The organism is Sphingomonas soli NBRC 100801, from assembly GCF_001591025.1.
GTDB lineage: Bacteria > Pseudomonadota > Alphaproteobacteria > Sphingomonadales > Sphingomonadaceae > Sphingomonas > Sphingomonas soli.
This window is the reverse complement of sequence record NZ_BCTZ01000019.1, coordinates 56,314-113,984: the sequence shown is the minus strand read 5'-3', so window position 1 is coordinate 113,984 and position 57,671 is coordinate 56,314. Positions and strand designations below refer to the sequence as shown.

Annotated in this window: 43 protein-coding genes, 4 tRNA genes and 3 rRNA genes (2 of these 50 only partly in view); 17 read left to right on the top strand and 33 right to left on the bottom strand. The window is 64.6% G+C overall.

What is annotated here, in order from left to right; translation table 11 throughout:
• The 3 genes from SSO01S_RS17800 to SSO01S_RS14685 form a co-directional block, all read left to right on the top strand.
• A protein-coding gene (locus SSO01S_RS17800; RefSeq protein ID WP_066800197.1) for a CFI-box-CTERM domain-containing protein crosses the window boundary here: on the top strand, positions 1 to 138 show its 3' end. The gene continues 696 nt to the left of window position 1, outside the view; only the last 138 of its 834 coding nucleotides appear in the window; its start codon lies beyond the left edge, outside the window; the stop codon is at positions 136 to 138.
• 270 nt (positions 139 to 408) lie between these two features.
• Positions 409 to 3,078: an aconitate hydratase AcnA gene (gene acnA / locus SSO01S_RS14690; RefSeq protein ID WP_066800194.1), complete on the top strand. Its 2,670-nt coding sequence runs from the start codon at positions 409 to 411 to the stop codon at positions 3,076 to 3,078.
• Entirely contained in the window at positions 3,075 to 3,434 is a 360-nt protein-coding gene (locus SSO01S_RS14685; RefSeq protein ID WP_066800191.1) for a hypothetical protein, read from the top strand. The genes acnA and SSO01S_RS14685 overlap by 4 nt, the downstream gene beginning before the upstream one ends.
• Before the next feature lie 45 nt (positions 3,435 to 3,479).
• Here SSO01S_RS14685 and SSO01S_RS14680 read toward each other — a convergent pair whose 3' ends face one another.
• From SSO01S_RS14680 to SSO01S_RS14670, 3 genes are all read right to left on the bottom strand, one after another.
• A complete protein-coding gene (locus SSO01S_RS14680; protein ID WP_245646804.1) occupies positions 3,480 to 3,959 on the bottom strand; it encodes an FKBP-type peptidyl-prolyl cis-trans isomerase in 480 nt (159 codons plus the stop codon).
• Positions 3,960 to 4,072: 113 nt separating this feature from the next.
• Positions 4,073 to 7,048 carry a TonB-dependent receptor gene (locus SSO01S_RS14675; protein ID WP_066800187.1) on the bottom strand — a complete coding sequence of 992 codons (2,976 nt, stop codon included), beginning with the start codon at positions 7,046 to 7,048 and terminating at the stop codon, positions 4,073 to 4,075.
• Positions 7,049 to 7,452: 404 nt separating this feature from the next.
• The gene (locus SSO01S_RS14670) at positions 7,453 to 8,892 is read right to left on the bottom strand and encodes an amino acid permease (protein ID WP_066800184.1); all 1,440 of its coding nucleotides are present in this window, start codon (positions 8,890 to 8,892) and stop codon (positions 7,453 to 7,455) included.
• Between the two features lie 134 nt (positions 8,893 to 9,026).
• Here SSO01S_RS14670 and SSO01S_RS14665 point away from each other — a divergent pair, with 134 nt between their 5' ends.
• Positions 9,027 to 9,509, top strand: a complete 483-nt coding sequence (locus tag SSO01S_RS14665) for a rhodanese-like domain-containing protein (protein ID WP_066800174.1) — start codon at positions 9,027 to 9,029, stop codon at positions 9,507 to 9,509.
• Between the two features lie 373 nt (positions 9,510 to 9,882).
• Here SSO01S_RS14665 and SSO01S_RS14660 read toward each other — a convergent pair whose 3' ends face one another.
• From SSO01S_RS14660 to SSO01S_RS14615, 10 genes are all read right to left on the bottom strand, one after another.
• Entirely contained in the window at positions 9,883 to 10,500 is a 618-nt protein-coding gene (locus tag SSO01S_RS14660; protein WP_066800172.1) for an Isoquinoline 1-oxidoreductase subunit, read from the bottom strand.
• Positions 10,497 to 12,635, bottom strand: a complete 2,139-nt coding sequence (locus SSO01S_RS14655; protein WP_066800170.1) for a xanthine dehydrogenase family protein molybdopterin-binding subunit — start codon at positions 12,633 to 12,635, stop codon at positions 10,497 to 10,499. Before SSO01S_RS14655 ends, SSO01S_RS14660 begins: the two co-directional genes overlap by 4 nt.
• A gap of 2 nt (positions 12,636 to 12,637) precedes the next feature.
• Entirely contained in the window at positions 12,638 to 13,099 is a 462-nt protein-coding gene (locus SSO01S_RS14650) for a (2Fe-2S)-binding protein (RefSeq protein ID WP_066800167.1), read from the bottom strand.
• Between the two features lie 517 nt (positions 13,100 to 13,616).
• Positions 13,617 to 14,513, bottom strand: coding sequence for a TauD/TfdA dioxygenase family protein (locus SSO01S_RS14645; protein WP_066800165.1), 897 nt, complete (start codon positions 14,511 to 14,513; stop codon positions 13,617 to 13,619).
• Positions 14,514 to 14,756: 243 nt separating this feature from the next.
• Positions 14,757 to 14,833, bottom strand: a tRNA-Met gene (locus SSO01S_RS14640).
• A gap of 77 nt (positions 14,834 to 14,910) precedes the next feature.
• Positions 14,911 to 15,025: ribosomal RNA gene (rrf, locus tag SSO01S_RS14635) — 5S ribosomal RNA — on the bottom strand.
• Between the two features lie 129 nt (positions 15,026 to 15,154).
• Positions 15,155 to 17,950, bottom strand: a 23S ribosomal RNA gene (locus tag SSO01S_RS14630).
• A gap of 289 nt (positions 17,951 to 18,239) precedes the next feature.
• Positions 18,240 to 18,315, bottom strand: a tRNA-Ala gene (locus SSO01S_RS14625).
• A 223-nt stretch (positions 18,316 to 18,538) separates the two neighbouring features.
• Positions 18,539 to 18,615 (bottom strand) — tRNA-Ile (locus tag SSO01S_RS14620).
• 181 nt (positions 18,616 to 18,796) lie between these two features.
• Positions 18,797 to 20,283, bottom strand: a 16S ribosomal RNA gene (locus SSO01S_RS14615).
• Together the 16S, 23S and 5S rRNA genes with 3 tRNA genes alongside form the textbook arrangement of a ribosomal RNA operon.
• Positions 20,284 to 20,932: 649 nt before the next feature.
• Here SSO01S_RS14615 and SSO01S_RS14610 point away from each other — a divergent pair.
• Positions 20,933 to 22,408, top strand: coding sequence for a lipopolysaccharide biosynthesis protein (locus SSO01S_RS14610; RefSeq protein ID WP_066800235.1), 1,476 nt, complete (start codon positions 20,933 to 20,935; stop codon positions 22,406 to 22,408).
• 26 nt (positions 22,409 to 22,434) lie between these two features.
• Here SSO01S_RS14610 and SSO01S_RS14605 read toward each other — a convergent pair whose 3' ends face one another.
• Positions 22,435 to 22,863 (bottom strand): CBS domain-containing protein, encoded by a 429-nt coding sequence (locus tag SSO01S_RS14605; protein ID WP_066800232.1) that lies wholly within the window; start codon positions 22,861 to 22,863, stop codon positions 22,435 to 22,437.
• Positions 22,864 to 22,931: 68 nt separating this feature from the next.
• Between SSO01S_RS14605 and SSO01S_RS14600 the strand changes: the two genes are divergently transcribed.
• Positions 22,932 to 23,231: a hypothetical protein gene (locus SSO01S_RS14600; protein ID WP_245646802.1), complete on the top strand. Its 300-nt coding sequence runs from the start codon at positions 22,932 to 22,934 to the stop codon at positions 23,229 to 23,231.
• A 285-nt stretch (positions 23,232 to 23,516) separates the two neighbouring features.
• Here the strand turns inward: SSO01S_RS14600 and SSO01S_RS14595 are convergent, their stop codons facing one another.
• From SSO01S_RS14595 to SSO01S_RS14565, 7 genes are all read right to left on the bottom strand, one after another.
• A complete protein-coding gene (locus SSO01S_RS14595; protein ID WP_066800161.1) occupies positions 23,517 to 24,314 on the bottom strand; it encodes a DUF4167 domain-containing protein in 798 nt (265 codons plus the stop codon).
• 269 nt (positions 24,315 to 24,583) lie between these two features.
• Entirely contained in the window at positions 24,584 to 25,393 is an 810-nt protein-coding gene (gene prmC, locus SSO01S_RS14590) for a peptide chain release factor N(5)-glutamine methyltransferase (protein ID WP_083943126.1), read from the bottom strand.
• A gap of 192 nt (positions 25,394 to 25,585) precedes the next feature.
• Positions 25,586 to 26,656: a peptide chain release factor 1 gene (prfA, locus tag SSO01S_RS14585; protein ID WP_066800155.1), complete on the bottom strand. Its 1,071-nt coding sequence runs from the start codon at positions 26,654 to 26,656 to the stop codon at positions 25,586 to 25,588.
• A 109-nt stretch (positions 26,657 to 26,765) separates the two neighbouring features.
• Positions 26,766 to 28,016: a histidine--tRNA ligase gene (gene hisS, locus SSO01S_RS14580; RefSeq protein ID WP_066800152.1), complete on the bottom strand. Its 1,251-nt coding sequence runs from the start codon at positions 28,014 to 28,016 to the stop codon at positions 26,766 to 26,768.
• Positions 28,017 to 28,068: 52 nt separating this feature from the next.
• Complete coding sequence (locus tag SSO01S_RS14575; protein ID WP_066800149.1) at positions 28,069 to 28,896, bottom strand: HpcH/HpaI aldolase/citrate lyase family protein; 828 nt, start codon at positions 28,894 to 28,896, stop codon at positions 28,069 to 28,071.
• A complete protein-coding gene (locus tag SSO01S_RS14570) occupies positions 28,893 to 29,486 on the bottom strand; it encodes an NADPH-dependent FMN reductase (RefSeq protein WP_066800146.1) in 594 nt (197 codons plus the stop codon). Before SSO01S_RS14570 ends, SSO01S_RS14575 begins: the two co-directional genes overlap by 4 nt.
• 40 nt (positions 29,487 to 29,526) lie before the next feature.
• Positions 29,527 to 30,189 (bottom strand): LysR family substrate-binding domain-containing protein, encoded by a 663-nt coding sequence (locus SSO01S_RS14565; protein WP_066800143.1) that lies wholly within the window; start codon positions 30,187 to 30,189, stop codon positions 29,527 to 29,529.
• A gap of 159 nt (positions 30,190 to 30,348) precedes the next feature.
• On the opposite strand from SSO01S_RS14565, the gene SSO01S_RS14560 reads away from it, so the two are divergent.
• The 4 genes from SSO01S_RS14560 to SSO01S_RS14545 all read left to right on the top strand — a co-directional run bounded on the left by SSO01S_RS14560 (position 30,349) and on the right by SSO01S_RS14545 (position 37,575).
• Complete coding sequence (locus SSO01S_RS14560; protein WP_066800140.1) at positions 30,349 to 34,842, top strand: GAF domain-containing protein; 4,494 nt, start codon at positions 30,349 to 30,351, stop codon at positions 34,840 to 34,842.
• Complete coding sequence (locus SSO01S_RS14555) at positions 34,839 to 35,654, top strand: response regulator (RefSeq protein ID WP_066800136.1); 816 nt, start codon at positions 34,839 to 34,841, stop codon at positions 35,652 to 35,654. The genes SSO01S_RS14560 and SSO01S_RS14555 overlap by 4 nt, the downstream gene beginning before the upstream one ends.
• A 439-nt stretch (positions 35,655 to 36,093) precedes the next feature.
• Positions 36,094 to 36,687 carry an outer membrane protein gene (locus SSO01S_RS14550; RefSeq protein WP_066800133.1) on the top strand — a complete coding sequence of 198 codons (594 nt, stop codon included), beginning with the start codon at positions 36,094 to 36,096 and terminating at the stop codon, positions 36,685 to 36,687.
• Between the two features lie 195 nt (positions 36,688 to 36,882).
• Complete coding sequence (locus SSO01S_RS14545) at positions 36,883 to 37,575, top strand: HAD family hydrolase (protein ID WP_066800129.1); 693 nt, start codon at positions 36,883 to 36,885, stop codon at positions 37,573 to 37,575.
• A gap of 26 nt (positions 37,576 to 37,601) precedes the next feature.
• On the opposite strand, the gene SSO01S_RS14540 is transcribed toward SSO01S_RS14545, so the two are convergent.
• The 5 genes from SSO01S_RS14540 to SSO01S_RS14520 all read right to left on the bottom strand — a co-directional run bounded on the left by SSO01S_RS14540 (position 37,602) and on the right by SSO01S_RS14520 (position 42,095).
• A complete protein-coding gene (locus tag SSO01S_RS14540) occupies positions 37,602 to 38,432 on the bottom strand; it encodes a 5'-methylthioadenosine/S-adenosylhomocysteine nucleosidase (RefSeq protein WP_066800125.1) in 831 nt (276 codons plus the stop codon).
• 6 nt (positions 38,433 to 38,438) lie between these two features.
• Entirely contained in the window at positions 38,439 to 39,392 is a 954-nt protein-coding gene (trxB, locus tag SSO01S_RS14535; RefSeq protein ID WP_066800122.1) for a thioredoxin-disulfide reductase, read from the bottom strand.
• Between the two features lie 146 nt (positions 39,393 to 39,538).
• Positions 39,539 to 40,069 (bottom strand): hypothetical protein, encoded by a 531-nt coding sequence (locus SSO01S_RS14530; protein ID WP_157073792.1) that lies wholly within the window; start codon positions 40,067 to 40,069, stop codon positions 39,539 to 39,541.
• On the bottom strand, positions 40,066 to 41,409 hold the full coding sequence (locus SSO01S_RS14525; protein WP_066800116.1) for a sensor histidine kinase: 1,344 nt from the start codon (positions 41,407 to 41,409) through the stop codon (positions 40,066 to 40,068). Before SSO01S_RS14525 ends, SSO01S_RS14530 begins: the two co-directional genes overlap by 4 nt.
• 2 nt (positions 41,410 to 41,411) lie before the next feature.
• Positions 41,412 to 42,095, bottom strand: a complete 684-nt coding sequence (locus tag SSO01S_RS14520; RefSeq protein ID WP_066800113.1) for a response regulator transcription factor — start codon at positions 42,093 to 42,095, stop codon at positions 41,412 to 41,414.
• A gap of 151 nt (positions 42,096 to 42,246) precedes the next feature.
• Between SSO01S_RS14520 and SSO01S_RS14515 the strand changes: the two genes are divergently transcribed.
• Complete coding sequence (locus tag SSO01S_RS14515; RefSeq protein ID WP_169798365.1) at positions 42,247 to 45,159, top strand: CHAT domain-containing tetratricopeptide repeat protein; 2,913 nt, start codon at positions 42,247 to 42,249, stop codon at positions 45,157 to 45,159.
• Positions 45,160 to 45,249: 90 nt separating this feature from the next.
• Here the strand turns inward: SSO01S_RS14515 and SSO01S_RS17805 are convergent, their stop codons facing one another.
• From SSO01S_RS17805 to SSO01S_RS14500, 3 genes are all read right to left on the bottom strand, one after another.
• Positions 45,250 to 47,835: a hypothetical protein gene (locus tag SSO01S_RS17805; protein ID WP_176573008.1), complete on the bottom strand. Its 2,586-nt coding sequence runs from the start codon at positions 47,833 to 47,835 to the stop codon at positions 45,250 to 45,252.
• Positions 47,836 to 47,849: 14 nt separating this feature from the next.
• A complete protein-coding gene (locus tag SSO01S_RS14505) occupies positions 47,850 to 49,172 on the bottom strand; it encodes a tetratricopeptide repeat protein (RefSeq protein WP_066800226.1) in 1,323 nt (440 codons plus the stop codon).
• A gap of 182 nt (positions 49,173 to 49,354) precedes the next feature.
• Entirely contained in the window at positions 49,355 to 50,230 is an 876-nt protein-coding gene (locus SSO01S_RS14500; RefSeq protein ID WP_066800223.1) for a hypothetical protein, read from the bottom strand.
• 318 nt (positions 50,231 to 50,548) lie between these two features.
• On the opposite strand from SSO01S_RS14500, the gene SSO01S_RS14495 reads away from it, so the two are divergent.
• Positions 50,549 to 50,622: transfer RNA gene (locus SSO01S_RS14495), tRNA-Gly, on the top strand.
• 15 nt (positions 50,623 to 50,637) lie between these two features.
• Positions 50,638 to 51,768 (top strand): radical SAM family heme chaperone HemW, encoded by a 1,131-nt coding sequence (gene hemW, locus SSO01S_RS14490; RefSeq protein WP_066800104.1) that lies wholly within the window; start codon positions 50,638 to 50,640, stop codon positions 51,766 to 51,768.
• On the opposite strand, the gene SSO01S_RS14485 is transcribed toward hemW, so the two are convergent.
• Positions 51,765 to 52,925: a penicillin-binding protein activator gene (locus SSO01S_RS14485; RefSeq protein WP_245646800.1), complete on the bottom strand. Its 1,161-nt coding sequence runs from the start codon at positions 52,923 to 52,925 to the stop codon at positions 51,765 to 51,767. The two genes, hemW and SSO01S_RS14485, sit on opposite strands and share 4 nt — an antisense overlap.
• A 56-nt stretch (positions 52,926 to 52,981) precedes the next feature.
• Between SSO01S_RS14485 and rsmI the strand changes: the two genes are divergently transcribed.
• The 4 genes from rsmI to SSO01S_RS14465 all read left to right on the top strand — a co-directional run bounded on the left by rsmI (position 52,982) and on the right by SSO01S_RS14465 (position 55,831).
• Positions 52,982 to 53,818, top strand: a complete 837-nt coding sequence (gene rsmI / locus SSO01S_RS14480) for a 16S rRNA (cytidine(1402)-2'-O)-methyltransferase (RefSeq protein ID WP_066800098.1) — start codon at positions 52,982 to 52,984, stop codon at positions 53,816 to 53,818.
• The gene (locus tag SSO01S_RS14475; RefSeq protein ID WP_066800095.1) at positions 53,815 to 54,168 is read left to right on the top strand and encodes a YraN family protein; all 354 of its coding nucleotides are present in this window, start codon (positions 53,815 to 53,817) and stop codon (positions 54,166 to 54,168) included. The genes rsmI and SSO01S_RS14475 overlap by 4 nt, the downstream gene beginning before the upstream one ends.
• Before the next feature lie 108 nt (positions 54,169 to 54,276).
• A complete protein-coding gene (gene gshB / locus SSO01S_RS14470) occupies positions 54,277 to 55,236 on the top strand; it encodes a glutathione synthase (protein WP_066800093.1) in 960 nt (319 codons plus the stop codon).
• Between the two features lie 10 nt (positions 55,237 to 55,246).
• Positions 55,247 to 55,831 carry a DedA family protein gene (locus SSO01S_RS14465; RefSeq protein ID WP_066800091.1) on the top strand — a complete coding sequence of 195 codons (585 nt, stop codon included), beginning with the start codon at positions 55,247 to 55,249 and terminating at the stop codon, positions 55,829 to 55,831.
• Positions 55,832 to 55,843: 12 nt separating this feature from the next.
• On the opposite strand, the gene SSO01S_RS14460 is transcribed toward SSO01S_RS14465, so the two are convergent.
• The 3 genes from SSO01S_RS14460 to SSO01S_RS14450 form a co-directional block, all read right to left on the bottom strand.
• Positions 55,844 to 56,734: a tyrosine recombinase XerC gene (locus SSO01S_RS14460; protein WP_066800088.1), complete on the bottom strand. Its 891-nt coding sequence runs from the start codon at positions 56,732 to 56,734 to the stop codon at positions 55,844 to 55,846.
• A 153-nt stretch (positions 56,735 to 56,887) separates the two neighbouring features.
• Positions 56,888 to 57,541, bottom strand: a complete 654-nt coding sequence (gene fsa, locus SSO01S_RS14455) for a fructose-6-phosphate aldolase (protein ID WP_066800084.1) — start codon at positions 57,539 to 57,541, stop codon at positions 56,888 to 56,890.
• Between the two features lie 32 nt (positions 57,542 to 57,573).
• Positions 57,574 to 57,671: the end of a hypothetical protein gene (locus SSO01S_RS14450; protein ID WP_066800082.1), read on the bottom strand. 316 nt of this gene lie beyond the right edge of the window; only the last 98 of its 414 coding nucleotides appear in the window; its start codon lies beyond the right edge, outside the window — the gene reads right to left on this strand; the stop codon is at positions 57,574 to 57,576.

The window sequence follows — 57,671 nt, the reverse complement described above, 5'->3', positions numbered from 1 at the left end:
CGGGTGGCAATATCATGGTACTATCGCTTCGGCCCAACGCTTGCGGCGTTCGTCGGGAGATCACCCCTTCGCAGGCGCATTGCCTACTTTCTCCTCGTTCGTCCGGCAGTGACGGTTACTTCACGCAGGCTGCGATGACCTATTTCGGAGCATTTTTCTGTCTCCGACGACCAAAATCCGCCCTTCGGAGTCCGGGCGGCTATATTTAGAGCATTCTACCCGGCCTACATTCCCCACTCACCACGCAATAGCCCCTGGAACCCCTCCCCTTCCCCTCCCCCCCTCCGCGCGCTAAGGGCACCCCCGACTCTTCGCATCCGCAGTACCGGCGCGCTCGCGCGGGCTCCCTGGGCCCGCCTCCCCGTCCGCCCCCGCTGCGAGGCACAAACAGGGAAGGACCCGCGCCAAATGACCGCCGTCGGCAACAATGCACTCGGAACCCGCGACACGCTGAGCGTTGGCGCGAACACCTACAGCTTCTATTCGCTGCCCAAGGCCGCAGCGAAGCTCGGCGACATTTCGCGCCTGCCCTTCTCGATGAAGGTGCTCCTCGAAAACATGCTCCGCTTCGAGGACGGCAAGACCGTCACGCGCGAGGACGCGCAGGCGATCGTCGATTGGCAGAAGGATGCCCGTTCGAACCGCGAGATCCAGTATCGCCCCGCGCGCGTTCTGATGCAGGATTTCACCGGCGTTCCCTGCGTCGTCGATCTGGCGGCGATGCGCGATGCGATCACCTCGCTGGGCGGCGATGCGGCGAAGATCAATCCGCAGGTGCCCGTCCACCTCGTCATCGATCACTCGGTGATGGTCGACGAGTTCGGCAGCCCCAAGGCGTTCGAGCAGAACGTGGAAATCGAGTATGAGCGCAACAATGAGCGCTATGAGTTCCTGAAATGGGGTTCGAAGGCGCTCGACAATTTCTCGGTCGTCCCCCCCGGCACCGGCATCTGCCACCAGGTGAACCTCGAATATATCTCGCAGTCGATCTGGTCGTCGAAGGACGCGTCGGGCGAGACGGTGGCCTATCCCGATACGCTGGTCGGCACCGACAGCCACACCACGATGGTCAACGGCCTGGGCGTGCTCGGCTGGGGCGTGGGCGGGATCGAGGCGGAAGCCGCCATGCTCGGCCAGCCGGTTTCGATGCTGATCCCCGAAGTCGTCGGGTTCAAGCTCACCGGCAAGCTGGCCGAGGGCATCACCGCCACCGATCTGGTGCTCACCGTCACCCAGATGCTGCGCGCACGCGGCGTGGTCGGCCGCTTCGTTGAATTCTATGGGCCCGGCCTGACCGCGATGACGCTGGCGGATCGTGCGACGATCGCCAACATGGCGCCCGAATATGGCGCGACCTGCGGCTTCTTCCCGATCGACGAGCGCGCGATGGATTATCTGCGCCTCACCGGCCGCCCGGACGAGACGATCGCGCTGGTCGAGGCCTATGCCAGGGCGCAGGGCATGTGGCACGATGAGAGCAGCCCCGAGCCGATCTTCACCGATACGCTCGAGCTCGACATGTCGACCGTGAAGCCCAGCCTTGCCGGCCCGAAGCGTCCGCAGGACCGCGTTAGCCTCGACAGCGTCGATGAGGTGTTCAACGGCGACCTGCTCAAGGTCTACAAGAAGGAGCAGCCCGCGCGCGTGCCGGTTGAGGGCGCCAGCCACGATATCGGCGATGGCGATGTGGTGATCGCGGCGATCACGAGCTGCACCAACACGTCGAATCCCTCGGTGCTGGTCGCCGCGGGTCTGGTGGCGCGCAAGGCGCGCGCGCTCGGCCTGACGCGCAAGCCCTGGGTGAAGACCTCGCTGGCCCCCGGCTCGCAGGTCGTGACCGATTATCTGAACAAGGCCGGGCTGAGCGAGGATCTCGACGCGATCGGGTTCAACCTGGTCGGCTATGGCTGCACCACCTGCATCGGCAATTCGGGTCCGCTGGCGGAGCCGATCTCGGCTGCGATCAACGGCAATGATATCGTCGCGGCGTCGGTGCTGTCGGGCAACCGCAACTTCGAGGGCCGCGTGTCGCCGGACGTGCGCGCCAATTTCCTCGCCTCGCCGCCGCTGGTGGTCGCCTATGCGCTCAAGGGCACGGTGACCGAGGACATGTACGAAACGCCGCTGGGCGAAGGGACGGACGGGCCTGTGTACCTCAAGGACATCTGGCCCACGAACCAGGAAATCGCAGACCTGATGGCCGCCAACATCGACGACCGCATGTTCCGCGCGAGATATTCCAACGTTTACGCTGGCGACGACCATTGGCGCAAGATTAACGTAGAAGTTTCAGATACTTACGCCTGGCGCGCGGGTTCGACCTATATCCACAACCCGCCCTACTTCGCCGGCATGACCATGACGCCCGCGCCCGTCAACGACATCATCGACGCTAAGCCATTGGCAATATTGGGAGATTCGATCACGACCGACCATATTTCGCCGGCCGGATCGATCAAGGCGGACAGCCCTGCGGGCACGTTCCTCCAGGAGCGCCAGGTAAATCGCAAGGATTTCAACAGCTACGGTGCCCGTCGCGGCAACGATGAAGTGATGGTCCGCGGCACTTTCGCCAACATCCGCATCAAGAACGAAATGGTCCCCGGCATCGAAGGCGGCATGACCCGCTATGGCGGTCAGGTCATGCCGATCTACGACGCGGCGATGCGCCACAAGGCGGACGGCACCCCGCTCGTCATCATCGCCGGCAAGGAATATGGCACCGGCTCGTCGCGCGACTGGGCGGCGAAGGGCACCAACCTTCTCGGCGTCCGCGCCGTGATCACCGAAAGCTTCGAGCGTATCCACCGTTCGAACCTGGTCGGCATGGGCATCCTCCCGCTCCAGTTCGCAGACGGCCTGAGCCGCGAGAGCCTGAAGCTCAAGGGCAGCGACATGTACACGATCAAGGACGTGGCGAAGATCCGCCCGCGCCAGGATGTGGAAGTGACGCTCACCCGCGAGGATGGCACGGTCGAAACGTTCATGACCCGCTGCCGCATCGATACCGTCAACGAGCTGGAATATTTCCTCCACGGCGGCATCCTGCAATACGTTCTGCGGAACCTGGCAGCGTGATTGCCGCGTTCCTGGCCTCGGCGGCGCTGGCGCTCTCGTCTGCGCCTGCCGAGGACTGGCGCGCGGTCGAGGGAGTCGGTGACGCCGGCGCACAATTCTGGATCGATATGGACAGCATCCGGCTGGAGGGTGCGATCACGCACTTCCGCATTCGCTTCTCCATGCCGAATGTCGAGGGGCTGCTTTACGTCGACAGCGCGGCCGATTGCGCCGGCAAGACGGTCGAGATTCGGCACGTGCGCCGGATCAAGGACGGCCAAACCGTGGCGTCCGAAGACATCCCTCCCGGCACGCAGCCGCAATCGCTGGAGGACGAACAAGGGCTCATCCTCCAGAAGCTTATCTGCAAATCCTGACCTGGCGGATCGATTGGGCGGGCGCCGTCCTAACGGAAGGCGATTTTAGCCCCCGATCCCCAGCAGTTCGATCTTGAAGAACAGGGTCGCACCGCCTGGAATTTCGCCCCGCGTGACCGGGCCGTAACCGAGATCCGCAGGCACCGCGATTTCAAACACATCGCCCACGCCCATCAGCGGCACCGCGATCTGCCAGCCCTCGATCAGCGCACCCAGCGGGAATGTGGCAGGCTCGCCGCGCTTGTACGAACTGTCGAATTCGGTGCCGGTGGTCAGCGTGCCCGCATAATGCAGCGTCACCGTGTCCGCGACGGTCGGGTGCGCACCGCTGCCGTCGCCCTTGATCCGCCGCCAGCGCACGCCCCCCTGCGCGGTCTGCCAGCCATCGCTCGCGCTCAGCCCGGTAAGTGCCTTTTGCTGGCGCAGCGGCCAATCGGGATCCTGCGACGGATCCGCCCCGCGCTGCGCGCACGCGCTGGTGCTCCAGAGCAGGGCCACCGCACCAACCATCATCAAGCGCTTCACCGGATCGATCCTCCTGAAATTACCTGCGCCCGCTTAGCGGCCCTCGCGCCGACCCACAAGAAAACGGCGGCCCCGGGAGGAGCCGCCGTCAAAGTTTGCGAGGTACGTGTATATCAGAAGCGGAACGAAGCGCCTGCCGTGAACTTGCGCCCGATCAGACCGGCATAATGCCAGGTGGTCAGGAAGTTCGGCGAGCTGGCATAGGATGCCGGCGCGATCGGTGCCTTCGCGTTGAACAGGTTGCCCACGTTCACATAGAAGGTGAAGTCGTCGTTCACGCGCCACGTCGCATTGGCGTCGACGGTCACGAAGTCCTTCACATAGCAGAAGCGCTCGCTGTTCGGGTCGCTCGCCAGCGGCGCCTTGTAGAGGCTGGCCGTGCACGACGTGGACAGATTGCCCTGATCGGTCGCCACCGCCTTGATCTTGCCGACATAATAGGCCGTCGCGCTCAGCGAGAAATCATCCATGTCGAGCGTGGTCTGCCAGTTGCCGCGCCAGCTCGGCGTGCCGTTGCCCGAAGACAGGTCGTACGGCCCAAGCGTACCGGCAAAGCGCTGGACACCCGTCGTGGTATGACGGTTGTAGAGCATCACATGCGTAGCCTCCACGCGGCTGGTCAGGCGCACGCCATCGCCCAGCGGTGCACGAACCGTGGCCGAGAAGTCCAGACCGGTCGTCAGGTCGTTGTTCACGTTCACGAACGGCGCGTTGATGATCAGCAGTCGAGGCAGCGCAGCCGGGAACAGCGGATCGATGCCGTCAACCGTGTTGACCGAATAGCCCGGCCCGATCGCGGCAACTGCGGCGGTCGCGGCGGCCAGGTTGCTCTGGGTGTAATAAGCGCTGATCGCGCGGCCCGCGTCCGGCCCGTTCGCGATGAGGTTCGACTTCTTCACATTGTAATAGTCGATCGTCATGCTCAGCCACTTGAACGGCTCGAAGATCGCGCCGGCCGTGAAGCTGCGCGAGGTTTCCGGCTTCAGGTTCGGATTGCCGACAAATCCGCGGCCCACCGAGTAAGCGAGGCTGTACGGGTTGGTGGTGCCGCCATGCGCCGCCTGGAAATTGGCGGGCGGAGTCGTGGTCACGAAGCCGGCATAGGAAGAGCGCGGGCCCGATTCCGCAAAGGTCGGTGCTCGGAAGCCCTGCGAATAGGTGCCGCGGATTGCGAACTGGCGGATCGGGGTGAACTTCACGCCGATCTTGGGCGAAAAGCGGCCGAACCCTTCCGAATAATGATCGTAGCGGCCCGATGCGTTGACCTCGAGCGTGGTCAGGATCGGTGCCTGGATCTCGAAATAGCCGGCCGTCACGGTGTGCTGGCCGAATGCCGAGGAGGTGGTCAGGCTATAGGTATCCAGCGCGGCGTTCTGGTTGTTGTTCTCCAGCTTCTCGTCGCGGAACTGGCCGCCGATCGCGATCATCATCGGGCCGCCCGGCAGGTCGAACAGCCGCTTCGTGATCGACGCGTCGAGCGACACCATCTGCGAATAAGACGGCGTGGTCTTGTCCGGCGCGATGAAGTTGCGCACCGCCGCCGTGTTGAGCGACGGGTTCACGAAATTGTACGAACCCGTGTTGATCGCGTTCATCAGGTTCGCGATGTTCAGATAGCCGTGCTGGACGATCTTGAGCTCGTCGCGGGCATAAACGCCATCGACCTTCCAGGTCCAGTCATCGCCGAACGTACCGTGCAGGCCCGCCGCGAAGCGATAGACTTCGTTGGTGCGGTCGCTTCCCGCCAGGATGTCGCCGAACAGATAATAGATGCGCGCGGCGCCGTTCGCCGGATCGGCGGCATAGGCTGCGGCATATGGGTTGTTCGGGTTGAGCGTGCGGCCGGGCGTGCCCACCGTCGCGCAGTTCACGCCCGACGGGCAGATCCACACCGGCAGGACGATGCCCGGGTTGCTAGAGGCAAGCGACGGAGCGCCGCCATAAGGCTGCGTGTTGCGGATCGCGCGCGGCGCGTTGAGGATGCTGACATAGCTGTTGGAATAGCTGCCCGTCAGATACGCTTCGATATCGTCCGAGATGCGAACGCTGGCGCGGCCGTTGATCGACCATTTGCGCTGCAGCGGCGCGAGCTGGAAATACTCGTCCTCCAGGTTGTGCTTGCAGCCAACGCCGTTCACCGTCGCGCTGGTCTGCGTATAGGTGCCGTTCGCGCAGCTTGCGCTGAGCGTCTGGAACTGGGTGCTGAGCGCGGTGGCCGAGCCGGTCAGCGGATTGTTCAGGTTCGACTGGTTGACGCGCACGACCACCGCGTCCGGCGTCGCCGTCGTCAGCGAATTGTCCGCCGCGTTATTGTCGTTGCCGCCGATCGAGGTGAGGTCGCGATTATTGTACGGGAAGCCGCGGCTGTGATTGCTGACGCGGCCGTCCTGCTGGAATTCGCCGTTGAGGTAGAAATTCCACCCCTGCGTATCATAGTCGCCGATGCCGGCGGTGAGCGTCAGCCGCTGATGGCCCGCATCGCCCTTTTCGGAAGCGCCTGCCTGGGCGCGACCTTCGACACCGGCGAACTGCTTCTTGAGAATCAGGTTGACCACGCCGCCGATCGCGTCCGCGCCATAGCTCGACGACGCGCCGTCCTTCAGGACTTCGACGCGCTCGATCAGGCTGAACGGGATCGAGTTGAGATCGACATAGGCGTTATGGCCATCGTCGCTGATCGGGAAGTTGGTCGAACGCAGCCCGTCGACCAGCACCAGCGTCGACGAAACACCAAGGCCGCGCAGCGACACGGCCGAACCGCCCGCCGAGAAGCCGCTCTGGAAGCCGACGCCGATCGAGCCGGCGCTATCGGCCGAAACCGAGCGAATCGCATCGGCGACCGTGGTGATGCCGGCCTTATCGAGCGAATCAGCGGTCAGCACCGTGACGGGCGACGGCGTTTCGGTGTCGGTGCGACGGAACAGCGAGCCGGTGACGACAATGGCCTCTTCGTCCTCGCTGGCGGCGGGCGCGGTAGTGTCCTGCGCGGGGGCCGCAGTCTGAGCAAAGGCCGGGCTGGCGATCAGGCCCAGGGCCAGAGCGAGCGGCGCAGCGCCGCGACGGAGAATATGACGATAACGCGGCTGCATACTGGACTCCCTGAATTGCCACCCTCTGCGGGGCGAAATTGGCGGCGCCGTTCCCGCGCCGGGAGCTACCCCTGAGCCTGTAGAAATATTTTGTAAAGCCACAGACACATTTGCGCGTCATGGTGTGGTATGACTGCAACACGCATTCACCCATCGCATGGATGCTGAGTTTTTCGGAATAAGCGAACAGCCGCGGCAGGCGCGTCTGATCACCGCGCGCCCTTCACACTACCTCGATGAAGCAAATCCGCCGGTCCGTCGGCCCGCAGCTTATTGATATCCCGGCACTTGAATCGTCATCCCCGCGAAAGCAGGGACCCAGAGTTGCCGGGCGAAACCCTGCTTGGCTCTGTAGTCACCGTTTCGCGGGGACGAAGGTAAAGTTATCCCGGAAGGATCAAACCCTAGATGCCGGCCTTGCTGACGTTGCGGCGCGAGTAGAGGAAATAGAGCGCCAGCCCTACCAGGTTCCAGATCCCGAACAGGATTTGTGTCTGGTGCGGCAGGCTGACGAACAGATAGAGGCAACCAAACATCGCCCCCAGCCCCACCAGCCATGCAGCGGGCGTGCGGAACGGCCGCACCGCATCGGGCGCGCGGTGGCGCATCACCAGCAGGCACAGGCCCACCGCTGCAAACGCCGTCAGCGTTCCCGCATTCGCCAGTGCCGCGATCTGGTCGATCGGGAAGAACGCCGCGAAGAAGGTCACCACGGCTGCGGTGAACAGCGTGATCCGCACCGGCGCGCCGCGCTTCGAAAGCTTGGCGAGGCTGCCGGGCAGCATATTGTCGCGCGCCATCACGAAGAAGATGCGGCTCTGGCCATATAGGAAGGCGAGAATGACGGTGGGCAGCGCGATCACCGCGCTCGCCGCAAGGAAGGTCGCGGCGCCCGGCTGGCCGATGCCGCGCAGGATCAGCGCCAGCGGCTCGGGGCTGCCGGCGAACTGGGTATAGGCCAGCGCACCCACTGCGGCGATCGCAACGGTCATGTAGATCGCGACGCACACCAGCATTGATCCGACAATGCCGATCGCCAGATCGCGCCCCGGATTCTTTGCTTCTTCCGCTGCGGTCGAGATCGCATCGAAGCCATAGAATGCGAAGAAGATGATCGCAGCCGCCGCCATCACTCCGCGTTCGACCATCACGCCGTCGGCGCCCGCCACCTGATGCGCGGCAAAGCCGAAGGGCGAGAAGGGTTGCAGGTTCGCAGCGTCGAAATACGGAAGCGCGACCGCGACGAACACGGCCAGCGCGATCAGTTTCACCACCACCAGGATCGCGTTGAGCGTGGCGCTTTCCTTGGTGCCTACCAGCAGCAGCCCCGTCACCACCGCGACGATGAACAATGCCGGCAAATTGACGCCCCATTCGGCGATCGCCCCATCCACCATCACCGGCCCATGCGTCAGCGCGGCAGGCAGATGTATGCCCAGCCCGTCGAGGAACCCCGTCGCATAGCCCGACCAGCCCACTGCGACCGTCGCCACCACAAGCGTATATTCCGCGAGCAGGCTCCACCCGACGATCCAGGCGATCATCTCGCCCAGCACGGCATAGCTATAGGTATAGGCGCTGCCCGACGCGGGGATCATCGTCGCCATTTCGGCATAGGCCAGCGCCGCGCAGGCACAGATCGCCCCGGCCACTGCAAAGGACAGGATCACCGCAGGCCCTGCCCGGTCCACGCCCACGCCGATAAGCGTAAGGATGCCCGTGCCGACGATCGCGCCCACGCCCAGCGCGATAAGGTGCGGCCAGGAAAGCGTGCGCTGAAGCTGATGCTCCGCCGGGCGTTCGTGCGCCGCGACGATCGTCTTCAGGCGAAACAAGCTGGCCATTCTTCATCCCCCTTGGTCTGGCGAACCGGTGTAGCGGTATAGATTCCGCACGCAACATTGTTTCGCGGCGCGTTCAGCGCAGGTGCAGCCGCACGACGGAATATTCTTGCGCTTCCAATCGAAGGAACCCGGTCATGTCGCTCCTGCTCACTGCGCTCGCACTCGCCTTCGCCGTTCCCGAAGATCCCAATCCCCAGATCGACTATGCGGCATTCTCCGCGCTCTCCCGCGATGTGCGCGCAATCCGCGCCCAGCGGTTGCTGAGCATGGAGGCGTTCCAGGCCAAGGCGAAGGAAAAAGGTGCGCTGATCCTCGACGCGCGCTCGGCGGATAAGTTCGCCGCGGGGCATATCGCCGGCGCGGTCAATCTCCCGCTCACCGATTTCACCGCAGAAGCGCTTGCCGAAGTGCTGGGCCCTGATCGCAACCGGCCGATCCTGATCTACTGCAACAACAATTTCTCAAACCGCCGCGCGCCCGTGCCGCTCAAGGCTGCTCCTCTGGCGCTCAACATCCAGACCTTCATCAACCTTGTCGGCTATGGCTATGCCAATGTCTGGGAACTGCGCGACGTGGTGGACTTCAACGACCCCAAAGTCGGCTGGGTAAAGGGCTGAACGCTCCCAATTCCTCCCCCGGAGGGGGAGGGGGACCGCCGAAGGCGGTGGAGGGGTATTCGCCGCGTGCGGTAACGACGATGTGGCGGACGACGGCATCTACATCCGCCAGCACTTCTCGCACCCAGATCCGCGCGCCCGCCCGGTGTCGATACCGTACCGTCCCCTCCCTCCGTCCCCCCGGACATGTTCCGGGGTCCACGAGTCTGCGGGTGTTGACGCTGGAACCTCTTGTCCATCGAGTGCTGCCAGGTAGATCCCGGAACAAGTCCGGGATGACGGGTGTGAACGTGGGGAAATCGGCATCCCACCCAATCTCGCTCGTTTAGCCCGTGTCGAAGCTGCCGTTACGGGTTCGCAACCCGCTCCCGCCTCACCCCGCCGGACACTTCGCCCCGGCCGCGATCCACGCGCGCGTCAGCTCGCCAAACTCGGCCTGCGTTCCTGGCACCGGCGTGCGCCCGGGCCCCGGATTCCAACCCCAGCCCACCAGCCCATCCTTCGCATGATGCTCTGCGATCTGCGCGAGCGACTTGCCGCCGTTGCGCTTCCTGTCCTTGATCTGCTCGCAGATCTCCCCAAGCGACTTGCCCTCCCAGGCCATGGATTTGGGCGCGAGGTGCCAATCGGGATGCCCCGGAATGCTGCCCGTGCCGTTGGCGAACGCCACATTGCTCGGGCCGTGACAGGTCGCGCATTCCAGCCCCGGAGCGCCATGCCCGTCGGGCCCGCGCGTCACCGGCGTGATATGCGGCGTCTGCGCATCGCCAGAGAGCGGCCGGTCGGTGCGTGGGTGGCAGTTCACGCAGCGCGGATGCTGGATGACCTTGCCCATCTCCTGGAAGATCGCCACCGCGCGGGCATCCTTGTCGGCAATGCCCGCAAAGGCGCTGGCCGGCTTCAGCCCTTCCGCCTTCTCCCCGGGTGCTGCCGCAATCGCGAGCGGCAGGAGCAGCGCCGAAGCGCCGAGCGCTATGATCCCGCCCTTCATGCATTGTCTCCATGGATGAAGGGAAGTCTGCGGACCGTCTTTCCGGTCAGCTTGCGCCAAGCATTGGCCACCGCGGGCGCAGCGGGCGGCAGTCCCGGTTCGCCAATCCCGGTCGGGCTCTCGGTGGATTTGATGATCGCCACTTCCACCGCGGGCATCTCGCCGATCCTCAGGCTGCGATAGCTGTCGAAATTACCCTGCTGGACTACCCCGCCTTCGCCGAGCACCACTTCCGAATAGAGTGCGTGGCCCAGCCCATAGCCGATCCCGCCCTCGATCTGCGCACGGATCACATTCGGGTTGATCGGAATGCCGCAATCCACCGCACACCACACCTTGTGGACCTTGGGCACGCCTTCCGGCCCCACCGATACTTCGGCGATCTGCGCGACATAGGAGCCGAAGCTCTTCCACGCAGCCACGCCGCGCGCCCTGCCGGCGGCAACCTTCCCGCCCCAATCGGCGATTTCGGCGACCTTGCTCAACACCGCTTTCAGCCGTGCTTCCTTCATCAGCGCCCGCCTTCCCGCCACGGCATCCTTGCCCCCCAAAGCGAGCAGTTCGTCGAGGAAGGTCTCCATCACATAAGCGGTGTGGGTGTTGCCTACTGAGCGCCACCAGAGCGTGGGCACCCCGCCTTCCATGATGTGCTGCCCGATATAGCTGTTCGGGAAATGATAGGCGTCCGCCAGCCCCTCGGTGATCGAATCGTCGATCCCCTTCTGGATGCCCATCGCCTCCATCGGCGTGTTCTTGAAAAAGCTCTGCGCCGCCGCCACCTGTTCCCAGCCAACGACATTGCCCGCCGCATCGATTCCGCCGCGCACCTTGTGCACGGTCAGCGGGCGATAGCGCCCGCCGCGGATATCGTTCTCGCGCATCCAGACATGCTTGACCGGCGCAGCGCCGCCATAAGCCTTGAACGCGCTGGCGGCTTCCACCGCAAACTCCATCAGCGGCGTCACCCGCCGCCCGAAGCTGCCACCCGCATATTGCTCGTGCAGCGCCGCATCCTCGGGCTTCACCCCCAGGGTGGCGCAGATCGCACCGAGCTCGCCCACCTGGAACTGGCTGCCCATCCAGACGTCGAGCTTGCCGCCCTTCATCTCGATCACGGCATCCATCGGCTCCATCGGCGCGTGCGCGAGATAGGGGAACAGATAGGTCGCCTCGATGGTCTTCGCCGCGCCCTTCAGCGCCGCCGCGACATCGCCCGATGCCTCAACCTTGTTGCCCGGCTGGGACGCCGCCTCGGCAAAGGTATTGTAGAGCTGCTCGCTCGTCCGCGTCTCGGCAGCGCTCAGGTCCCAGGTCACGTCGAGCGCCGCGCGGCCCTTCATCGCGGAATAGCTATCCTTGGCATAGACGACCACGCCCTGCGGCAACGTCTTGACCGCGAGCACGCCGGGGACTGCCAGCGCTGCGGCGTCGACAACCTTGCTCGCTTTGCCGCCAAATGCCGGCGGGTGCAGGATCGCGGTGTGCACCATGCCCGGACGGCGAATGTCCATGGTGAACATCGCGCTGCCATCGGTCTTGGTCGCGCTGTCCACCTTGGTCAGGTCGGTGCCGATCAGGGTCCATTGATCCGGGGTCTTGAGAATGGGTTTTTCAGGCGGCTTGAGCCCGGCCGCGTCCGCCGCCAGCTCGCCAAAGCTCGCTTTGTGCGTCCCCGAAGAGACCACGCCCTTCGATACCTTCACCGCCGATACCGGCACGCCCCAGCGCCTTGCCCCCGCCTCGGCCAGCATCGCGCGCGCCGAAGCACCGGCATTGCGCATCTGCATCCAGCTGTTCGACATGGCGGAAGAGCCGCCCGTCCCCATCGTACCGAAAGCGAGGTTCTTGTAGAGCGGGTCGTTCGCGGGCGCGAACTCCACGCGGATCTGGCTCCAGTCCGCGTCCATCTCGTCCGCAAGGATCGTGGCCAGGCCCGTCGCCGGCCCCTGCCCCATCTCGATATGCTTGATGATCACGGTGACTAGATTGTCAGTCGAGACGCGTACGAACGCGTTCGGTGCGAAAGGCACGGCCGTGGCCGCGGCTTTCGCCGCTCCGCGCATCGGCAGCGCGAGCCCGAGCACCAGCCCGGAGGATTGCAGGAAAGCGCGGCGGCTGGGGAGCAATGCGTGCATGGCTATGCTCCCAGCTTCGCGGAGGCGTCATGGATCGCTTGTCGTATCCGCACATAGGTGGCGCAGCGGCAGATATTCCCCGCCATCGCATTATCGATATCCTCGTCGGTCACGCGCTTCTTCTGCGCAAGCAGCGCGATCGCCGACATCACTTGCCCCGATTGGCAAAAGCCGCATTGCGGCACGTCGATCGCCACCCATGCGCTTTGCACCGCCTCGGCGGTCTTGCCCTCCACGCCTTCGATCGTGGTGACGTTCTTGCCCGCCACCGTGCTGACCGGGGTCACACAGGATCTGCGGCTCTTGCCGTCGAGATGCACGGTGCATGCGCCGCATTGTGCGACGCCACAGCCATATTTGGTGCCCGTCAGCCCCAGATGATCGCGCAGCACCCACAATAAAGGAGTCTCAGGATCGCCGTCGAAACGCGTCGGCTTGCCGTTAAGCGTGAAGTCGGTGGCCATACGAGTCCTCCGGGAAGCGCTATCTACACTTCATAGCCACGCTTCACTTCATCAGAGAAACGAAAAATACCTGGCCTGACACCCCCGGACATCGAGCAGATCACTTTTTCGAGCGTGCGGGATGGATCCGCCATCGGATGGGTGAGCCCCGCCGCGCGCTTGTCGGGCGAGGCCGGCCCTCTGGCCGGAGCCCGCGCCGCGCCCTTTCCAGGGCAAGGCACCAATGCCCCGTGCCCCCGGCCGTCTTCCCGCGCAGCACGATCGCCCACGCGCTTCGGGAGTGCCGGGCGGGCAGCAATTCTCGGTGGCATCACGGTTCCGGCAAGCGCCGCCCCGCGCCGTACACCTTCATATTGCAACGCCATATCAATATCTTACCGCGCAACTGGCGGCATTCCGCGCGCAACGAACCGTGCAGCATATCCGCAGCATAATGCGCGCCGTCATCGCAGCATCGCGGGCTGGGAAGGTTTGGCGCTCCGCCCTCAGATTGGCAGCATGCCGCGCTTCAACGCGTTCAGCGCGACACCACGTCGCCCGATGCCGTCACCCGCTCAAGGATGCGCTCGGCCGGCCAGTAATCGCCCACCGCATAATGCTGGGTCGAGCGATTGTCCCAGATCCCGATCGCATTCGGCGTCCAGCGGAAGCGCACCTGATATTCGGGCACCTTCACCCGGTCATAGATCAGCGTGAGCAGCGCATCGCTCTCTTCCTTCTCCACGCCCAGGATGCGCGAGGTGAAGGTGTGGTTCACATAGACGATCTTCTCGCCCGTTTCGGGATGCGTACGCACCACCGGGTGGCGCACCGGCGAGAAGGCCTGCGCGAGCTGCGCCTTGCGCTCCTCGCTCACGCGCCCGCCAAAGCTCTGGATGATGTCATGCTCCGCATCCAGATCGGCGATGCGATCCTTCACCGCGTCGGGCAGCCCGGTATAGACCGCCGCCATGTCCGCCCACATCGTGTCGCCGCCCAGCGCCGGCATCAGCCGCATGCGCAGCACCGACGCGATCGAGGGCTTCTCGCGAAACGTCACGTCAGTGTGCCATTTGTTATAGGCCTTGAACTGCTCGATCGTCTCGGAAGTCGGGGTAACGCCCTCAACGCCCTTGATGATCAGCACATGCGGATAGCCCTCGACATGCGGGATCACCGGATGCCCCTCCAGCTCGCCGAACAGGCGGCCAAGCCGGAGATGGCTTTCATAGCTGATGTCCTGGTCGCGGAAGAAGATCACCTTGTGCGTCAGCCACGCCTCGCGGACGATCTCGGCCTGCGCGTCGCTCAGCGGCGCATCAAGGTCGAGCCCCGAAATCTCCGCGCCGATCGTCGGCGTCGAAGGCGCGATGGTGATGCCCAGCCGCGCCGCGCGCTCGGTCAGGTCGGTTTCCTGGAACAACATGGTCGCCATCTCAGCCTCCTCGCTGCGGGCGATGCTCGCCCCGCTTCGCGCAAATGTCGAGATAGGAGATATTTGGAAGCGCTAGAACGACAAAAGCCGCCGACCAATGGGTCAGCGGCTTTTGTAGAATGTCGCGTTGGTTGCGGGAGCAGGATTTGAACCTGCGACCTTCAAGTTATGAGCCTGACGAGATGACGCAACAAAAGCCAGTCCGGAGGACTGGCTGACTTGCGGCATGGGCTGCGGGGCCGTTGGTTGCGGGAGCAGGATTTGAACCTGCGACCTTCAGGTTATGAGCCTGACGAGCTACCGGGCTGCTCCATCCCGCGCCAAAGGTTGGCGGGCGGCCCCGCAAAAAACATGTGAATGGGCTTATACCTCTTTCCCGCGCTGCACCGGCTTCAATGCCTGGCGACGACCTACTCTTCCATCGCTTAAGCGATAGTACCATCGGCGCTGTCTGGTTTCACGGCCGAGTTCGAGATGGGATCGGGTGGGGCACAGACGCTATGGTCACCAAGCAATGAAGCCGGTGCAATGCGGGTAAGGGTTTTAAATCGATGCGCACCTGTTTGGGCAAACAAGCTGCGATGATTATCCACAATCAGCCAAGCCTTGGACGAACCAATGCTGACATTGATGGTGAGACTCTCAAGCGCGAATAGGACAATTAGTATCGGTTAGCTCCACATGTTACCACGCTTCCACATCCGATCTATCAAGGTGATGGTCTCTCACCGTCCTAAGAAATCTTATCTCGAGGGAGGCTTCCCGCTTAGATGCTTTCAGCGGTTATCCCGTCCATACATAGCTACCCAGCTGCGCCGTTGGCACGACGACTGGTACACCAGAGGTATGTTCAACCCGGTCCTCTCGTACTAGGGTCAACTCCTCTCAAATTTCGACGCCCACGGCAGATAGGGACCAAACTGTCTCGCGACGTTCTGAACCCAGCTCACGTACCACTTTAATTGGCGAACAGCCAAACCCTTGGGACCTGCTCCAGCCCCAGGATGTGATGAGCCGACATCGAGGTGCCAAACAACCCCGTCGATATGAGCTCTTGGGGGTTATCAGCCTGTTATCCCCGGCGTACCTTTTATCCGTTGAGCGATGGCCCTTCCACGAGGGACCACCGGATCACTATGACCGACTTTCGTCTCTGCTCGACTTGTCAGTCTCGCAGTCAGGCTGGCTTATGCCATTGCACTCTAACAGCCGGTTTCCAACCGGCCTGAGCCAACCTTCGCGCGCCTCCGTTACTCTTTAGGAGGCGACCGCCCCAGTCAAACTACCCGCCACAGAGGGTCCCTCATCCAGTTTCATGGATGCAGGTTAGACATCAGAAAACAACAGGGTGGTATTTCACATTGTGGCTCCACACCGGCTGGCGCCAGTGCTTCAAAGCCTCCCACCTATTCTACACAGTTCCTTCCTAATGCCACTCTGAAGCTGCAGTAAAGGTGCACGGGGTCTTTCCGTCTAACCGCGGGTACTCCGCATCTTCACGGAGAATTCAATTTCGCTGAGCATGTCCTGGAGACAGTGGGGAAGTCGTTACGCCATTCGTGCAGGTCGGAACTTACCCGACAAGGAATTTCGCTACCTTAGGACCGTTATAGTTACGGCCGCCGTTTACCTGGGCTTCATTTCGGAGCTTGCACTCCTCCACTTAACCTTCAGGCACCGGGCAGGCGTCAGGCCCTATACGTCGTCTTGAAGCCGACTTAGCAGAGCCCTGTGTTTTTGCTAAACAGTCGCTACCCCCTGGCCTGTGCCCCCTCAATCTGCTTGCGCAAAATGAGGGCCTCCTTCTTCCGAAGGTACGGAGGCAATTTGCCGAGTTCCTTCAGGACACTTCTCTCAAGCGCCTTGGTATACTCTACCTGACCACCTGTGTCGGTTTCGGGTACGGTCTATACGGTGGGGCTATTTCCTGGGACCCCTTCGAAGCATGTCCAATCCGATAAGGACATACAACACACGGGATCCGTCACACACCACCAGGCCCACGAATATTAACGTGGTTCCCATCGACTACCCCCTTCGGGCTCGTCTTAGGGGCCGGCTCACCCTGCGCGGATTAGCCTTGCGCAGGAACCCTTGGTCTTTCGGCGAAAGGGCATCTCACCCTTTTTATCGCTACTCATGTCTGCATTCGCACTTCCGATACCTCCACAGCCCATTACCAGACTGCTTCACAGGCTTACGGAACGCTCCGCTACCACGTGATCTTACGATCACATCCTAAGCTTCGGTGCATCACTTTAGCCCCGTTACATCTTCGCCGCAGGAACCCTTATTTAGACCAGTGAGCTGTTACGCTTTCTTTAAAGGATGGCTGCTTCTAAGCCAACCTCCTGGTTGTTTTGGGATTCCCACATGCTTTCCCACTTAGTGATGACTTGGGGACCTTAGCTGTAGGTCAGGGCTGTTTCCCTTTTGACGACGGACCTTAGCACCCGCCGTCTGTCTCCCGGATATCACTCCTAGGTATTCGGAGTTTGGTTAGAATTGGTAGATCTCGCGACCCCCGCATCCATCCAGTGCTCTACCCCCTAGGGTGTCCATCCGAGGCACTACCTCAATAGTTTTCGCGGAGAACCAGCTATTTCCCGGCTTGATTGGCCTTTCACCCCTAAACACAACTCATCCGGTAACTTTTCAACGTTAATCGGTTCGGACCTCCAGTGAGTGTTACCTCACCTTCATCCTGGTCATGCCTAGATCGCCGGGTTTCGGGTCTAATACACCAAACTAATTCGCCCTATTCAGACTCGCTTTCGCTGCGCCTACACCTATCGGCTTAAGCTTGCTTGGTACATTAAGTCACAGACCCATTATGCAAGAGGTACGCGGTCACCCCATAAAGAGGCTCCCACTGCTTGTAGGCAATCCGTTTCAGGTACTGTTTCACTCCCCTCATCGGGGTGCTTTTCACCTTTCCCTCACGGTACTAGTTCGCTATCGGTCATGTACGAGTATTTAGGCTTAGAGGGTGGTCCCCCTATGTTCAGACAGGATTACACGTGTCCCGCCCTACTCAAGTCCTTCAACATCAGTTTCGCATACGGGACTGTCACCCGCTACGGTCAGCCTTTCCAGACTGTTCTGCTACTTGAATTGAAGGCACTGGCCTGGTCCGCGTTCGCTCGCCACTACTAACGGAATCTCGGTTGATGTCTTTTCCTCCGGCTACTGAGATGTTTCAGTTCGCCGGGTTCGCTTCACGAAGCCTATTTTATTCAGCTAAGTGATACCTCGCCCCAATTACTCCCGCCGTGAACAAGTTCACGAAAGAAATAATCGGGATAGGTGGGTTTCCCCATTCGGAAATCGTCGGATCAAAGCCTGCTCACAGCTCCCCGACGCTTATCGCAGCGTGCCACGTCCTTCATCGCCTGTACATGCCAAGGCATCCACGAATTGCCCTTACCTCACGCTTGAGAGTCCACACCACCAACGACAACACTGGATCGGTTCGAAAACCGACACGAAACTCGGCAGAGCAGTGTCACGTGGTTTGTTTGGTGCGGATAATTTTAATCTCAGCTTGTTTGTTCAGGCATCAGTTCCCCGAACCGGATCCGAAAATCCGATGCAAAAAACCAACGCCATCACGGCATCGATTTAAAAACCCATTCACAATGTCAAAAAGCTACGGTCTCGTAAGACCGTATGGCCGCTCCTAAGAGCGGATCTCGGTGCTTCATCCCTGGATAATCAGTCAGCGCATGGTGGAGCCTATCGGGATCGAACCGATGACCTGATGCTTGCAAAGCAACCGCTCTCCCAGCTGAGCTAAGGCCCCATGCGCCAGTCGTACGACGAAATAGCGGAGCTACTTCGCGGATCGACCAGCACGGCCGGCGAAGCAAAGCTTCGGCCGACGACGCGGCTTTGCCGCGGCGCTGTTCCATTGCACGCACGCCGTCAGCCGCAACAAAGCTGCGCCTTATGGCGCGCTATGCAGCGCTGGCCGCGCTTGCTCAGATGCGATTTAGCATTGCTAAATCATCTCCTTCGCTACGCGATGGTGGGCCGAGTAGGAGTTGAACCTACGACCTCACGCTTATCAGGCGTGCGCTCTAACCACCTGAGCTACCGGCCCCATCGCATGCCCAGCTGACCTTTAAAGGCCGCGGGCGGCGTGAGCCAGCTCAGGCACCCCTCCCGAAGATCGGGAAGGTATCCAGTGATGAAGGGACATGAGGACGGCGGCTATGTTCTTTGGAATGGAAGAAGCTCTTCCCCTGGTCGAAACCAAAGGCGCTTTCTGCCGATATCCTTAGAAAGGAGGTGATCCAGCCGCAGGTTCCCCTACGGCTACCTTGTTACGACTTCACCCCAGTCGCTAAACCCACCGTGGTCGCCTGCCTCTCTTGCGAGTTAGCGCAACGCCTTCGGGTGAATCCAACTCCCATGGTGTGACGGGCGGTGTGTACAAGGCCTGGGAACGTATTCACCGCGGCATGCTGATCCGCGATTACTAGCGATTCCGCCTTCATGCACTCGAGTTGCAGAGTGCAATCCGAACTGAGACGACTTTTGGAGATTAGCTCATCCTCGCGGAATTGCTGCCCACTGTAGTCGCCATTGTAGCACGTGTGTAGCCCAGCGCGTAAGGGCCATGAGGACTTGACGTCATCCCCACCTTCCTCCGGCTTATCACCGGCGGTTCCTTTAGAGTCCCCAACTGAATGATGGTAACTAAAGGCGAGGGTTGCGCTCGTTGCGGGACTTAACCCAACATCTCACGACACGAGCTGACGACAGCCATGCAGCACCTGTGTCCCAGTCCCCGAAGGGAAGGAATCCATCTCTGGAAACCGTCCGGGCATGTCAAACGCTGGTAAGGTTCTGCGCGTTGCTTCGAATTAAACCACATGCTCCACCGCTTGTGCAGGCCCCCGTCAATTCATTTGAGTTTTAACCTTGCGGCCGTACTCCCCAGGCGGATAACTTAATGCGTTAGCTGCGCCACCTAAGTACCAAGTACCCAGACAGCTAGTTATCATCGTTTACGGCGTGGACTACCAGGGTATCTAATCCTGTTTGCTCCCCACGCTTTCGTACCTCAGCGTCAATACCAGTCCAGTGAGCCGCCTTCGCCACTGGTGTTCTTCCGAATATCTACGAATTTCACCTCTACACTCGGAATTCCACTCACCTCTCCTGGATTCAAGCGATGCAGTTTTAAAGGCAGTTCTGGAGTTGAGCTCCAGGCTTTCACCTCTAACTTGCAAAGCCGCCTACGTACGCTTTACGCCCAGTAATTCCGAATAACGCTAGCTCCCTCCGTATTACCGCGGCTGCTGGCACGGAGTTAGCCGGAGCTTATTCTCCCGGTACTGTCATTATCATCCCGGGTAAAAGAGCTTTACAACCCTAAGGCCTTCATCACTCACGCGGCATTGCTGGATCAGGCTTTCGCCCATTGTCCAATATTCCCCACTGCTGCCTCCCGTAGGAGTCTGGGCCGTGTCTCAGTCCCAGTGTGGCTGATCATCCTCTCAGACCAGCTAAGGATCGTCGCCTTGGTGAGCTTTTACCTCACCAACTAGCTAATCCTACGCGGGCTCATCCTTGGGCGATAAATCTTTGGTCTTGCGACATTATTTGGTATTAGCAGTCATTTCTAACTGTTATTCCAAACCCAAGGGCAGATTCCCACGCGTTACGCACCCGTGCGCCACTAAGGCCGAAGCCTTCGTTCGACTTGCATGTGTTAGGCATGCCGCCAGCGTTCATTCTGAGCCATGATCAAACTCTCAAGTTTATGTACGATACGAGCGAGGTGGAATTCCCTGCCCGAACCGCTCATTTCAAGGAGCCGCTCTGCACAAAATCTAATTACGTATGGAAACGTGTAAGACATGTAAGAGCGACTTAGCTTTACCGAGTATCCAACGCCTTGAAGCCGTTGGACCCGGGGCCGCCGCCCACATGTCCCTTCATCTAAATCACAATGTCAAAGAGCGCAAAACACCGACGCCGTACCTTACCCCCTTTTTGGTGGGGCGGTCTGGCGCCTGGTTTTTGGTGACCGTCGAAGCGTTCCGGTGAGGAGCACCGCGTCGGTGGAGTGGCTTCTATGCGTGGCTTCTGATTCGGTCAACAGCGATTTGTAACTTTCTGTCTTTTTTTCGAAACAGAGCCGGAAAGCCGCGGAAAACCGTGCTTTGTCGCGTTTATGAAGGTTCGTTTTCCGGCGGTTTCGGCCGCCAACCCCCGTCGAATCGGGCGAATCACCCCTCGAATCGGGGATATTTCGGCGCTGGCAGGGCTCCGGAAGCGCCCCGCCCCGCCGATTCACCCCCGGGAATCGCGTTTCCTTCGAATCACCGCCCGAAACCCCGCCGAAACCCGGGGTCGCGCGCTTCGGTGATTTACGGCGCATAAAGGCACGCGCGCCTATGCCCGCGCATATGAGTGACGCTGTGGCCCTGCCTTCCGAGCCCGAACCCCGCCTGCGCGATCAGGTGCGCAGCGCCGTGATCTGGCGCTCGGGCACGCAGATCGCCGGGCAGATGCTCACCTGGGCGTCCACCTTCCTCGTCATCCGCGTGCTGTCGCCTGCCGATTATGGGCTGTTCGCGATGACGCAGGTCGTGCTCGTCCTGCTCAACATGCTCAACGGCTACGGTCTGGCCAGCGCGCTGATCCAGCGCGAGAATGCCGGCCTCCATGCGCAGCGCCAGCTCTTCGGCATGCTGATCCTGCTCAATCTCGCGCTCGCCGCCGCGCAGTTCGCCGCCGCGCCGGTCGCCGCGGCTTATTATCGTCAGCCCATCGTGGCCGATCTGCTGCGCGTGCAGGCGCTGCTATATATATCCACGCCGTTCATCGCGCTTCCCTATGCGATGCTCGCGCGCGAGATGGACTTCAAGAAGCAGGCGAAGGTGAACTTCGTCTCGGGGCTGCTCGGCGCGCTCGCCGCGCTCGCCGGCGCCTATGCCGGGCTCGGCGTATGGACGCTCGTGCTCGCCCCCATCGTCCTTTTCGGGACCCGCGCGATCGGCATGACCTGGGCGGCGCGCTCGCTGATGTGGCCCAGCTTCGATTTTCGCGGGGCGAGCGACATTGCGCGCTATGGCGGGGTGATGGCGTTCGGCCAGATCTTCTGGTTCATCCAGAGCCAGGCCGATGTGTTCATCGCAGGCCGCCTGTTCGAACCGCACATGCTGGGCATCTATACCACCAGCCTGTTCCTCACGCAGATCTTCGTCTCGAAGTTCGTACCCCCGCTCAACGAGGTCGCCTTCACCGCCTATGCCCGGCTGAAGCACGACAAGGATGCGGTCGCCAGCGCCTTCGTCAAATCCGCGCGGATCATCATGGTCGCCGCGCTTCCTTTCTATCTGGGGCTCGCCGCGACGGCGGAGCCGCTGGTCGAAGTGGTGCTCGGCCCCAAATGGATCGAGGCAGCGCCGATCGTCCATTGGCTCGCGCTCGCCATGCCGATGATGACGCTGCAGGTGCTCTACGCCCCCGCGACCGATGCGTGCGGGCGGCCCGGCATCGGCGCGCAGAACGGCATCGCCGGCGCGATCCTGATGCCCGCCGCCTTTCTGGTCGGCGTGCATTGGGGCTTGTTGGGCCTCGTCGCCGCCTGGTTCGTCGCCTATCCGCTCTATCTCGGCATCTCGACCTGGCGGACGCTGCCGGTGATCGGCGTGCGCTTCCGCGATCTGGTCGATGCGATCGCCCCGCCCGCGCTCGCCGCCATCGGGATGGCGGTCGCCGTCACGCAGCTGGACAATATGCTGCCGCCGATGGGCCCGCTGCTCCGGCTGGCGCTGCTCACCTGCGCCGGCGCATTGGTCTATGGCGCATGGCTGGCGATCTTCGCCCGCGCCACGCTCGATCAGGTGATCGACATGGTCCGCAAGCGCGGGGGTTGAGGTCCGTCGCCCCGCCCCGGCCCGTATCAGGCCGACTGGATATAGATCCGCATCGCCTCGGCCTCGCTTTCGATCCGGTCGATCCGGTGCTTCACCAGATCGCCGATCGAAACCACACCCACACATTTGCCGTCCTGGATCACCGGCAGATGCCGGATCCGCCGCCGCGTCATCAGCGCCAGCGCGCCCAGGATCGATTCCTCTGGGCTCACCGTGATCGCGGGTGAGGTCATCACCTCCGATACGCGCCGGTCGAGCGCAGTCGCGCCCTCCCGCTCCAGGCTGTGGATCACATCACGTTCGGAAAAGATGCCAAGCACCGCGTCGCCGTCCATGACCGGCACTGCGCCGATCCTCCGGCCCGCCAGCAATTGCACGGCTTCGGCGACACTATGATGGGCGGCGATAGACACCACCTCATGCCCTTTTCCCCCCAGGATTGCCGCGATGGTCATCGCTTCGTGCTCCTTCAATCGGGTTCAGGCGGTTGTTTCTCCCACGATTCGGGCGCAATTGCAAAGCCATGGACGATAATCGGAATATGCCGGACGATCCGCGCTACGCCGCCTTCGCCTGGCGGCGATTCAAGCACATCCTGTGGTGGATGGCCGGGGTGGCGGCGCTCGCCAGCGCGGTCGCGGTCGGCACGATGTGGTGGGCGCTCGGCTGGATGGGCATTCACGTCGCCATCGCCACCGTGCTCGGCACCTTCTGCACGATCATGATGACCGCCGCGCTGATGGGACTGATGTTCCTGAGCTCGGGCGCCGGCCATGACGAACAGGTGATCGACCCGCTCGGGGACGAAGCCGATCGGTACTGAGGCCGGTTAGACGGCACCGTCCGATCCGCATCGCCTGCCCCTTCGTCACACCGGGCTTGCCCCGGGGTCCCGCTTCCTCTTCCTTGCCGACGTGCCTATCCGATCGAAGGGTCAAACCATTTAGCCCTGCCGAAAGCGCGACTAGACGTCCTTCTCAGCTCGATCTCGACTTCCTCGCCAATCGCCTTGTCGCCAAGCCGAGCCCCAGATGCACAACATCCTCCCCGGTCGGGGCCGGAGAGGATGTCGGCAATTCAACGACGAAGGGCCGCGGCCCTGTCGAAATCAGGCGCTGGTCGCCTCGCCATCATCGGCGCGGACGCGGCGGCGGCGGGGCTTCTTCTCCGGCTCGGCCGGAGCATCGGCGGCCAGATCGGCACCGAGCGCGGGCGGGAGCACCGCCAGGTCGAGGCCCTGATCGCTCTCGGCAGCCGGCTCTTCGCGGCGCGGGCGGGCGGCGCGGCGCGGGCGCTCGGTGCGCTCCTGCGTCTCGGCGCGCGGCTGGCGCTCGCTGCGATCCTGGCGCGGCGCGCGCCCGGCGCGTGCTTCGCCCAGATCTTCCTGCGTGCCCGGCTCGCCTTCAAGCTGATGGCTGGAATAGCCATTGCCGTTCGCGCGGCCGTTGCGGCGCGGCTCGCGATCCTCGCGGTCGCCACGCACTTCGCGGTCGCCGCGATCCCGGGCCTCACGGGGTTCGCGATATTCGCGCGGCTGGCGCTCTTCGCGCGGCTGATCGTCGCCGGCGCGGTTGCCATCGGCTTCGTAGTCGAAGTCCTCGCCCTCCTCGTCATTCGCTTCCTGCGGGCGGCGCGCCTGGGGGTTCTGCTCTTCGAAGCGCAAGCGGCTCTCGCTCAGCACGCGGAAATAATGATCGGCGAACTGCAGATAATATTCGGCGTTGACGCGGTCGCCCTGCCGCTGGGCGTCGGCGGCCAGGTTCTTGTATTTCTCGAGCAGCTGGGCAGCGTTGCCGCGCGCGCGATTGTCGATGCGGTTGCCATTGCCCTGACCGGAATTGCCACCGGAACGCTGCTGGCCGCCACGACCGCGACGGCGGCCGTTATTAGCCTGACGATTGTTCATCAAGGTCTGTCTGTCCTGTCTTTACTAAGCCGTCCGTCGGTCCATCATGGGTCCCGGATGCAAGTTACCTGTGCAAAGGCGCCTCGCCTGGCGCATTCGCGTGCCATGGCCGCCGGACTGCAGCAGCTCAGTGACTATGGAGTGGAGCTGAGCGTTTGACCGCTCATGCGTTCGGTCGCCTTGTTTGAGAAAGCTACCCTGCCCCGCCGCTGTCTTAGCGGGTGCAACACTAAACTCCAAGCAAAAATATGGGTTGTCCACACCCCGATTCAAGTAAGCAGCACCGCTCTGGGACGGTCGCCAAGGTCGTTTCGCACCCGCGTCGTGAAACCATGCTCCGCGCCCAGCGCCGTAACTGCGTCCGCCTGAGTCCAGCCGATCTCCAGCACTGCCGCGCCGCCCTCCGCCATCAGGCGGCGGAGATCGGGGATGATGCGGCGATAATCGTCCAGCCCCTCGGCCCCGGCAAACAGCGCGGTATGCGGCTCGAACCGCCGCACATCCTCGCCGATCGCTTCGTCCTCGCCGATATAAGGCGGGTTGCAAAGGATCAGGTCGAAACGCCCGTCGATTCCCGCGGCCCAGTCGCCCAGCTGGAACACGGCCCGCCCGGCCAGCCCCAGCGCCTCTGCATTGCGCCGCGCATAGTCCAGCGCCGTCTCCGAAGCATCGACGCCCAGCCCCTTCGCCTCCGGCCATTCGGCCAGCGCCGCCAGCAACAATGTTCCCGGCCCCGTCCCCAGATCGAGCATGGTCGCGGGGGCGGCATCGCCAAAATGCTCCAGCGCGGCTTCGATCAGCGCCTCGCTGTCCGGCCTCGGGATCAGCACGCCCGGCCCCACCGCCAGGTCGATGTTCCAGAATCCGCGCGTGCCGGTGATATAGGCAAGCGGCTCATGCCCCATGCGCCGCTCGATCAGAGCTGCGAACTCCTCCGGCGCGGCTTCGCCCATATGCCGGAGCAGCAGCGTGTCGCGCTCTACCCCCAGCGCGTGCGCCATCAGCAGTTCGCTATCGAGCCGGGGCGTGTCGCTCACCATGGCAAGGCGCGCCGCCGCCTCCGTCAGGGCTGCCGCCATTCCTGTGCTTGCAATGTAGGATTTCATCGGCTTTGCTCGCCTTGCCGGGGCATGCCCATGCCTCGCCGCTCTTTGAAATTCGCCCGGATTTTCGCCCGCGCCGCGGGCTGGTCCCGGCCCGGATAGAAACGGCGTCTTGGTGTCACCTTAGTGTCACCTTTCGCCAAACGCGCGTCGCTTGTCCGCAACGCGTCAGCCTTCGATCTGCGCCAGCCGGTCCGCCTCGTCCTGCGCGATCAGCGCGCCGAGCAATTCCTCCATCTCGCCCTGCATGATCTCGGGCAAGCGGTGCAGCGTCAGGTTGATCCGGTGATCGGTCACGCGGCCCTGCGGGAAATTATAGGTGCGGATGCGCTCGCTGCGGTCGCCCGATCCCACCATGGATTTGCGCGCGCCCGCCCGCTCGGCATGCAGCCGCTCGCGCTCCTGCTCATACAGGCGGGTGCGCAGCACCTTCATCGCCTTGGCCTTGTTCTTGTGCTGCGACTTTTCGTCCTGCTGGATCACGGTCAGCCCGGTCGGGATATGGACGATGCGCACGGCGCTGTCGGTGGTGTTCACCGATTGGCCGCCGGGGCCCGACGATCGGTAGATATCGATCCGCAGATCCTTGTCGTCGATCTTGATATCGACTTCCTCGGCCTCGGGCAGCACCGCCACCGTCGCCGCCGAGGTATGGATGCGCCCCTGCGTCTCGGTCGCCGGCACGCGCTGGACGCGGTGGACGCCGCTCTCGAACTTCAATTTGGCGAACACGCCCTTGCCCTCGACCGAGGCGATGGCTTCCTTGAACCCGCCCGAATCGGATGCGGAGGAGGAGATCAGCTCGACCCGCCAGCCCTGCGCCTCGGCATATTTCTGGTACATGCGGAACAGGTCGCCCGCGAAGAGCGCCGCTTCGTCCCCGCCGGTGCCGGCCCGGATTTCGAGCATCGCCGCACGCTCGTCGGCGGCGTCGCGCGGCAGCAGCGCCAGCGCCAGCGCCCGCTCCGCATGCGGGATCGTCATCCGCAGCGCCTCGATCTCCTCGCGCGCCATCTCGCGCAGCTCGGCATCGCCCTCCGCTTCCATCCCCACCAGCACGTCCAGCTCGGCGCGCAGCCGCCGCACCTCGCCCGCCGCCTTGGCGACCGGCTCCAGCTCGGCATATTCCTTGGAGACCGCAACGAACTTGTCGCCGGGCAAGTCGCCCGTCGCCATCAGCGCCTGCAACTCATCCCGCCGCGCCTCGATCGCAGCAATGCGGTCTGCGGGGATGTTCATGCGACCCCGTCGACCGGTTCGTCACCCCGGGCTTGACCCGGGGTCCCGCTAATATTGGCGGAGGCGAAGAAGCGGGACCCCGGCGCTAGGCCGGGGTGACAGGAAAAGGTCATGGTCGCGCCCCCGCAACGGCCTGCAACAGCGCCTCGACGCGAGCGTGCTCGACCACTCCGATAGCCGAGCGGGCATTCGCCTTGGCCGCGTCATTCTCCCAGACGAGGCCGACGATCACCTTGGCGTTGACCTTAGCCGCCTTGTCATAGCGCTTCTTCGGCGAGCCAGTGGCAATCATCTCGGCAGAAAGGCCATTGTCACGAAGCGCCTTCAGAGCCCGGATGCCGAATGCGAGCGCGCGATCATCCTCGACCGCAAGGATCACGTCGGGCTTCTCGCCCGCCGGCTCGTCGATCAGCATCGCCAGCCGCTCGACGCCAGCCGCCCAGCCCACGCCCGCCGTCTCCGGCCCGCCCAGCGAGCCGATCAGCCCGTCATAGCGCCCCCCGGCCAGCACAGTCCCCTGCGCACCCAGCCGATCGGTGACGAACTCGAATGCGGTGTGGCGGTAATAATCCAGCCCGCGCACCAGCCGGTCGTTGCGCGTCCACGCCACGCCCGCCGCGTCCAGCCCATCGGTCACCGCCTTGAAGAACGCAGCCGCATCCGGCGTCAGGAATTCGTCGATCCCCGGCGCCGCATCCGCAATCGGACGATCGCGCGGATCCTTGGAATCGAGAATGCGCAGCGGGTTCTTCTCCAGCCGCGTGGCGCTGTCTTCGGACAGTTCCCCGCGATGCTTTTCGAAATGCGCCACCAAAGCCGCCCGCCACGCATCGCGCGTCTCGGCATCGCCCAGCGTATTGAGCTGGAGCGTAACCCCGTCCGAAATGCCCAGCTCGCGCAGCAGCTGATCGGCCAGCACCAGCAATTCGACATCGGCGGCGGGCTCGGCCGCGCCGATGATCTCCGCGTCGATCTGGTGGAACTGGCGGAAGCGGCCCTTTTGCGGGCGCTCATAGCGAAACACCGGCCCCGAAGTGACCAGCTTCATCGGCGCATGCTGCTGCCAGCCCTCGGTGATGAAGGCCCGGCAGATGCCTGCGGTGAACTCCGGGCGCAGCGTGATCAGGTCGCCGCCCTTGTCCTCGAACGTGTACATCTCTTTCGAGACGACATCCGAAGTCTCGCCCATCGATCGGGCGAACACGCCGGTCGCTTCGAAGACGGGGATTTCCACCCGCTGGAAGCAGTAAAGACGGCGCACACGGTCGAATGCGTCGAGAACCGCGGCAAACCGCCGCTGCTCCTCGCCGAATATGTCCTGGGTCCCCCGGATGCGCTTGGGCGTTTCAATACGTGCCATTTGGGGGCGGGTTAGTAGCAGGTTCGTGAAGCGCTGCAATGCGGTAGAGACGCTATTCCTGCGCAGTGCGCGCCAGCAGCGCCTCGGCCTGCTTCAGATGCGGGCGGTCGATCATCTTGCCGTCCAGCTTCAGTGCCCCCGCGCCGGGATTATCGGCAAAGGCCGCGACGACCGCGCGGGCATGCTCGATCTCCGCCTCACTCGGCGAAAACCCCGCATTGATCACCGCCACCTGCGCCGGGTGGATCGTCATCATGCCGTTAAAGCCGTCCCGCCGCCCCCGCGCGACATAGGCCGCCAGCCCTTCGGTATCGGCGATATTCGGATAGACCGTCTCAATCGCCGCGAGGCCAGCAGCATGCGCGCCAAATAGCGTGAGCGAGCGGACCATCTGATAGGGCGCCGTATAGCTGCCATCCTCCTCGCGAGAGGTGGCAGCGCCGATCGCGGCGGGCAGATCCTCTGCGCCCCATGTCAGCCCCATCAGATGCTCGGATACCTCGCCATAGCTGCCCAGCGTGAACACCGCGGCGGGCGTTTCGCTGGCGATCGGCAGGATCAGCGGGCAATCGCCCAGCGCCAGCAGCGCCCGCACCGACGGCGCACCTTCCGCCTTGGGAAGCATGATCCCGTCCGCCGCACGCGCAACTGCAAAATCGGATGCCGCATGGTCGCTGTCGATCGGGTTTATCCGTACCAGACACGGCGTGCCCCGCTCGCGCGCCAGCCATTCGGCGATCGCGGCGCGCGCCTCGGGCTTCTTCTCGGGCGCGACCGAGTCCTCAAGGTCGAGGATCAGCGCATCCGCCCCGCTTGCCTCGGCCTTGGCGAAGCGCTCGGGCCGATCGCCCGGCACGAATAGCAGCGAGCGCAGCCTCATTTGCCGACCCGCGCGCGGGCAAGCGCGCGCATGCTGGCGAATTCCACCAGCTGGTCCGCCATCGCCGAAACCTGTCCCTGCACGGCCCGGTCGGCGAAATGTCCCTCGGTATCGAATACCGGGTTGAGCGAGTTGATCGTTACCCCCAGCGGCGTCGGCCAGCCGCGAAGCGCGTGTGCGATGGCGCGCAGCGTCGCCAGCGTGCTCCCCGTGGCCTGCCAGCCCGCGGCGACTGCGGCCAGGCCCACCGCGCGGCCGTCCAGATACGGCCGCTCGTCCTTTGCCATATCCTGTACGTAATCGAGCGCGTTCTTGAGCATGCCCGAAATCGTGCCGTGATAGCCCGGCGACACGATCACCACACCGCCCGCCTCGCGCAGCGCGGCGACAAGGGCATGGGCGTTGTCGCAGCGATCGTCGCTGGTGCCATAGGTCGGGAAATCCAGCTCCGGCCCAGCGAACAGCCTGGTACGCGCGCCGCGCTCCTCACAGGCTTCGAGGATCTTGCGGGTGATCCGCTCGGACGAGCTGGCGGCGGCGACGGTGCCGCCAAGCCCCACGATCAGCGGCGCCTGGGTTTCGGTTTGCATGCCGCTTTGTTGCCCCGAACTGGCGCCGAACGCCAGTCCCCTAGCGGCGGGTCAGGCTGCCGATCAGCGCCGAAAGCGGCCATTCGGGCTCGGCATCGGTCCAATAGGCACGCACCGGAAAACGCGCTCCGCTGGCGAAAACCGGCAAGACGGTAAGATCGGCGGCAAGGTGCGCGACATGGCTCTCGCAGATCAGGGTGACGCCCGCTCCACCCGCCACCCGCTCGATCAGCCGAGCTGGTCCAACATCGACGATCGTGGTGTCGAGCACCGCCCCGGCGGGCAGGATCATCCGCGCTAGGAACCGGTGCATATCGCTGCCATATTGCTGGCGGGAGACGAGGAGCGGATACTCGCGCAGATCGGCGGGGAGCACGGCCGCCTTTTTGGTCAGCGCATGGCCATGCGGAACCGCGACCATCACGCGATCGTGCCACACTTCCTTCGATCGCGTCCCGGCTTCTTCACCGCCGGGAAGCACCGCCAACGACAAGTCGCCGCTGCGCAACGCCGCCAGCAGCGCCCCGCGCCCCATTTCGTGCACGCCGATATCCACCTGCGGGCAGATGCGCGAAAATTCCAGCAGCTCGTCCGCCAGCCGGTCACGGCAGATCGAAGCAAAGCAGCCGACCGCCAGGTCGTGCCGCTCGCCATCGGGTCTGCCGGCGAAACTCGTGCCGGAGCCGGCGGGTACGCTTTCCATCGGATTAGGGATGCGCGATTCTGCCGGCGCGTGTTGCGCGATGCGACGGGTGCGACGAAGGTGCGACGAAAGTGCATGCTCCCGCGACCGGTGCAGCAAAGCGCCTATTAGCAGCGTAACGACTTCGCGCTACAACCCGTCCCCGAGGGGATCCACCAGATGCACGACCGGACAGGCGAGCCATTTGCCGGACTTGAGTCGCTTGACGCACTGACCCTGCGCGAGAGCGAGGAGCAGTTCCGTCACCTCGCCGAGAATATTCCCGGGCTTTGCTGGGTCGGCGACGACAAGGGCCAGCTGATCTGGGCGAACCGGCAATGGCATGAGATCTTCGACGGGACCTCGGCCGAGCGCGGCGACGCCAGTGATGTCGTCCATCCCGAGGATCTGCCCATCGCGCTCGAACTATGGGACCGGATGCGCCGCCAGGGCGAGACCGCAGCAGTGCATTTGCGGATGCGCGGGCGGGACGGAACCTATCGCCCCTATCTGAGCAAGGCCGTGCCGATTCACGACGCCGAAGGTGCGATCTCGCGCTGGTGCGGCATCCAGATCGACTTGAGCGAGCGGCGTGCCCATGACCGGCGCCAAGCGGTGCTCCGCGCCTTTCACGATCAGTCGCGAGATCAGACCGAGCCTGTGGAGATCCTGTCCTCGCTCGCCCGGCTGCTGGTCGAGCATATGGGCATCCCGCACTTCCTTTATGGAGAAACGCGCGACGGCGATCCCGCAGCGCTGGATATTTTCCGCGCGGTCGATGGGGTGAAGCAGCCCATGCCCACGGCGCGCGTGAACCTGATCGAGGCGTTCGAAAAGCTCGCCGAACGCAATCGTTCGGCCGATAGCTGGATCGTTACCGACAATAGGCTTCTCGAACGCGCGCCCGACGATCCTCTCCAGCGCGCGGCGGATGCAATGGGTGTCTGCGCGAGCATCAACGTCCCGATCATCAAGGAAGGCCGCCCGGTCGCAATGATCGCGCTGCTCGATACCGTCCCCCGGCACTGGACCGAGGACGAGATCGAGTTGGCGGAGGAATTGGCCGAGCGCGTCTGGGCGGCGCTCGCCCGCGCCCGCGCCGAGGCCGCACTGCAGGAACGCGAGCGGCACCAGGCTTTCGTCATCGACTGGAGCGATCGCGTCCGCGGCGAGGCCAGCCCGCAGGCGACCATGGCGCAGACGCTCGAATGGCTGGGCCGCCATCTGGGCATCACCCGAGCGACCTATTCGGAGAGCGACGAAAGCGGACGGACCTTCGCGATCCTGGGCGAATGGCGGGAACCGCAGGTGGTGAGCATCGCCGGAACCAGCTTCTCGCTCGATGATGTCGGCGCGACGGTAGAACGCGAATGGGTCGCGGGCGCCATCGTCCGATATGACGATGTCGCGACCGATCCCCGGGTCGAGGCTGGCTACGTCCCCTCCTATCTCGCAGCGCAAATCCAGGCATTCGTTAGCGTGCCCCTGATCGAGAACGGGCGCGTGCGATCGGCATTGTCGGTCCAGCACCGCGAGGCGAGGCACTGGCGCGATAGCGAAATCCAGCTTCTGCGCGACATTGCGGAGCGAACCTGGGTGTCGCTGGAGCGCGCCCGCGCCCAGGCCGAGTTGGCGGAACGCGAGCGGCACCAGGCTTTCCTGATCGACTGGAGCGATCGGATTCGTGGCGAGGCCAGCCCCGAATCGATCATGGCCGTAACGCTCGAATGGCTCGGCCAGCATCTGGGTGCGACCCGCACGACCTATGCGGAATGCGACACCACGGGCCGGCGCTTCACCGTCAATGGCGAATGGCGGGACGATGCGGTGTCATCCATTCGCGGCAACAGCTTCTTCCTGGAAAGCGTAGGCGCGGCGGTCGACCGCGATTGGACGGTCGGCGAGATCATCCGCTACGACGATGTTCGCGACGAGCGGCTGGAGGCCGAGGCGACCGAGCGCTATCTTGGCGCGCAGATCTCGGCTTTCGTCTCTGTCCCGCTGGTACAGGGCGGCGCGATGCGATCGGCGCTATCGATCCAGCAGAACGTCCCCCGCATCTGGCGCGAGGGCGAGATTCAGCTGATGCGCGACATCGCGGAGCGCGCCTGGGTCGCGCTGGAGCGTGCCCGGGTCCAGACCGCGTTGCAGGAGCGCGAGCGCAACCAGGCCTTCCTGATCGCGTGGAGCGACAAGGTTCGCCGCGAGACCAGCCCGCAGGCGATTATTGCGACCACGCTCGAATGGCTCGGCCAGCATCTGGGGATCACCCGCGCGACCTATTCCGAAAGCGATGCCGAGGGCCGCGTCTTCACCGTCAGGGGCGAATGGCGCAACGGCGTGAACAGCAATCTCGGCAGCCAGGTGACGCTGGGCAGCATCAGCGCGTCGGTTGACAAGGAATGGGTGAGCGGTGACCTCGTCTGCTACGACGATGTGATCGGCGATCCCCGCGTCAATGAGGCGGCGGCAAAGCGGTATCGCGAAACCAGCATCCGCGCCTTCATCAGCGTGCCGCTCGTGCAGGACGGGCAGATGCGTTCGATCCTTTCGGTGCATGACCGCAATCCGCGCCAGTGGCAGGCCAGCGAATTGCAGCTGATGCGCGATATCGCCGAGCGCGCCTGGGTGACGCTGGAGCGCGCGCAGGCCGAAGCGGCGCTACAGGAACGCGAGCGCAACCAGGCATTCCTGATCGGATGGAGCGACCGCATCCGCGCCCGCACCAATGCCCGCGAGATCCTGGGCGAGACGCTGGCGGCGCTTGGCGAGCATCTGGGCGTGATGCGCACCAATTTCGCCGAGACCAGCAGGGACGGCCAGGAACTCTGCGTCCTTCAGGAATGGAGCGACGGAGCGCTGAACGCGACCCATGAGCGCTATCCGCTCTCGGTGCTGGGGAACAAGCTCGCGGCGGCGCATTCCAGCGGGCTGCCGGTGCGAGTCGATGATACCGCCACCGATCCTCGCTTCGACGAGACTAACAAGCCCCTGTTCGACAGTCTCAGCATCCATGCCGTGCTAACTTTGCCCATGATGCGGGTGGGGCAGATCGTCGGGGTCTTGTCGGTACAATCCAGCACCCCGCGCCGCTGGACCGATGGCGAAGTCGATCTGGTCCGCGACCTTGCGGATCGCACCCTCGCTGTACTCGAGCGCGCACATTCCGAGGAACGGCTGGCCGAGAGTGAGGCGCAGCTTTCCGCCTTTCTCGAAAATGCGCCTGTCGCGATGCACCTAAAGGATGGCGACGGGCGCTATGTGCGCGTCAATCCCGAATTCGCGCGCGGTGTCGGCCGGACGCGCGAAGAGGTTCAGGGCGCCACTGCGGACGAGGTCTTCCCGGCCCGCATCGCCGCCGAGGTCAAAAGGCTGGAAGCGCTGGCGCTGGCGGGCGAAGTCGCGAGCGCAGAAATCGAGATCGGCGAAATTCTGGGCGATGACGGTCATGTGCTGTCGATGATATTCCCGATCACCGGCGCGGGCGTTGCGCGCACCGGCGGCTTCACCCTCGACCTGACCGAGCGCAAGCGCGCCGAGGCGGCGCTCGCCCGCTCGCGCGAAACACTCTACCAAGCCGAGAAGCTCTCCGCGCTCGGCTCGCTGCTCGCGGGCGTCAGCCATGAGCTCAATAATCCGCTCTCGATCGTCGTCGCCCAGGCGGTGATGATGGAGCGCCAGTCGCAGGGCGGCGAGCTGGCCGAGCGCGCGCAGAAGATCCGCAAGGCAGCCGATCGTTGCGCCCGGATCGTCCAGACGTTCCTGGCCATGGCCCGCCAGAAGCGGCCGGAGCGCGAGCCTGTCAATCTGAACGCGGTGGCGATGGCGGCCTATGACCTTGCCGAGTACGGCCTGCGCACCGACGGCATTTCGGCGACCCGCGAGCTTGCGCCCACCCTGCCGACCATCTCCGCGGACTCGGATCAACTTCACCAGATCATCATCAATCTGCTGATCAACGCACAGCAGGCGATGGCCGACACCGGCCAGGCCGACCGAAAACTGACGCTGCGCACCGCCCAGGGCGAAACTGCGGGCACGGTGATCGTCGAGGTAATCGACAATGGCCCGGGCGTGCCCGACGATGCCCGCCGGCGCATCTTCGAGCCGTTCTACACCACCAAGCCGCAGGGCGAGGGTACCGGCGTCGGCCTGTCCTTCTCGCAGGGGCTGGCCGAAGCGCATGGCGGCAAGCTCGAACTGCTTCCGTCAAAGCGCGGCGCGCATTTCCGCCTGACCCTGCCGGTCGATCCCGCACAGGGCGCGCCCGAGTTGCAAGCTCCCACTCCCGCCCCGGTCGAGCCCCCCGTGCGCCGCGCCCTCGTCATCGACGATGAGCAGGAGATCGCCGAATCGCTCGCCGACTTCCTCTCGATAGAAGGCTTTGCGTGCGATGTAGCGGTGGGCGGTACCGAAGCGCAGAAGCGGCTGGCCCAGGGCGACTATGATCTGATCGTCAGCGATCTGCGCATGCCCGGCATGGACGGCCCACAGCTATATGCCTGGCTGAAGGCCCAACGCCCCGATCTCGAAAGCCGCATGGCCTTCGCCACCGGCGACACGCTCGGCGTCAACGCCGCGCGCTTTCTGGAAGCGATGGACCGCCCCGTTCTCGAAAAGCCCTTCATGCCCGATGCAGTGCATCGGTTTCTCCAGCAGATGGACCTTGCATGACCAGCGTGACCCCCGAACTGACCCCCGCCCCCTATATCATCATGGTCGATGATGAAGAGGATCTGCGCGAGCCCATCGCCGCCTATCTGCGCGAGCAGGGCGTCGAGGTGGGCGAGGCCGGGGGTGGTGCCGATCTCGACACGTTGCTGCTGCGCCGCGTCCCCGCGCTCGTCGTGCTCGACGTGACCATGCCCGAAGAGGACGGCTTCAGCATCGCGCGGCGGCTTCGCGCCAAATACGATAATCTCGGCATCGTCATGCTCACCGCGCGGCGCGACGTGATCGATCGCGTCGTGGGCCTGGAGCTTGGCGCCGACGATTACATCATGAAGCCGTTCGAGCCACGCGAGCTTCTGGCGCGCATCCGCTCGGTGCTTCGCCGCCTGGCCGCCGTCGCCGCCACGCCCGCCATGGTTTCGCGCGGCAACGGGGCGGATTCGGACGAAGACGAGGAGGAAGAAGCCGCACCCCCGTTGCGCGGCGATTATCATGAGGAGTTCTGGATCCCCACGACGCGCGGCCAGATCCGCGTGCCGGTGGACACGATCGAGTGGATCGAAGCCGCGAAGGACTATGCCCTGCTCCACACGCCCGAGCGCAGCCATATGATCCGCGTCACCATGGCCGCGCTGGAGGAGGGGCTCGATCCCCAGCATATGATCCGCGTCCACCGCTCCGCCTTCGTGCGCCCGGCCTCTGTCCAGCGTGTCAGCGCGATCGGGCGGCACATGGCGCTGGAGATGAAATCGGGCGCGGTGGTGCGCGTGGGTCCCCGCCACTGGAGCGACGTGCGGCACCGGCTGAAGCTGTAGAGTTGTTTGCAGGCGATGCCGGGCTCAGTTCCGCTGCGAACCACTCTCCTCTTCTCCTTCCACAGAGGATAGAGCAGCTTCGTCGCACCCTAGTCGCACTGCTGCGGACATTCGAATCGAAGGAGCGCATAAAGCTCCTACGCCGCCCAGCCATCCCCCCCGGCCTTGGCGGCGCACGGTGCCAGTCGCCCCCTAGAAGACTGCGCCATATAGCGGCCACCCGGCCCCTCCGTCCGGGTGGCCGTTTCGGCTTTAGCCCGTGCCGCCCTTCACAGATTTGTCGCTTCGTCTCGGCTGCGAAACAGTCCCGACGCAGCTTCGTCGCTCCGGTCGCGGGGCGCGTTCCTTGTCGCATTTTGCCGCATAAGTCAGCGGCAGACGGCCACTTCGGCCGCCGACCAACCCCGGCATCGACCGGGAAGATTCAGGGATACAGATTATGCGTACCGTTCTTTTCCTTCTCGCCAGCGTCTCGGCACTTTCGTTCGCACAACAGGCTGCTGCCCAAGACTTCACCGGCCCCCGCGTCGAAGTGAATGCCGGCTATGATTCGTCCAACGCGGATGATGGCGTGCCCGCCACCCCGAACAAGCTAGACGGCGTTCGCGTCGGCGGCGCGATCGGCTATGATGTGGCGCTGGGCGAGCGCTTCCGTGTCGGCGTAGAGGCAGATGCAGGCTTCCTCGTCTCGGGCGACAATCGCTACACCTCGGGTGCGGGCGCCTACCGGATCACCACCGGCCGCGATCTTGGCCTGTCGCTCCGCGCAGGTGCGAAGGTCGGCGACAAGACCTTCCTCTATGCCAAGGGCGGCTGGACCAACAGCCAGTACCGCGCCCGCGCCACGATCGTCGGCACCACCGGCACGACCAAGACCGACGTGCGCTCGAACGAGGATGGCTGGCGCATCGGCGCGGGCGTCGAGCACATGCTCACCGACAAGATCTACGCCAAGGCCGAATATCGCTACACCGACTATGGCAATGACGTGTCCCGCCATCAGGCGCTGGTCGGCGTCGGCTACCGCTTCTGAGCCTTTCGCTCGGAATCCCGCGGGGGCGGCGTCATGTGACGCCGCCCCTCTCCCCTATTCGGAGAAACCGCATGCTCAGGAACTTCCTGACCATCGTTCTGGCTGCCTTCCCCCTGGCGATCATGCTCAGCGTCTGGTCCGCTACGGCCTGAGAGCCGACTGGCCTTTGGCGTCGCGTGGAGTAAGACCCGGACCATGCCGATACGATTGATCTGCCTCGATGCCGATGACACGCTCTGGCACAATATGCGCCATTTCGAATTGGCCGAGAAAGCGCTTGAGCGCATGCTCGCGCCCTTTGCCGAAGGTCCGGCGGTGCGCGACCGCCTGAACGCGATCGAGACGCGCAATCTTCCCGTCTATGGCTATGGCGCAAAGGGCTTCACGCTTTCGATGATCGAAGCCGCGATCGAGATTTGTGGCGATGCACTCCCGCCCGATGCCATCCCCGAAATTCTTGCCGCCGGGCGCCAATTGCTCGCGCATCCGGTCGAGTTGCTGCCCGGCATCGAGGAGACACTGGAGGCGCTGGCCGAGCGCGCGCCCATCGTGCTCGTCACCAAGGGCGATCTGCTGCACCAGGAAAGCAAGCTTGCGGCGTCTGGCCTTGGCGATCGTTTCTCGGGGATCGAGATCGTCAGCGACAAGAAGCCGGAGACCTTCACCCGGATCTTCGCCGCGCACGGCGTATCGCCGGAGCAGGCGGTGATGGCAGGCGATTCGATGCGATCGGATGTGCTGCCGGCGCTTTCCGCCGGAGCATGGGCAGCGTTCGTCCCGCATGATCTGGTCTGGTCGCACGAAGCCACCGACGCGCCCGAGCATCCTCGCTTCCGCTGCATCGCATCGCTTGCCGAACTGCCCGGCTGGATCGATCAGATCGGCTGAGCCACGCGATCGCGACGCGCAATTCGCTAATCCGGCAGCGCTTCAACGAACGCGCACACCACCGCCGCCGCGTTGCTCGCCGCCAATCCCATGAAGGTCAGCATCTGGTTCTGCCCGGCATCGCCGCCCGCCAGATCGGATACGCTGCGATACGCCACGAAAGGCACGCGATTGGCCCAGGCCACCTGCGCCACCGCCGCGCTCTCCATATCGACCACCGTCGCCGCAAAGGTCGCCGCAAGATAGTCGCGATAGGCAGCGTTATCGACGAACGACGATCCGCTCATCCCCGTGCCGCCGGGCACGATGCGCGGCGTGTGGTCCAGGCAGTGCGAAGGGTCGCCGGGGAGGCAGCGCTCCAGCGGCACATCGATGCTGGCAGCGATGGCGAGCAGGTCGGGATCCGCCGGGAACCAGCGCCGCTCCGTCACCGGCTCGTCCGCCCGGCCGATCAGCACGTCGCGCGGGAACATCGCACCGAAGGCGGGCAGATCGGTGCCACCCGGAATACCAATCGGCGGAGCGAAGCCTCCCGGAATTTCGCGCGCGAACGCGAACTCCATATTCTGCCCCCAGCGCTCCGGCACGCTGACATCGCCCAGCCGCAGTGCGGAGTCGATCCCGCCGGCTATTCCGGAAAACACGATCCGACATATGGCATGCCGCTCGATCAGCGCCTGCGTGTTCATCGCGGCATTCACCATCGAAATGCCGCTCAGCATCAGCGCCACCGGCTTGCCGGCCAGCGTGCCCAGCACAAGCGGCGTGCCGTTGATCGCCAGCGTCTCGGGTTCGGAAAGGCGGTGCGCCAGCGCATCCCATTCGGGCGGGAACGCCGTCAGGATCGCAGTGCGCACGCCTTGTCAGGCCATCGGGTCCAGGCCGTCGAGATAGCGCTCGGCATCGAGCGCCGCCTGGCATCCCGTCGCCGCGCTCGTCACGGCCTGGCGATAGATCTGGTCCTGCACGTCGCCTGCCGCGAACACACCCGTCACGCTCGTCTCCGTCTGCTGATGGCCGCGGCCGCCATGCGTGACGATATAGCCATGGTCCATCTCGAGCTGCCCTTCGAACAGCTCGGTATTGGGCTTGTGCCCGATCGCGATGAACACGCCGTGCAGTTCCACATCGTCGGTCGCGCCGGTCTCAACGCTCTTCAGCCGCACGCCGGTCACGCCGCTGGCATCGCCCAGCACTTCATCCAGCGTGGTGTTCCAGCGCACCGTGATCTTGCCCGCCTTCACCTTCTCGGCGACCTTGTCCTGCAGGATCTTCTCGCCACGGAACTTGTCGCGACGATGGACCATCGTCACGTGGCTGGCGATGTTGGACAGGTACAGCGCCTCTTCCAGCGCGGTGTTGCCGCCGCCCACCACTGCAACGGGCTTGTTGCGATAGAAGAATCCGTCGCAGGTCGCGCAGGCCGAAACGCCCTTGCCCATGAACGCCTGCTCGGACTCGAGCCCCAGATATTGCGCCGAAGCGCCCGTGCAGATGATCAGCACGTCGCAGGTATAGGTATCCGCATCGCCGATCAGCGTGAACGGGCGGGTGTCGAGCTTGGCCGTGTGGATATGGTCATAGATCATCTCGGTGCCGAAGCGCTCGGCATGCTGCTGGAAGCGCTGCATCAGCTCCGGCCCCTGCACCCCCATCGCGTCCGCCGGCCAGTTATCGACATCGGTCGTCGTCATCAGCTGGCCGCCATGCGCGATACCCGCGATCAGCACCGGCTTCAGATTGGCGCGCGCTGCATAGACGGCGGCCGTGTAACCGGCGGGGCCGGAACCGAGGATAAGCAATTGGACGTGACGCATGAGAATCTCTGGCTGGCGTGAAAGTACGCGAGGAATGTGGGTGCGGAGCCTTAGCCCGGCTAGAGGCTTTAGCAAATCGCTCAGCCGCCTGTGTTCACCGTTCGCGCATCGATACGTTGCCGACGCCCGAAGCCCCCGGATGCCGGTCAGTTGCTGACCAGATAATATACCGCCGCCGCGCTTCCCTGATTGGCCACCCGGATCTGAACGCGCCGGGTAAAGGTGGGGACCCAGTCGCACTTCACGCGCGCATTCGTCGTGCGCTCGCAGATTTGCTTGTCCTCGGCGGCGATGCGGATGGTGAGGCTGCGCCCGGTCTGCGGGACCAGCGCAACCTCCGCTTTCTGTCCCGCTAGGAAGACCTGTTCGGTGGATAGCACGGCACCCGGCGCGAGCACGCCCTTGCTATAGGCTGGGCCAAGCGCGCGGCCTCGCACGGGTGGCGCCTTGTCGCGTACCCCGCGCGCCAATGCCCGCTTGCGCCAATAGGCCGCGAGATCCTCTTCGCCCGCGCGCGGTTTGGCACCAAGTGCTTCCAGGCTGCGCGCGGCGGCAAGCATGCCGCGTCCGTCGCCCGCGCTTTCCGCAGCGATCCCGCGCGCCACTGCGGCAGAGGCGGTGTCGGTAGGGGTTTCCACCATAGCCCATGGCGCGAGCAGAGCGAGAAGCAGCATCATTGCTTTGCTTCCGGTTCCAGGACGAACGCAGCGCCGGGATCAGCATCCCGACAAGATATCCTAAGCCCGTGGCGCGCCGCGATCGCGCGTACCAGCGATAGCCCCAGCCCGTGCCCCTCGCCAGCTTCGCCACCGCGCTCGAAGCGATCGAAGATACGCTCGCGAAATGCTTCGGGAACGCCCGGTCCGGTGTCGCGCACCGTGATGCGCGGCCCCGGCTCGATGCTCAGCGTCACCTGCGCGTTGGCGCCAGCATATTTGAAGGCATTGTCGAGCAGGTTCGAAAGCACCCGGCTCAATTGCATGCGATCGCCGGGCAGCGTCACGCGCGGCACGATCTCGGTCCGCAGGTCGATGCCCAGATCTGCGGCGCTGTCGGCATAGAGGTCGGCAATGCTCTCGCCGATTTCGGAGAGGTCGACGGTTTCGAACCCGCGCCGGTCGCCCCGTCCGGCCTCGCTCGCGGCGATATCCAGCAGCGAATCGAGCAGCTCGGCGATGCGCCGGGCGTCCTGCCGCACCTGGCCCAGCGACGCGGTCAGCAGGGGATCGGCGCTGCGCTCGATCAGACGCAGCAGGTTGGTGTCCAGATGCATCAGCGGCGTGCGAATCTCGTGCGCCACCTGATCGGTCACGTTGCGCTGCGCCTGCACCACCGCCGCCAGCCGCGCGACAAGCTCGTCGACATGCGCGGCAAGCTCTGCCAGTTCGTCGCGCCCCGCCCCGCTGGCGAGCCGGTGCTGCAGATTCCCCGCTTCGATCGCCCGCAACCCGGTGTTCAGCCCGTCCACGCGCCGCCGCAGCCGCGCCGCCGCAAACCATCCGAGCAGCAGCGCCGCCGCCAGCACGCCAGCCCCCGCGATCAGGAAGGCGGTGCGGACATGCGCAAGCAACGCGCTCCGCCCGCCATATTCGCGCGCCGCCACCAGCCGCAGATCGGGCGCAAGCTGCGTCGCCCGGGCAAACACCGGCGCGCCATTCTCCAGCGTCACGAAATCGGCCTGGCTGTTCTCCGCCGACAGCATCGGCCAGCGCGCAATATCGCCGGCGATCGGGCTCCCGCTCTGATCCGCGAGTAGATAATGGGGCTGGTCTGCCCCGCTGGTCCGCATCGTCAGCCGGTCCCGCATGCGCGCGATCAGTTCCTCGCGCCCGCCGGTCGCATAGATATCGGCCAGCGCGGCCACGTCGGTATCCACCGTCGCGCGCAGCCCGATCTCCGTTTCGCTGCGGATCACCCCCATCGTGACCGCGTACAGCAGCGCCGTCGCGGCGAGCGAGATCGCCGCCACCGCAAGGATCAGCGGCGTCGTCAGCGAGCGCTGGCCTGCGTCAGCCACGGTCAGCCTGCGACCAAGCGATACCCCGTCCCCCAGATCGTCTCGAGCACCGGCGTGTCGAACCCTTCTTCCAGCTTTCGCCGCAACCGCCCCACATTGACGTCGATCACATTGGTTTGCGGATCGAAGGAGAGGTTCCAGACATTGCGCAACAGCATCTCGCGCGTGACTACTTCACCGGCATTTTCCATGAAATAGCGGAAAAGCGTGAACTCCTTGGGGCTCAGCGGGATGTGCCTCCCGCCGCGATGAGCGGTGCGCGCCTTCACATGGCATTCCAAGTCGCCGAACAGGATCACCGCGCTGTGGGCAAGGCCCGCGGCGCGGCGATGGAGCGCACGCACCCGCGCGCTGAGCTCGGGCGGATCGAACGGCTTGGCCATATAATCGTCGACCCCTGCATCCAGCCCCTCGGTCCGGTTCTCGGCCCGGCCAAGCGCAGAGAGCATCAGCACCGGCGCCGCCACCCCCGCCTCGCGCAGACGGCGGACGATTTCGATCCCGGAAAGGTCGGGAAGCATCCGGTCGAGGATGACCACGTCGAACGCGGCGCTTGCCGCACGCTTCAGCCCTTCCTCGCCGCGATCGGTCCAGGACAGGCGGTGCCCATCGTCCGCCATCAGCCGCGCGACCTCTTCGGCCAGCCGCGCATCGTCTTCCACATAGAGAATATCGAGACCCGTCATGCCTGCACGCTAGCCCAAAGCATGGCCGGGATGCAGTGAAAAAGCCTGTTACTTCCGCAAACGTTGCGGGACATGCCTGAGCGGCCTACCAATGACCTATGGGGCGTTGGTCGCGCATGCCCCGTCATTCGTGTGGGGGAAAACGATGAGGGTGCGTGGCGTAGCATTTGCGGTGATCGGTTTGCTGGCCGGCATTGGCTATGGTTCGGTTTCGGCGGTATCCGCCTGGCCGCTTGAGAGCGCCGCACAGGATCCTGCGGCAGATGCGCGCAAGGCGGCCGAGGCGATCGACACCAGCGGAAAGCCCGCCGAGGCGGAGGTAGCGTGGCGCAAGGTGATCGCCACGCAACAGGCTCGCCCGAAGCCCGATCCCGAAACCATCGCCCTCGCGCACAACCGGATCGGCGACACGCTTTATTATCGCGGCAAGCCCGATCTGGCGCAAAAGGAGCTTGAGGCAGCGCGCGATCTGCTGGCGGCGGCGGGGCTGGGCGAGGGCGACATGATGTCGGAAACGCTCTCCAATCTCGGGACGATGCACACTGCGCAGGGGCGTCCGGCAAGTGACGTGGAGCTTCAGCGCAAGGCGCTGGCGATGCGCGTCAAGCTGCACGGGCCAGACGATACGCGGCTCGCGATCAACTATTACAATCTTGGTTACGCGCTCTATGAGTTCGGCCAGCCCCTGGAGGCGGCGGACAGCATCGAACTCGGCACGCGCATGCGGCTCGCGACGATGAAGCCCGATAATCCCGATCTCTTCCTCACGCTGGCAACCGCGGCCGGAATCGTCGAATCCTCGGGCCGGGTCCTCACCGCGATCGAGTTCGCGCAAAAGGCTGTTGAGCTGGTCAACACCCATCATCCCAAGCATCCCTATGCGGGCTTCGTGCGCGGCGTGCTCGGCAAGACGCTCACCGGCGCAGGGCGTTCCGCGGAAGCCATAGAAGTCACGCGCCAGGCGGTGGATGAGCTGGCGGCGAGTATGGGCGAGGAAAACCCTCTCACCCTTGATGCGATCGGCAACCTGGCCGTCAGCATGGCCCGGCTGGGCCGGTTCGACGAAGCGCGCGAACTCACGATGCGCTCGATCCCCAAGAAGCGCGAGGAGCGCGCGCCAGACACGGTGCGTGCGCTGATCACCGCTTCCAACTATGCTGGCGAAGGCGGGCGCGAGGCGGAGGCGATCGCCATCGCCGAGGACGGCTATGCGTTCGCGGCAAAGAAGATGCCGCCAGATCATGCGATTCGCGCGCAGGTGGCCTTCGTCCTCGCGATCCATCTCGAACGCTCCGGCCAGCTCAAGCGCGCGCTTGAGCTGATGCAGGAAACGGCGGCCATCTTCGCCAAGCGCGAGGATGCGGAGAGCCCGCGCAGGCTCGGCGCAGACGTGTATCTAGGCGGTCTGGAGATCGCGAACGGGCTGCGCCAACAGGGATATGCGCGCGTTGCCGCCGCTGCGGACAAGATGGCGCCCAAGATGTTCGCCATCGCCCAGGATCCGGCGCTCGGCGCATCGAACAGCTATTACGAGACTTTCGCCCGCGCCGCCGAAGCCGCGATCCAGGCCGGGCACCCCGGCGATGCCTTCCGCTATCATCAGCTCGCTTCCTATGACGTGAATGTGCTCGCCAGCCAGCAGGTGGCGATGCGCACCGCGGCGGGCCGCAGCAGCGAAGCCGCTGCGTTGGTCCGCGATCTCCAGGATGCAGGCCGAACGTTGCGCGTCCTCAATCGGCAAAAGGCCGGGCTGCTCGCACGCGGCGACGTGGAAGGCGCGCGCCGTTCGGACGCCTCTATCGCGGAGACCGAGGCGAAGAGCGCGCAATTGACCGGGCGGATCGAGGTTATCGCCCCCGGCTTCGAGCGGCTGAGCCGCCCGGAGATCGTGCCGCTGGCGACGCTGCAATCGCGGCTCGCCAAGGATGAGGGCCTGTTCGTCGCCATGCCGTCCCGCTCGCGAACCAGCGTGATGCTGATCCGGCGAGACGGCGTGAAGGTGGCGGTCAGCGCAAAGCCGCGCAGCGCGATCCGCCCGCTCGTTACGGCGGTTCGCCAGTCGATCGATACCGCGCTCAACTCGGGCGAGACGACCCTGCCCCCCTTCGATTTCGCGGCAAGCCATGCGCTGTACGCCGCCCTGTTCCCCGCCGAAATCCGCTCCGGCGCGACCGGCCTCACTCGACTACACCTCGCGGCGACCGATGCCCTCGCTTCGCTGCCTTTCGCGGCACTCGTCACCCAGCCGGTGCGCGGCACGGGCGACCGGGCGCTGCGGGACGCACGCTGGCTTATCCGCGACATGAGCCTGGACGTCACTGTCTCGATGGCGAGCGTCGGCGCGGGCGGTACGCCGATCAGCCGCGCCACCGCCTTCGCCGGCATCGGCGCGCCGGCGCTTACCGGCACGCCCGGAAAGCCGATCGAGCTGGCCGGGCTGTTCCGTTCCGGCCGCGCCGATGTTCGCGCAGTTCGTGGCCTGCCGCCGCTGCCAGGCGCGATGGCGGAGCTTTCGCAGATGCGCGCGGCGCTGGGGGGCGAGCGTTCAACGCTGGTGACCGGTGCGGATGCGAGTGAGGCCCGGATCAAGACGATGGACATGTCGCAATATTCGGTGATCGCCTTCGCCACCCATGGCCTGATCGCCAATCAGGTGGACGGGCTGGAAGAGCCTGCACTCGTGCTGACCCCGCCGAATGAGGAAAGCGTCGGGGAGGACGGGCTTCTCACGGTCAGCGAGATCGCGGCGCTGCGCCTCAACGCGGATTGGGTGATCCTCTCGGCCTGCAACACGGCGGCGGGATCGACGCAGTCGGCCCCCAGCTACACCGGCCTTGCGCACGCGTTCCTCTACGCGGGAACGCGTTCGCTTCTCCTGTCGCACTGGCAGGTGCGCGATGATGCAGCCTCGCGGCTCAGCGTCGCCACCGTGCGCGGCACGGCATCCGGTCTCGATCGCGCACAGGCGCTGCGGCAGGCAATGCTGGCGCTTATCGCCGATCGCAAGGTCCCCGGCGGGGCACATCCCGCCGTCTGGGCGCCGTTCGTCCTGATCGGGGCGTAACGGCAAGGAGACGCCGCCTGCTCCTCCCGCAGGCGGCGTCTCCCCTTCGATTGCCAGCACAGGGTCGCGGCTGCGCCGGCATCTACTCGGCTAAGGGCGCTTCTCGAAGGCGATCGCGCCCCGCACATAGGGGTCGGTCGACAGACGTCCCGTCGCGATCCCGAAGGTCAGCCCCATATGGCTCGCGCCATTTCCGGCGAGAAACCCCGTCACGTTGCCCGAATTGGCAGCGAAGCAACCGCCGCAATTGATCGTTCCGCTAAAGGTCATGGCCGCGCCGACCGAGAGCTGGCTGTTCCCCGGATTGGTGATTCCGCCATTCGTGCTCAGCGCATAGGTCGCGCTGCCGACCGCTACGCTCAGGTCGAGCCCCACCTTGAGCGTCGTGCCGAAAGCCACTGCAGCGCTCCCGCTCACGGTGCCGGTGGCCCCGTTGGCCACATTGTCCACGCGCACGGTGGTGCCGCCGACAATGTCATAGGTCGCGGTGCCGCTGGTCGGCAGATTGGTGGCGCGCGTGCCGTAGATCAGATGCATGCTCTGCGCGGCCGTCAGGGCGAAGGTGTCCCCATCGGCGCCGTTATTTGAATTCTTCGCGTTGGTGGTGGTGCCGTCGGTCCAGCGCGACCAGGCGATGATATCGCCCACCTTGCCGGCTTCCATGATCTTCGTGGAGCCGTGGTGAATGCGCGAGATCAGGGTCGGCTCGAAATAATCGAGTCCACCGTCCGGCAGGATGGCCGCGCGCACATCCGATGACGGGGTGAAAGGGATCCGGGCCGAAGTGATAACCACCTGCCCATCGCGCTCATTTTCCAGCAAGGGCTCGATCGGCAGCGGAACGCCGGTTTTCGGATTGCCGAACACGGCGACCCCGTCGACCCATTTGAACACGTTCGCAGCCGTGTCGCGGATCGTATAGGCCAGCCCGTAATGGCTGCCGCCGGGTCCGGCCAGGAAGCCGCGATAGACAAACACGCAGTCGCCACGGGTGCAAGCCGGGCCGGCATCGGCCACGTCGATCTGGCCGGTCGCGAGGTTGAGGAACGGCTTGGCAAGTCCGCCGGGCGAGATCACCGAATAGGTATAGCCGCCGATCGTGACGGTACCCATCAGGCCCATCGCTTGGCCCGGGCCCTGGAAGGCGATCGAGAGCTGCCCGGTGAACACGCCCGCCGCGACGCTGTCGTCGCGCATCGTGGGCCGGGTCGAGCCGATCAGGTCATACAGGGCAACCCCCGTCGTCGGCACATTGGTCGGGAGCACGCCCCAGACGAAATGGTCGCCGCTTTCGGGTCCGCGGGCTAGACCGAGCGCCTTGGTGCCGCCCACAAGCCGCGCCCAGCCGATCACGCCCCTGTCGCCACCGCCATCCACTTCGGTGCGTCCGGCGAAGCCGTGGCGAAAGATCGTGCCGTCACGATAATTCATGTCCCAGCCGACGAACTTCCCGTTCGCGTCATAGACGGGCGAGGTGTCGTCCTGCTGGCCACCCGTTTCGGTAAGGATCGCATAGGCGATCGCCTGATCCTTGTTGCTCTCCGGCGTGCGGATCCCGTCGATCACATAGCCAGGCGGCGGCGGTGGTGGCGGAGTGGGAGTCGGAGTGGGTGTCGGCGTAGGAGTTGGGGTCGGCGTAGGAGTTGGGGTCGGAGTGGGTGTCGGCGTCGGCGTGGGAGCCGGGGTCGGCGTAGGCGTAGGCGTCGGCGTCGGAGTTGGCGTTGGGGCCGGCGCCGGAGTGGGGGTTGGCGTTGGCGTCGGCGTCGGTGCGGAATTCACCGGAATATGGCCGACATTATACCCCGCGATGCGCAGCCAGTTCTCGATCTGCGCGCCCATCGCCGCGTCGATCCCGGGCGGGAAGCCATAGGTTTCCAGCATCCGGATCAGCGCCTGTATCTCGGCATCGGTGAGCGGCAGCGGGCCGTTGCCCGTATAGGTGACCAGGCGGGTGATCAGACTCGCCAGCGAAGCGATGCCGGGCACCGCGCCGAAGGCGCTCAGCGCCGCGCCGGGGTTCAGCGCGTTCTGCACCGCGCCCGCTGCGGGGTTCTGCCCCAGCGGCAGGCCGGCGAAACCGCTCAGTCCGGGGTTGGTGATGCCCGGATTGCCCACGAACTGGCCGGCATTGCCCACACCCTGGTTGAACGTCTGGATCGGGCTGGGCTGCGCGCCTGCGCTGACGATCTGATTGCTGCCGCCATTTCCGTCCGCATTGAACGCCATGCCCACGCTGAACGTCCGCGCAGCCCCTCCCCCGCTGGTAATTCTGATCTCGCCCGGCCCCGCAAAACCACGCACGCCACCATTGGCGTCGATCTGGAAGTTGCCGGTGCTGTTCTGGTGGAAATCGACACGCACGCCGTTGCCCGCGATGATCGTGGTAGAGCTGCGCGGCGCAGACTGGACAATGAACGATCCGCTGCGCACGTTGAGCTGCCCGCCGACCATCTCGAACACCGCCGGACCCATGATGCTCACCGTCGTGCCGTCGTTCAGCCGAATCTGCACCAGCCCGGCACCGATCCGCTGCTCCCCTGCCGGCATCGGGCCGCTCTTGGGGCCAGCCGCAGTCGAGAAGAGCAGCGTCGCATCCGCCAGCGCCAGCACGGAGATCGGCTGGAACGCGATCGCGCTTGTCGCCGCGAGCATCGCAATCTTGGAGAACATCTTCATCGTGCGGGCTCCCATCAGAATTCGAGCCGCAGGCCCGCCGAAGCGGTCCAGCGATCATAATCGTACAGAGCAAGATTGCTCTCGTTGCGGCTGTAGGTGACCCGCGGGCGCAGGCTCAGCCGCTCGGTCAGCCGCACGCGGACGCCGAGGCTCGCATCGATGCGGAGATCTTCGCGGCTCGCCAGGAACAACGGGTCCATGCCGTCATGCTTGCGATATTCCGCACCCACGCCGCCGAGCACGGACAGCTTCTCCGTGACGGCGAATTCGCCGCCTGCCTGCGCGCTGAGGAAGGTATGGCTCAGATGATCCGCCGCCGGGCGGAGCGTCTCCTCGCGCCCGCCACCCAGCCCGGCAAAAATCTGGCGACCGGCATAGGTGATGCTGGCGCCATAGCGATCGGCGTCGGCGAACGGATTATTGTCGAAGTTCAGCCTGAAATATTCGCCGCTGAACGAAAGCGCCGTCTCACCAGGCATGGCCATGGTGTAGCGCGCGATGAAGCCCAGGCTGGTGCGATAGCTTTTGCGGTCCAGCAGGAACTCCTGCCCTTGCACCGCCACCGAGATCACGTCGCGGTTGCCCAGCGTATGGGCTAGGCCGGCCGAACCGGTGAACGATCCCTGATCGACGAAGCGTGACTGCAGATTGTCGCGCCAGTTCGCAAGCACCGACCCGAACAGCCGCGTCTGGCGGCTCAGCGGAGTCGATGCGGAGACTCCAGCCTGGATCTGCGCGAAGGGCTCGCCGCGCTGCACCGCGGGGCCGGTGAGCCGCGCCGCGCCCAGAAAGGCGAAGGCTGGAAGAATGATCGATGTCTCATCGGTTGCCGCATTGACGTTGCTGTCCCAGCCGCCTTCCGCGTCGATGAAGCCGCCGATCTCATCCGCCCCTCCGGCCATCTGCCGGTCGAACTGGCGGACCAGCCCGGTGAAGCGCTGGCGAACGGGGTCGGGGATGCTGGGATCACCGACCACCGTGTTGAACTCGGCGCGTGCGGTATCGACGTCGCCCATCATGGCATATGCGCGTGCCAGTTCAGCCCGGCCGGGGGCATGACCGGGCTGGACCGCCAGCACGCGCTGGAGTGCGATCAGCGCTTCGCCGATCCTGTTGGTGTCAATTGCGGCGACACCAAGCGCATAGTCGAACGCCGGATCTCCAGCGCGCTGGTCTTCCAGCGGCTTGAGCAGGCGATAGGCTTCCTCCGCCCTGCCTTTGGCCTGCAGCGCAGATGCCTCCGCAACCGGATCGGCCTGCGCCCATGCCGGCGTCGCAACCGGCGCGGCCGAGGCCAGCAGCATTGCGGTAAACGCGCACCAGTTTCCCCGCAGCATCGTCATCCCCTCATTGGATCAGGCGCGGAGAGGATGCGGCCACGCCGCAGAACTGCCCAATGACAAGCAATGCCAACTCCATGACAAAGCACGTTAGGAATGCCCGGACGTTCCCTCCCCGCAACGGGAAAGGGGCGCCGTCCGCTGCCGGACGACGCCCCCCGTTCCCTGCGCACGGGCTGTCAGCGCAGGTCTTCGACCGATACCCATCCCTTTGTGCCGTATCCGTCAGTAACCTCGACGAAGAGGCCCTGGCGCGGGGCGCCGGTGGGCGTCAGGGTGGTGGTGGCGCGAAGCGCGCGCACCGGATCGCCGGTTGCCGCAGGCGACGGCCAGAGCTTGGTATCGACGGCAACCGTATAGTTCGCGACCGCCGCCGCAGCGGGCGCCGGGCGCGACGCGGCGAGCACCTCGCGCTGCCCAACTAGCCCGTTATACGCCTCGATAAATGCGCCGGTGAGCATCTTGCCGTCTGGGGAGGAGGCATAGCCTCCCAGGTCGCCCCCGCCGGCATAGCCGCCGGTATCGATCTTGATAAAGGACTTCTTCGATTCGCCCGTTCCGGCGATCAGCGTCTGTCCCGTAGCGGGGCTCATGATGCGAAGTCCGGCAAAGACGGTCTTCTTCTTGCCACCCAGGCCGCCGAGCGCGCGGAACACCGCGCCCCCCATCGGCACCTTCGTCAGGATCTGGCCAGCCGCGCCCGAACGGACCAGGCCTTCGGTCAGCGCGCCCTTCGCCATATTCACCGATTGGTCAACTTCCTCCTTGGATCCCGCGATCGCGCTCATCAGGAAGTCGGCGGGTTTGCCGCTCGCCGGATTGTGCAGCGTGAAGCATCCCGATTCCTCGATCAGCTTGCCCAGCATGCCGCGCGGGCTGGATAGCTTGAACTGAGTCCAGCCCTGCTGGTCCCCTTCGGTGATCGCGATGCTCCCCGCCGAGACTTCACACTTGGTGAGTTCGACCTGCTTGTCCTTGTCGCGCGCGATCGCGGGCGTTGCCACACCGGCCAGCGCGACGACGCAGATAGCCTTGATGAAATTACGGGTGTTCATCGCGATTCCCCTCGTTTCGATGAAGCAGGCTTCAACCTGCCTCGCGAAACTGAGCGCGCGGGCCACCAACCTCCAGTTACAAGCTTTGTTAGAATGGTAATAAAAGCTGTCGGGATTTCCGCTTCGCCCCGGCGGAGAAGGCCCCAGGACGCAACTTGCACCAACGGCCGCCCAATTCGGCCCGCAGCGGGATGCTCCGTGTTGACCAGCTTCGGGTGCTTGTGGCACTGGGCAGTCGCATCGCTGCCGGGCATTTTGCGATACCATCCGCAAAATCATGACAGGGATCACGCTAAAGCACTGAGTTCATGGCTTTAAGCGGGTATAGCACAATGGTAGTGCAGCAGCCTTCCAAGCTGAATACACGGGTTCGATTCCCGTTACCCGCTCCAGGCCCCCACGCGATCATGGCAACCGAGACACCTCCGCTCGCGCTCTATGTGCACTGGCCGTTCTGCGTGTCCAAATGCCCCTATTGCGACTTTAACAGTCATGTCCGCGAGAGTGTGGACCAGGAAGCGTGGCGGGCCGCGATGCTCGCCGATCTGGCCCACGAGGCGGCCCTGTTGCCGGGACGGAAATTGGGTTCGATCTTCTTCGGCGGCGGCACGCCCTCGCTGATGCCGCCCGAAACGGTGGCCGCGGTGATCGATGCTGCCGAACGCGCCTGGGGATTCGAGCCCGGCGTCGAGATCACGCTGGAAGCCAACCCCTCATCGGTGGAGGCCGCGCGGTTTGCCGATCTGGCGGCGGCGGGCGTGAATCGCGTCTCTCTGGGATTGCAGGCGCTGGACGATGCGGCGCTGCGCTTCCTGGGCCGCGCGCATGACGTAAACGAGGGGCTGGGGGCGCTAGAGACCGCGCAGAAGCACTTCGCGCGGGTAAGCTTCGACCTCATCTATGCGCGTCCCGAGCAGACACAGGCCCAGTGGGAGGCCGAACTCGCCCGCGCGCTCGCTTTCGGCACCGAGCATCTCTCGCTTTATCAGCTGACCATCGAGCCCGGCACGCGCTTCGCGACGCTGTTCGACAAGGGCGAACTGGCCGCTTTCGATCCCGATGCCGCCGCCGATCTGTTCGAGGCGACCCGCGCGATCACCACCGCAGCAGGCCTGCCGCCTTACGAGGTCTCGAATCATGCGCGCCGGGGGTCGGAAAGCCGGCACAACCTGACCTATTGGCGCTATGGCGACTATGCGGGGATCGGCCCTGGCGCACATGGCCGCCGCACCGGCATGGCGACGGTCCGCCACAAAAAGCCCGAAAACTGGATCGCCGCGATTGGGCGCAACGGCCATGGCACGCAGCTCGAGGACGCCCTGTCCCGCCATGACCGCGGCGTCGAAGCGCTGCTGATGGGCTTGCGGCTGACCGAAGGGGTGGACCTGGATCGCATTCCGGACGCGCCGATCGACGAGAGGGCTCTCGCGCGGCTCATCCCACTCGACCTGATCGTGCGGGATGGCTCGCGCCTGATCGTCACAGAATCGGGCATGCCCGTGCTGGAGGCGATCCTGCGCGAGATCGTGCTGGCTTAATTCCCGCGGAAATTCTGCGGCGCGGTCGAGACCGTCACCGTCTGTCCGCCGCGGATCTCCTGCACTTCCAGCGCGCGCTCGGCTACGCCGTCCCCCCCGAAGCGGAACGCCCCGTCGAGCCCGGCAAATCCTTCGCGCTCCATCAGCCTGCCTTCCGGAAACGCATCCCCCGGCCGCCAATCGCGCGCAATCCGAATGGTTAGCAACACCGCGTCATAGCCAAGCGTCGACATCCGATAAGGCGCAGCACCAAAGCGGGCGCGATATTTGGTGGCATATTGCCGGTAATAATTGTCCGGCACGCTGGCGAACCAGGCCCCGTTGAGCACTGCATTTCCGCCAATTCCGGAATCGGTATTCCACAATTCCGTGCCTAGGATACGCGCGGTCTTGCCGCCCGGCGAACGGCGTATCACTGGCGCGGCCGTCACGGCGCTGCCGCCCGATCCTGCGATCAGGATCGCCTGATAGGGCACGCGACCGAGCTTGGTGACAGCATTGGTCATCGACCCGGGCCGGCTATCGAACGTCTCCATCGCAAGCACCTTGCCACCCGTCCCCTCGACCGAGCGCAACAGCGCGGTGGACGCGCGCTCGCCATAAAGCCCCGTCGGAATGAGTCCTGCAAACTGAGTGATGCCCGAAGTCTTGGCGTATTCGACCACGCGCTCGATCGATTGCGCAGGCGAATAGCCGAGAAGATAGGTGCCATTGCCCGCCACGCTGGCGTCGTTCGAGAAGCTGAGCACCGGAACGCGCGCGCGGCGCGCGATCGGCGCGACTTCGCGGGCATCGTCCGCCAGCAGCGGCCCGAGGATCAGCGTGTTGCCATCGGCGATCGCCTGGCTTGCAGCATTGGCGGCACCCGGCGCCGTGTCATAGGTGGTGATGCGCAGCACGTCGCTCTTGGTATCGAGGATGGCGAGCTGGGTGGCGTTCGACAGCGATGTGCCTACGCCGGCGTTCGGCCCGGTCAGCGGCACCAGCAACGCGACGCGGTGCCGAGCGATATCCTGCGGCAGGCCGGGCGCGATCGGACGCGGCGCCACCGGCCGCGGCGCTTCGATGACGGGCGGACGTTCGGCATCGGGGATGATTCGCGGGCCAGTGGAGCACGCGGCGAGCGCCGCCGCCATCGCCAGCGCTACAAAGCGCATGACTCCCGAAAGCTTCCGTTGCGGATTTGCTGCGCGGTCTGCCATGACTCTCCTCGATGGACTCTGTACTTTCGCCCGGCCTCTATATCGTCGCTACGCCTATCGGCAATCTCGGCGACCTTTCTCCGCGGGCATCGCAAATACTCTTGAACGCGGATGTGGTTGCTGTCGAGGACAGCCGCGTGACAGCGGGCCTTTTTCGCCACCTCGGCGCAAAGGGGCGGATGACGCCCTATCACGACCACAACGCCGACACCGTCCGCCCGGGGCTGATCGCACGCATGGGTAGCGAGGTGGTGGCGCTTGTCTCCGACGCGGGGACCCCGCTCATCTCCGATCCTGGATTCAAGCTGGTCCGCGATGCCCGCGCCGCCGGCCATGCCGTTACGACGATCCCCGGCCCCTGCGCCGCGGTCGCCGCGCTCACGCTGGCAGGCTTGCCGACGGACCGCTTCTTCTTCCTGGGCTTCCTGCCGAGCAAACAACTGGCCCGCGCCGAATCGATCGCCGAGATCGCGAGCGTCCGCGCTACCCTCCTACTCTACGAATCGGGGCCCCGCCTCTCCGCCTGCCTCTCCGCGCTGGCCGAAGGACTGGGCGACCGCGAGGCAGCGGTGGCGCGCGAAATTACCAAGCGGTTCGAGGAGTGCGTGACCGGGACTCTCACCCAGCTTGCCGAGCGTTATGCGGATGCCCCACCCAAAGGCGAAATCGTCATCGTCGTCGCCCCACCCGGCGAAGCACCACCCGCCAGCGTCGAGGATGCGGACGCCGCCCTCGCGGAGGCGCTCACCCGGCTGCCCGCATCCAAGGCGGCGGGCGAAGTCGCGAAGAAGCTTGGGCTGGATCGCCGCGAACTCTACGCCCGCGCAATGGCGATGAAGGGCGAATGAGAGACCGCCGCGCCGCCGAGCTGAGCGGTCGCGACGGAGAGCGCCGCGCGGCATGGTGGCTGTGGCTCAAGGGCTGGAAAATTCTCGATCGCCGCGTCCGAACGGCCGCAGGTGAGGTCGATCTGATCGTTCGCAGGGGCAATCTCGTTGCCTTTGTTGAAGTGAAAACACGTGCCACTCAGGCGGATCTCGATTTCGCGATCGATGAGCGCCGCCTCTCGCGCGTTGCGCGTGCCGCCGAGCTCCTCATGCCGCGTTATGCCCGGCCGGGCGACGATATCCGCGTCGACGTGATCCTCATTGCCCCCCGCGCACTCCCTCGCCATATCGAGAACGCTTGGATAGGGTGACTTAGTTCAATAGATCACCTAGATACTAACCGTCACCCCAGCGAAAGCTGGGAACTCTGGCCGCAGGGGCGCCCAGCTTTCGCTCGGGTGACGTAGAAGGAAATGCGAATGCCGCTTACCGTTGCCGTGCAGATGGACCCGCTGGATGCGATCAACATCGCGGGCGATTCAACCTTTGCGTTGATGCTCTCGGCGCAGGCGCGCGGACACAGGCTGTTCCATTACGCCGCAGAAGACCTCAATTACCGCGATCGCCGTGTCTGGGCCAAGGCTCATCCGGTGACCGTGCAGCGCGTCGAGGGCGATCACTTCCGTTTCGGCGATCCGGTCAGCCTCGATCTGGGCGAGCAGGCCGATGTCGTGCTGATGCGGCAGGATCCGCCGTTTGATCTGGGGTATATCACGGCGACTCACCTATTGGATCGGATTGCCGAGAGGACTTTGGTGGTCAACGATCCGGCCAGCGTGCGCAACGCTCCGGAAAAGGTTTTCGTGCTGGATTATCCGCAGTTCATGCCGCCGACATTGGTAACCCGCAGCCTTGATGAGGCGCGCGCATTCCTCGCCGAACATAAAGAGGTCGTCATCAAGCCGCTGCATGGCAATGGCGGCAAGGCGATCTTCAAGGTGGGCAGCGACGGCGCCAATCTCTCAGCGCTGATCGAAGTGTTCAACACGGCCTGGCGCGAGCCCCACATGATCCAGGCGTTCCTGCCGAGCGTCGCAGAGGGCGACAAGCGCATCGTGCTGGTCGATGGCGAAGTTGCAGGCGCGATCAATCGCATTCCGGGCGCCGGCGAAATTCGGTCGAACCTCGCGGTCGGCGGATCGGCGGCGAAGACCGAGCTGACCGCGCGCGAGCAGGAAATCTGCGACGTGCTCGGCCCCGAACTCAAGAAGCGCGGGCTGCTGTTCGTCGGCATCGACGTGATCGGCGGCGAGTGGCTGACCGAGATCAACGTGACCTCCCCCACCGGCATCGTCGCGATCGACAAGTTCAACGGCAGCGATACCGGCGCGGTGATCTGGCAAGCGATCGAACGCCGCGTCGCGGCGATGGCAGGCTGATCGCACCCATATGATCGATTGGCTTGCCTGGGGGTATTTCGGCATCTTCCTGCTGATGGTGCTGGAGAATGTGATTCCGCCCGTCCCGTCCGAAGTGATTATGGGCGTGGCCGGAATCGCGGCCGCCCAGGGCAGATTCGACTTTGTCGCGCTGGTGGCGGTCGGCACCTTTGGCTGCATTATCGGCAACCTGTTCTGGTTCGAGATCGGGCGGCGCTATGGCCATGAGCGGCTACGCCCCTTTGTCGAGCGCTGGGGCCGCTGGCTGACGCTCGAATGGCACGACATCGAGAGGATGCACCAATTCTTCCAGCGCTGGGGCGGGATCACCGTCTTCATCTTCCGCTTCATGCCGATCGGCCGCACGGTAATCTCGATCCCCGCCGGGCTGATGCGGATGCCGTTCTGGACCTTCGTTCTCTACACGACCGGCGGCAGCATCGTGTGGAACGCGATCCTGGTCGGCGTGGGATATTGGCTAGGCACCAGCTTTGACACAATCGATCACTGGATCGCCCCGATCGTGACTGGTATCGTCGTGCTGCTGGCGATCGCATATCTGTGGCGTGTCCTTACCTGGAAGCGCCGCGCCTGAGCGCAGCGCGCGTCACGCCCGCGGATGGGCATTGCGATACACGTCAAGAAGGTGCGCGGCATCGACCGCAGTGTAGATCTGGGTGGAGCTCAGGCTGGCATGGCCGAGCAATTCCTGCAGCGCGCGCAGATCGGCACCCCGGCCGAGCAGGTGCGTCGCGAAGCTGTGGCGCAGCGCGTGCGGCGTCGTCCGCTCCGAAAGCCCCAAGGCCGCCCGCGCCGAGCGCACGGATTTGCGGATCGCCCCCGGCGGCAGCGGCCCGCCCTTGGCTCCGCGAAACAGTGGCGCGTCAGCCGCGACACCCCATGGATTGAGGGCCACATAGGCCTGGATCGCCTCGCGCACCTGCGGCAGCAGCGGCACGATCCGCGTCTTGTCGCGCTTGCCGGTCACCCGCATGGTTTCACCCAGCGGCAGCACCGCGCCGGTCAGCCCCACGGCTTCACCGATGCGCAGACCCGCCCCATACAGCAGCAGCAGCACCGCCCAGTCGCGCGCCGCGATCCAGGGCTCGCTCGCTTCCTCCGATGCCAATTCCGCCAGTGCCACCGCTTCGTGCGGCGCGATCGGGCGCGGCACGCCTTTCTTGACGCGCGGCCCGCGCAGGCGCGGCAACTCTGCCTCGTCACCGCTCGCGAATTTCAGAAAACCGCGCACCGCCGATAGCTCGCGCGCGGCGGAGGCATTGCCGAGCCCATCGTTGCGCCGCGTCGCGAGGAACGCGCGCAGATCAGCCGCAGTGATCCGGGAGAGACCATCGCGGGTGACCTCGCCACCCCAATGGCTCTGCAGGAACCCGATCAGCCGCACGGCGGTCGCTTCATAGGCCCGCACCGTATGCGCCGAGCGCCGCCGGTCGCGGGCGAGATGCTGGGCGTAGAGAAGGGGCAGCGGCTGGGTCACGAGACAGACCCTAGCGGAGCCTCCTCCGGAGGGGGAGGGGGACCGGCGAACCTGATGGAGGGGGAGTGGCCCCAATCGCTGCGCCATTGCTCGTGGAGAAACCCCCTCCACCGCTTCGCGGTCCCCCTCTCCCTCCGGAAGAGGATTTGTCGATTAGCCGATCTTCTGGCCGGTCTTTGCCCAATCGGCCATGAAGCCCTCGATGCCCTTGTCGGTCAGCACGTGCTTGACGAGCTGGCGGATCACCGCGGGCGGCGCGGTCATCACGTCGGCACCGATCTTGGCGGCCTGGAGCACGTGGATCGGGTGGCGCACGCTGGCAACCAGAATCTCGGTGTCGAAATCATAATTGTCGTAGATCGTGCGGATGTCCTCGATCAGGTCGATCCCGTCGAAGCCGTTATCGTCGTGACGTCCGACGAAGGGCGATACGAAGGTCGCGCCCGCCTTGGCCGCGAGCAGCGCCTGGTTAGCCGAGAAGCAGAGCGTGACGTTGACCATCGTGCCGTCGCCAGTCAGCGCCTTGCAGGTCTTGAGCCCGTCGATCGTCAGCGGCACCTTTACCGCGACATTATCGGCGATCTTCCGAAGCACTTCGGCTTCCTTCATCATCGTCGCATGATCGAGCGCGACGACCTCGGCCGAGACCGGCCCGTCGACGATCCCGCAAATCTCGCGCACCACTTCCAGGAAGTCGCGGCCCGACTTGTGGATCAGCGAGGGATTGGTGGTGACGCCGTCGAGCAGGCCGCTTTCGGCCAGGTCGCGAATGTCGGCGGTGTCGGCGGTATCGGCGAAGAACTTCATGGTCGGACTCCTGGGAACTGGTTGCCGTCCGCCTAGCCGCTTCGCCGCCGCCGGGCAAACCCATCCGGGCGCGCGCCATGCACCAGCATCACCCGCGCCCGCCGCTCGCCCAGCTTGCTGATCGTCACGC

Bases quoted from the DNA above. Each gene is read 5' to 3' on its own strand.
- SSO01S_RS14530 (WP_157073792.1), bottom strand. From the start codon at position 40,069: ATGATGCTGCTTCTCGCTCTGCTCGCGCCATGGGCTATGGTGGAAACC.
- SSO01S_RS14660 (WP_066800172.1), bottom strand. From the start codon at position 10,500: ATGAAGGGCGGGATCATAGCGCTCGGCGCTTCGGCGCTGCTCCTGCCG.
- SSO01S_RS14550 (WP_066800133.1), top strand. From the start codon at position 36,094: ATGCGTACCGTTCTTTTCCTTCTCGCCAGCGTCTCGGCACTTTCGTTC.
- SSO01S_RS14500 (WP_066800223.1), bottom strand. From the start codon at position 50,230: ATGAACACCCGTAATTTCATCAAGGCTATCTGCGTCGTCGCGCTGGCC.
- SSO01S_RS17805 (WP_176573008.1), bottom strand. From the start codon at position 47,835: ATGAAGATGTTCTCCAAGATTGCGATGCTCGCGGCGACAAGCGCGATC.
- SSO01S_RS14520 (WP_066800113.1), bottom strand. From the start codon at position 42,095: ATGACGGGTCTCGATATTCTCTATGTGGAAGACGATGCGCGGCTGGCC.
- SSO01S_RS14595 (WP_066800161.1), bottom strand. From the start codon at position 24,314: ATGAACAATCGTCAGGCTAATAACGGCCGCCGTCGCGGTCGTGGCGGC.
- SSO01S_RS14645 (WP_066800165.1), bottom strand. From the start codon at position 14,513: ATGGCGACCATGTTGTTCCAGGAAACCGACCTGACCGAGCGCGCGGCG.
- SSO01S_RS14655 (WP_066800170.1), bottom strand. From the start codon at position 12,635: ATGCACGCATTGCTCCCCAGCCGCCGCGCTTTCCTGCAATCCTCCGGG.
- acnA (WP_066800194.1), top strand. From the start codon at position 409: ATGACCGCCGTCGGCAACAATGCACTCGGAACCCGCGACACGCTGAGC.
- SSO01S_RS14555 (WP_066800136.1), top strand. From the start codon at position 34,839: ATGACCAGCGTGACCCCCGAACTGACCCCCGCCCCCTATATCATCATG.
- trxB (WP_066800122.1), bottom strand. From the start codon at position 39,392: ATGCGTCACGTCCAATTGCTTATCCTCGGTTCCGGCCCCGCCGGTTAC.
- SSO01S_RS14610 (WP_066800235.1), top strand. From the start codon at position 20,933: ATGAGTGACGCTGTGGCCCTGCCTTCCGAGCCCGAACCCCGCCTGCGC.
- SSO01S_RS14600 (WP_245646802.1), top strand. From the start codon at position 22,932: ATGGACGATAATCGGAATATGCCGGACGATCCGCGCTACGCCGCCTTC.
- SSO01S_RS14475 (WP_066800095.1), top strand. From the start codon at position 53,815: ATGAGAGACCGCCGCGCCGCCGAGCTGAGCGGTCGCGACGGAGAGCGC.
- prmC (WP_083943126.1), bottom strand. From the start codon at position 25,393: ATGGCGGCAGCCCTGACGGAGGCGGCGGCGCGCCTTGCCATGGTGAGC.
- SSO01S_RS14545 (WP_066800129.1), top strand. From the start codon at position 36,883: ATGCCGATACGATTGATCTGCCTCGATGCCGATGACACGCTCTGGCAC.
- hisS (WP_066800152.1), bottom strand. From the start codon at position 28,016: ATGGCACGTATTGAAACGCCCAAGCGCATCCGGGGGACCCAGGACATA.
- gshB (WP_066800093.1), top strand. From the start codon at position 54,277: ATGCCGCTTACCGTTGCCGTGCAGATGGACCCGCTGGATGCGATCAAC.
- prfA (WP_066800155.1), bottom strand. From the start codon at position 26,656: ATGAACATCCCCGCAGACCGCATTGCTGCGATCGAGGCGCGGCGGGAT.
- SSO01S_RS14650 (WP_066800167.1), bottom strand. From the start codon at position 13,099: ATGGCCACCGACTTCACGCTTAACGGCAAGCCGACGCGTTTCGACGGC.
- fsa (WP_066800084.1), bottom strand. From the start codon at position 57,541: ATGAAGTTCTTCGCCGATACCGCCGACACCGCCGACATTCGCGACCTG.
- SSO01S_RS14505 (WP_066800226.1), bottom strand. From the start codon at position 49,172: ATGCTGCGGGGAAACTGGTGCGCGTTTACCGCAATGCTGCTGGCCTCG.
- SSO01S_RS14670 (WP_066800184.1), bottom strand. From the start codon at position 8,892: ATGGCCAGCTTGTTTCGCCTGAAGACGATCGTCGCGGCGCACGAACGC.
- SSO01S_RS14605 (WP_066800232.1), bottom strand. From the start codon at position 22,863: ATGACCATCGCGGCAATCCTGGGGGGAAAAGGGCATGAGGTGGTGTCT.
- hemW (WP_066800104.1), top strand. From the start codon at position 50,638: ATGGCAACCGAGACACCTCCGCTCGCGCTCTATGTGCACTGGCCGTTC.
- SSO01S_RS14675 (WP_066800187.1), bottom strand. From the start codon at position 7,048: ATGCAGCCGCGTTATCGTCATATTCTCCGTCGCGGCGCTGCGCCGCTC.
- SSO01S_RS14570 (WP_066800146.1), bottom strand. From the start codon at position 29,486: ATGCAAACCGAAACCCAGGCGCCGCTGATCGTGGGGCTTGGCGGCACC.
- SSO01S_RS14565 (WP_066800143.1), bottom strand. From the start codon at position 30,189: ATGGAAAGCGTACCCGCCGGCTCCGGCACGAGTTTCGCCGGCAGACCC.
- SSO01S_RS14465 (WP_066800091.1), top strand. From the start codon at position 55,247: ATGATCGATTGGCTTGCCTGGGGGTATTTCGGCATCTTCCTGCTGATG.
- SSO01S_RS14575 (WP_066800149.1), bottom strand. From the start codon at position 28,896: ATGAGGCTGCGCTCGCTGCTATTCGTGCCGGGCGATCGGCCCGAGCGC.
- SSO01S_RS14485 (WP_245646800.1), bottom strand. From the start codon at position 52,925: ATGCGCTTTGTAGCGCTGGCGATGGCGGCGGCGCTCGCCGCGTGCTCC.
- SSO01S_RS14560 (WP_066800140.1), top strand. From the start codon at position 30,349: ATGCACGACCGGACAGGCGAGCCATTTGCCGGACTTGAGTCGCTTGAC.
- rsmI (WP_066800098.1), top strand. From the start codon at position 52,982: ATGGACTCTGTACTTTCGCCCGGCCTCTATATCGTCGCTACGCCTATC.
- SSO01S_RS14665 (WP_066800174.1), top strand. From the start codon at position 9,027: ATGTCGCTCCTGCTCACTGCGCTCGCACTCGCCTTCGCCGTTCCCGAA.